This is a genomic window from Aliidiomarina sanyensis (assembly GCF_003987175.1).
Taxonomy (GTDB): Bacteria; Pseudomonadota; Gammaproteobacteria; order Enterobacterales; family Alteromonadaceae; genus Aliidiomarina; species Aliidiomarina sanyensis.
The window spans coordinates 1-45,827 of sequence record NZ_PIPM01000016.1; the positions used below are offsets into that span (position 1 = coordinate 1).

The 45,827-nt window shown below is 52.1% G+C and carries 60 protein-coding genes; 46 read left to right on the plus strand and 14 right to left on the minus strand.

Annotated elements, in window-relative coordinates; genetic code table 11:
• Positions 1 to 204 precede the first annotated feature (204 nt).
• Positions 205 to 1,245: a tRNA dihydrouridine(20/20a) synthase DusA gene (dusA, locus tag CWE11_RS10685; protein WP_126777619.1), complete on the minus strand. Its 1,041-nt coding sequence runs from the start codon at positions 1,243 to 1,245 to the stop codon at positions 205 to 207.
• Positions 1,246 to 1,336: 91 nt separating this feature from the next.
• Between dusA and CWE11_RS10690 the strand changes: the two genes are divergently transcribed.
• The gene (locus tag CWE11_RS10690) at positions 1,337 to 2,407 is read left to right on the plus strand and encodes a site-specific integrase (RefSeq protein ID WP_126777620.1); all 1,071 of its coding nucleotides are present in this window, start codon (positions 1,337 to 1,339) and stop codon (positions 2,405 to 2,407) included.
• 654 nt (positions 2,408 to 3,061) lie between these two features.
• Here CWE11_RS10690 and CWE11_RS10695 read toward each other — a convergent pair.
• Both CWE11_RS10695 and CWE11_RS10700 read right to left on the minus strand, forming a co-directional pair.
• Positions 3,062 to 4,048, minus strand: a complete 987-nt coding sequence (locus CWE11_RS10695) for a phage portal protein (protein WP_126777621.1) — start codon at positions 4,046 to 4,048, stop codon at positions 3,062 to 3,064.
• Positions 4,045 to 5,808: a terminase ATPase subunit family protein gene (locus tag CWE11_RS10700; RefSeq protein ID WP_126777622.1), complete on the minus strand. Its 1,764-nt coding sequence runs from the start codon at positions 5,806 to 5,808 to the stop codon at positions 4,045 to 4,047. Before CWE11_RS10700 ends, CWE11_RS10695 begins: the two co-directional genes overlap by 4 nt.
• A gap of 157 nt (positions 5,809 to 5,965) precedes the next feature.
• On the opposite strand from CWE11_RS10700, the gene CWE11_RS10705 reads away from it, so the two are divergent.
• The 12 genes from CWE11_RS10705 (at position 5,966) to CWE11_RS10760 (ending at position 12,588) form a co-directional block, all read left to right on the plus strand.
• On the plus strand, positions 5,966 to 6,802 hold the full coding sequence (locus CWE11_RS10705; protein WP_126777623.1) for a GPO family capsid scaffolding protein: 837 nt from the start codon (positions 5,966 to 5,968) through the stop codon (positions 6,800 to 6,802).
• Positions 6,803 to 6,814: 12 nt separating this feature from the next.
• Positions 6,815 to 7,852 (plus strand): phage major capsid protein, P2 family, encoded by a 1,038-nt coding sequence (locus tag CWE11_RS10710; protein ID WP_126777624.1) that lies wholly within the window; start codon positions 6,815 to 6,817, stop codon positions 7,850 to 7,852.
• 13 nt (positions 7,853 to 7,865) lie between these two features.
• Positions 7,866 to 8,531, plus strand: a complete 666-nt coding sequence (gene gpM / locus CWE11_RS10715) for a phage terminase small subunit (RefSeq protein WP_126777625.1) — start codon at positions 7,866 to 7,868, stop codon at positions 8,529 to 8,531.
• Between the two features lie 107 nt (positions 8,532 to 8,638).
• On the plus strand, positions 8,639 to 9,109 hold the full coding sequence (locus CWE11_RS10720) for a head completion/stabilization protein (protein ID WP_241971784.1): 471 nt from the start codon (positions 8,639 to 8,641) through the stop codon (positions 9,107 to 9,109).
• Positions 9,109 to 9,312, plus strand: coding sequence for a tail protein X (locus tag CWE11_RS10725; RefSeq protein ID WP_126777626.1), 204 nt, complete (start codon positions 9,109 to 9,111; stop codon positions 9,310 to 9,312). Before CWE11_RS10720 ends, CWE11_RS10725 begins: the two co-directional genes overlap by 1 nt.
• A gap of 4 nt (positions 9,313 to 9,316) precedes the next feature.
• A complete protein-coding gene (locus tag CWE11_RS10730) occupies positions 9,317 to 9,688 on the plus strand; it encodes a putative holin (RefSeq protein ID WP_126777627.1) in 372 nt (123 codons plus the stop codon).
• Entirely contained in the window at positions 9,685 to 10,047 is a 363-nt protein-coding gene (locus CWE11_RS10735) for a phage holin family protein (protein WP_126777628.1), read from the plus strand. The genes CWE11_RS10730 and CWE11_RS10735 overlap by 4 nt, the downstream gene beginning before the upstream one ends.
• Positions 10,044 to 10,895, plus strand: coding sequence for an N-acetylmuramidase domain-containing protein (locus CWE11_RS10740; protein WP_126777629.1), 852 nt, complete (start codon positions 10,044 to 10,046; stop codon positions 10,893 to 10,895). Before CWE11_RS10735 ends, CWE11_RS10740 begins: the two co-directional genes overlap by 4 nt.
• A gap of 258 nt (positions 10,896 to 11,153) precedes the next feature.
• A complete protein-coding gene (gene lysC, locus CWE11_RS12275) occupies positions 11,154 to 11,438 on the plus strand; it encodes an Rz1-like lysis system protein LysC (RefSeq protein ID WP_126777630.1) in 285 nt (94 codons plus the stop codon).
• Positions 11,401 to 11,661, plus strand: a complete 261-nt coding sequence (locus tag CWE11_RS10750; protein WP_157981349.1) for a hypothetical protein — start codon at positions 11,401 to 11,403, stop codon at positions 11,659 to 11,661. The genes lysC and CWE11_RS10750 overlap by 38 nt, the downstream gene beginning before the upstream one ends.
• Entirely contained in the window at positions 11,654 to 12,136 is a 483-nt protein-coding gene (locus tag CWE11_RS10755; protein WP_126777632.1) for a phage tail protein, read from the plus strand. The genes CWE11_RS10750 and CWE11_RS10755 overlap by 8 nt, the downstream gene beginning before the upstream one ends.
• Positions 12,133 to 12,588 carry a phage virion morphogenesis protein gene (locus CWE11_RS10760; RefSeq protein ID WP_126777633.1) on the plus strand — a complete coding sequence of 152 codons (456 nt, stop codon included), beginning with the start codon at positions 12,133 to 12,135 and terminating at the stop codon, positions 12,586 to 12,588. The genes CWE11_RS10755 and CWE11_RS10760 overlap by 4 nt, the downstream gene beginning before the upstream one ends.
• Positions 12,589 to 12,626: 38 nt before the next feature.
• Here CWE11_RS10760 and CWE11_RS10765 read toward each other — a convergent pair whose 3' ends face one another.
• The gene (locus tag CWE11_RS10765) at positions 12,627 to 13,172 is read right to left on the minus strand and encodes a hypothetical protein (protein WP_126777634.1); all 546 of its coding nucleotides are present in this window, start codon (positions 13,170 to 13,172) and stop codon (positions 12,627 to 12,629) included.
• 445 nt (positions 13,173 to 13,617) lie between these two features.
• Between CWE11_RS10765 and CWE11_RS10770 the strand changes: the two genes are divergently transcribed.
• The 23 genes from CWE11_RS10770 (at position 13,618) to CWE11_RS10880 (ending at position 29,608) form a co-directional block, all read left to right on the plus strand.
• Positions 13,618 to 13,800 (plus strand): hypothetical protein, encoded by a 183-nt coding sequence (locus tag CWE11_RS10770; RefSeq protein WP_126777635.1) that lies wholly within the window; start codon positions 13,618 to 13,620, stop codon positions 13,798 to 13,800.
• Positions 13,797 to 14,087: a hypothetical protein gene (locus CWE11_RS10775; RefSeq protein WP_126777636.1), complete on the plus strand. Its 291-nt coding sequence runs from the start codon at positions 13,797 to 13,799 to the stop codon at positions 14,085 to 14,087. The genes CWE11_RS10770 and CWE11_RS10775 overlap by 4 nt, the downstream gene beginning before the upstream one ends.
• Positions 14,084 to 14,374 (plus strand): hypothetical protein, encoded by a 291-nt coding sequence (locus CWE11_RS10780; protein WP_126777637.1) that lies wholly within the window; start codon positions 14,084 to 14,086, stop codon positions 14,372 to 14,374. The genes CWE11_RS10775 and CWE11_RS10780 overlap by 4 nt, the downstream gene beginning before the upstream one ends.
• Positions 14,367 to 14,705 carry a hypothetical protein gene (locus CWE11_RS10785; RefSeq protein ID WP_126777638.1) on the plus strand — a complete coding sequence of 113 codons (339 nt, stop codon included), beginning with the start codon at positions 14,367 to 14,369 and terminating at the stop codon, positions 14,703 to 14,705. The genes CWE11_RS10780 and CWE11_RS10785 overlap by 8 nt, the downstream gene beginning before the upstream one ends.
• On the plus strand, positions 14,696 to 14,998 hold the full coding sequence (locus tag CWE11_RS10790) for a hypothetical protein (RefSeq protein WP_126777639.1): 303 nt from the start codon (positions 14,696 to 14,698) through the stop codon (positions 14,996 to 14,998). Before CWE11_RS10785 ends, CWE11_RS10790 begins: the two co-directional genes overlap by 10 nt.
• The gene (locus tag CWE11_RS10795; RefSeq protein ID WP_126777640.1) at positions 14,995 to 15,501 is read left to right on the plus strand and encodes a hypothetical protein; all 507 of its coding nucleotides are present in this window, start codon (positions 14,995 to 14,997) and stop codon (positions 15,499 to 15,501) included. Before CWE11_RS10790 ends, CWE11_RS10795 begins: the two co-directional genes overlap by 4 nt.
• Position 15,502: 1 nt before the next feature.
• Positions 15,503 to 15,715 (plus strand): hypothetical protein, encoded by a 213-nt coding sequence (locus tag CWE11_RS10800; RefSeq protein ID WP_126777641.1) that lies wholly within the window; start codon positions 15,503 to 15,505, stop codon positions 15,713 to 15,715.
• Between the two features lie 131 nt (positions 15,716 to 15,846).
• Positions 15,847 to 16,503 (plus strand): phage baseplate assembly protein V, encoded by a 657-nt coding sequence (locus CWE11_RS10805; RefSeq protein ID WP_126777642.1) that lies wholly within the window; start codon positions 15,847 to 15,849, stop codon positions 16,501 to 16,503.
• Positions 16,503 to 16,850: a GPW/gp25 family protein gene (locus tag CWE11_RS10810; RefSeq protein WP_126777643.1), complete on the plus strand. Its 348-nt coding sequence runs from the start codon at positions 16,503 to 16,505 to the stop codon at positions 16,848 to 16,850. Before CWE11_RS10805 ends, CWE11_RS10810 begins: the two co-directional genes overlap by 1 nt.
• On the plus strand, positions 16,847 to 17,779 hold the full coding sequence (locus tag CWE11_RS10815) for a baseplate J/gp47 family protein (protein WP_126777644.1): 933 nt from the start codon (positions 16,847 to 16,849) through the stop codon (positions 17,777 to 17,779). Before CWE11_RS10810 ends, CWE11_RS10815 begins: the two co-directional genes overlap by 4 nt.
• On the plus strand, positions 17,772 to 18,515 hold the full coding sequence (locus CWE11_RS10820; protein ID WP_126777645.1) for a phage tail protein I: 744 nt from the start codon (positions 17,772 to 17,774) through the stop codon (positions 18,513 to 18,515). Before CWE11_RS10815 ends, CWE11_RS10820 begins: the two co-directional genes overlap by 8 nt.
• Positions 18,515 to 19,054, plus strand: a complete 540-nt coding sequence (locus CWE11_RS10825; RefSeq protein WP_126777646.1) for a phage tail-collar fiber domain-containing protein — start codon at positions 18,515 to 18,517, stop codon at positions 19,052 to 19,054. Before CWE11_RS10820 ends, CWE11_RS10825 begins: the two co-directional genes overlap by 1 nt.
• Positions 19,051 to 20,262 (plus strand): SUMF1/EgtB/PvdO family nonheme iron enzyme, encoded by a 1,212-nt coding sequence (locus CWE11_RS10830; RefSeq protein WP_126777647.1) that lies wholly within the window; start codon positions 19,051 to 19,053, stop codon positions 20,260 to 20,262. Before CWE11_RS10825 ends, CWE11_RS10830 begins: the two co-directional genes overlap by 4 nt.
• A gap of 62 nt (positions 20,263 to 20,324) precedes the next feature.
• A complete protein-coding gene (gene avd / locus CWE11_RS10835) occupies positions 20,325 to 20,690 on the plus strand; it encodes a diversity-generating retroelement protein Avd (protein ID WP_126777648.1) in 366 nt (121 codons plus the stop codon).
• Positions 20,687 to 21,961, plus strand: a complete 1,275-nt coding sequence (locus CWE11_RS10840) for a reverse transcriptase/maturase family protein (RefSeq protein WP_126777649.1) — start codon at positions 20,687 to 20,689, stop codon at positions 21,959 to 21,961. The genes avd and CWE11_RS10840 overlap by 4 nt, the downstream gene beginning before the upstream one ends.
• The gene (locus CWE11_RS10845; RefSeq protein ID WP_126777650.1) at positions 21,951 to 22,226 is read left to right on the plus strand and encodes a hypothetical protein; all 276 of its coding nucleotides are present in this window, start codon (positions 21,951 to 21,953) and stop codon (positions 22,224 to 22,226) included. Before CWE11_RS10840 ends, CWE11_RS10845 begins: the two co-directional genes overlap by 11 nt.
• Positions 22,227 to 22,380: 154 nt before the next feature.
• A complete protein-coding gene (locus tag CWE11_RS10850) occupies positions 22,381 to 23,550 on the plus strand; it encodes a phage tail sheath protein (RefSeq protein ID WP_126777651.1) in 1,170 nt (389 codons plus the stop codon).
• A gap of 78 nt (positions 23,551 to 23,628) precedes the next feature.
• A complete protein-coding gene (locus CWE11_RS10855; RefSeq protein ID WP_126777652.1) occupies positions 23,629 to 24,144 on the plus strand; it encodes a phage major tail tube protein in 516 nt (171 codons plus the stop codon).
• A 64-nt stretch (positions 24,145 to 24,208) separates the two neighbouring features.
• Positions 24,209 to 24,544: a phage tail assembly protein gene (locus tag CWE11_RS10860; protein WP_126777653.1), complete on the plus strand. Its 336-nt coding sequence runs from the start codon at positions 24,209 to 24,211 to the stop codon at positions 24,542 to 24,544.
• Between the two features lie 20 nt (positions 24,545 to 24,564).
• A complete protein-coding gene (locus CWE11_RS10865) occupies positions 24,565 to 24,690 on the plus strand; it encodes a GpE family phage tail protein (protein ID WP_126777654.1) in 126 nt (41 codons plus the stop codon).
• A gap of 2 nt (positions 24,691 to 24,692) precedes the next feature.
• The gene (locus CWE11_RS10870; RefSeq protein ID WP_126777655.1) at positions 24,693 to 28,109 is read left to right on the plus strand and encodes a phage tail tape measure protein; all 3,417 of its coding nucleotides are present in this window, start codon (positions 24,693 to 24,695) and stop codon (positions 28,107 to 28,109) included.
• A 6-nt stretch (positions 28,110 to 28,115) separates the two neighbouring features.
• On the plus strand, positions 28,116 to 28,568 hold the full coding sequence (locus tag CWE11_RS10875; protein ID WP_126777656.1) for a phage tail protein: 453 nt from the start codon (positions 28,116 to 28,118) through the stop codon (positions 28,566 to 28,568).
• A 47-nt stretch (positions 28,569 to 28,615) separates the two neighbouring features.
• A complete protein-coding gene (locus tag CWE11_RS10880) occupies positions 28,616 to 29,608 on the plus strand; it encodes a contractile injection system protein, VgrG/Pvc8 family (RefSeq protein ID WP_241971785.1) in 993 nt (330 codons plus the stop codon).
• On the opposite strand, the gene CWE11_RS10885 is transcribed toward CWE11_RS10880, so the two are convergent.
• Positions 29,605 to 29,928, minus strand: coding sequence for a helix-turn-helix domain-containing protein (locus CWE11_RS10885; RefSeq protein ID WP_126777658.1), 324 nt, complete (start codon positions 29,926 to 29,928; stop codon positions 29,605 to 29,607). The two genes, CWE11_RS10880 and CWE11_RS10885, sit on opposite strands and share 4 nt — an antisense overlap.
• A 75-nt stretch (positions 29,929 to 30,003) precedes the next feature.
• Here CWE11_RS10885 and CWE11_RS10890 point away from each other — a divergent pair, with 75 nt between their 5' ends.
• The 9 genes from CWE11_RS10890 to zur all read left to right on the plus strand — a co-directional run bounded on the left by CWE11_RS10890 (position 30,004) and on the right by zur (position 35,687).
• Complete coding sequence (locus CWE11_RS10890) at positions 30,004 to 30,189, plus strand: hypothetical protein (RefSeq protein ID WP_126777659.1); 186 nt, start codon at positions 30,004 to 30,006, stop codon at positions 30,187 to 30,189.
• 31 nt (positions 30,190 to 30,220) lie between these two features.
• The gene (locus tag CWE11_RS10895; protein ID WP_126777660.1) at positions 30,221 to 30,493 is read left to right on the plus strand and encodes an Ogr/Delta-like zinc finger protein; all 273 of its coding nucleotides are present in this window, start codon (positions 30,221 to 30,223) and stop codon (positions 30,491 to 30,493) included.
• A gap of 32 nt (positions 30,494 to 30,525) precedes the next feature.
• Positions 30,526 to 33,207, plus strand: coding sequence for a toprim domain-containing protein (locus CWE11_RS10900; protein ID WP_126777661.1), 2,682 nt, complete (start codon positions 30,526 to 30,528; stop codon positions 33,205 to 33,207).
• 2 nt (positions 33,208 to 33,209) lie between these two features.
• Positions 33,210 to 33,482, plus strand: coding sequence for a pyocin activator PrtN family protein (locus CWE11_RS10905; protein WP_126777662.1), 273 nt, complete (start codon positions 33,210 to 33,212; stop codon positions 33,480 to 33,482).
• Positions 33,475 to 33,684, plus strand: coding sequence for a TraR/DksA C4-type zinc finger protein (locus tag CWE11_RS10910; protein ID WP_126777663.1), 210 nt, complete (start codon positions 33,475 to 33,477; stop codon positions 33,682 to 33,684). Before CWE11_RS10905 ends, CWE11_RS10910 begins: the two co-directional genes overlap by 8 nt.
• Positions 33,685 to 34,017, plus strand: coding sequence for a hypothetical protein (locus tag CWE11_RS10915; RefSeq protein ID WP_126777664.1), 333 nt, complete (start codon positions 33,685 to 33,687; stop codon positions 34,015 to 34,017).
• A gap of 1 nt (position 34,018) precedes the next feature.
• Complete coding sequence (locus tag CWE11_RS10920) at positions 34,019 to 34,444, plus strand: DUF2528 family protein (RefSeq protein WP_126777665.1); 426 nt, start codon at positions 34,019 to 34,021, stop codon at positions 34,442 to 34,444.
• Between the two features lie 10 nt (positions 34,445 to 34,454).
• Positions 34,455 to 34,976, plus strand: a complete 522-nt coding sequence (gene ssb / locus CWE11_RS10925; protein ID WP_126777666.1) for a single-stranded DNA-binding protein — start codon at positions 34,455 to 34,457, stop codon at positions 34,974 to 34,976.
• 234 nt (positions 34,977 to 35,210) lie between these two features.
• Positions 35,211 to 35,687 carry a zinc uptake transcriptional repressor Zur gene (gene zur, locus CWE11_RS10930; protein WP_126777667.1) on the plus strand — a complete coding sequence of 159 codons (477 nt, stop codon included), beginning with the start codon at positions 35,211 to 35,213 and terminating at the stop codon, positions 35,685 to 35,687.
• 86 nt (positions 35,688 to 35,773) lie between these two features.
• Here the strand turns inward: zur and alr are convergent, their stop codons facing one another.
• The 9 genes from alr to rnr form a co-directional block, all read right to left on the minus strand.
• A complete protein-coding gene (gene alr / locus CWE11_RS10935) occupies positions 35,774 to 36,931 on the minus strand; it encodes an alanine racemase (protein ID WP_241971786.1) in 1,158 nt (385 codons plus the stop codon).
• Positions 36,921 to 38,330: a replicative DNA helicase gene (gene dnaB, locus CWE11_RS10940; RefSeq protein WP_126777668.1), complete on the minus strand. Its 1,410-nt coding sequence runs from the start codon at positions 38,328 to 38,330 to the stop codon at positions 36,921 to 36,923. The genes alr and dnaB overlap by 11 nt, the downstream gene beginning before the upstream one ends.
• 135 nt (positions 38,331 to 38,465) lie before the next feature.
• A complete protein-coding gene (rplI, locus tag CWE11_RS10945; protein ID WP_126777669.1) occupies positions 38,466 to 38,918 on the minus strand; it encodes a 50S ribosomal protein L9 in 453 nt (150 codons plus the stop codon).
• A 14-nt stretch (positions 38,919 to 38,932) separates the two neighbouring features.
• A complete protein-coding gene (gene rpsR, locus CWE11_RS10950) occupies positions 38,933 to 39,160 on the minus strand; it encodes a 30S ribosomal protein S18 (protein ID WP_007419241.1) in 228 nt (75 codons plus the stop codon).
• A 12-nt stretch (positions 39,161 to 39,172) separates the two neighbouring features.
• Entirely contained in the window at positions 39,173 to 39,499 is a 327-nt protein-coding gene (priB, locus tag CWE11_RS10955) for a primosomal replication protein N (RefSeq protein WP_198675635.1), read from the minus strand.
• Positions 39,499 to 39,867 (minus strand): 30S ribosomal protein S6, encoded by a 369-nt coding sequence (rpsF, locus tag CWE11_RS10960; protein ID WP_126777670.1) that lies wholly within the window; start codon positions 39,865 to 39,867, stop codon positions 39,499 to 39,501. The genes priB and rpsF overlap by 1 nt, the downstream gene beginning before the upstream one ends.
• 155 nt (positions 39,868 to 40,022) lie before the next feature.
• Entirely contained in the window at positions 40,023 to 40,478 is a 456-nt protein-coding gene (locus CWE11_RS10965) for a hypothetical protein (RefSeq protein WP_126777671.1), read from the minus strand.
• Positions 40,478 to 41,230, minus strand: a complete 753-nt coding sequence (rlmB, locus tag CWE11_RS10970; protein WP_126777672.1) for a 23S rRNA (guanosine(2251)-2'-O)-methyltransferase RlmB — start codon at positions 41,228 to 41,230, stop codon at positions 40,478 to 40,480. The genes CWE11_RS10965 and rlmB overlap by 1 nt, the downstream gene beginning before the upstream one ends.
• Positions 41,230 to 43,626 carry a ribonuclease R gene (gene rnr / locus CWE11_RS10975; protein WP_126777673.1) on the minus strand — a complete coding sequence of 799 codons (2,397 nt, stop codon included), beginning with the start codon at positions 43,624 to 43,626 and terminating at the stop codon, positions 41,230 to 41,232. Before rnr ends, rlmB begins: the two co-directional genes overlap by 1 nt.
• Positions 43,627 to 43,802: 176 nt before the next feature.
• Between rnr and CWE11_RS10980 the strand changes: the two genes are divergently transcribed.
• On the plus strand, positions 43,803 to 45,674 hold the full coding sequence (locus CWE11_RS10980; protein ID WP_126777674.1) for a DUF885 domain-containing protein: 1,872 nt from the start codon (positions 43,803 to 43,805) through the stop codon (positions 45,672 to 45,674).
• The last annotated feature ends 153 nt before the right edge of the window (positions 45,675 to 45,827 follow it).

The following is a 45,827-nucleotide window of genomic DNA, read 5'->3' on the forward strand; positions in this document are numbered from 1 at the left end:
TGCGGTTCAGCTAGTGATTCCCCTTACCGGGCTCACAGAGGACTCTCACCTCCAAGTCATCCTGTCAGTACCACCTGTACAGGAATAGCACCCGTCAGGGCGCAACGCGCCGTGCCCGGCGCACAACAAAAAAGACCACCCAATAGGAGTAAACTCCCCAGGTGGTCTTTTTCACTATTTTTTAGGGTGTGTTAGTCTTTTTGACTAAGAGGTTGCAAGTCGCGCTGCCGCGCGCGCGGTCTCACGCTCTACAATTGCATACGCATCCCACAAAGGTTGAACAGACTCAGCGCGTGGACCATTTTCCGAAAGGTGGCGACGCCATTGCCGCGCACCCGGACTCGCTTGAAATAACCCAAGCATATGCCGCGCAACATGCCAAAATCGGCCACCTTCTGATAAATATTGTTCAATGTAAGTTGCCATCGCAACCAGGACATCACGCTTGTCTCGTGAATTCACATCACCTGAAAGCAGTGCGTCCACCTCAGCGAGCATCCATGGATTTTGATAGGCCGCTCGGCCAATCATTACACCGTCCACAAAATTCAAATGGTTGCGCGCTTCCGCCAAAGATTGCACCCCACCATTCACATGAATTTCGAGGTCTGGGTAGTCTTGCTTCGCCTGATAGACCCGATCGTAATCAAGCGGAGGAATCTCACGGTTTTCTTTCGGACTTAAACCATTGAGCCATGCCTTTCGAGCATGCAAAATAATCCGTGGGCAATTCACCTCCAGCAAGGGTTCAATAAACGCTTGGAGAAAGGCGTAGCTGTCATGTTCATCAATTCCGAGCCGGGTCTTTACGGTAATCGGAATCTCAGGTGCAGCATCCTGCATCGCTTTAACACACTCGGCCACAAGGTGTGGCTCGGCCATCAAGCAGGCACCAAACCGACCATTCTGGACGCGATCAGACGGGCAGCCGACGTTTAAGTTAACCTCATCATAACCACGTGCTTGTGCCAGCGCTGCACAATGGGCGAGTTCTTTCGGGTCGCTGCCGCCTAACTGCAAAGCGACAGGGTGCTCCGCTTCATTGTACGCAAGGTAATCTGCACGTCCGTGAATAATCGCACCTGTCGTGACCATTTCGGTGTACAGCAACGCTTGCTGCGAAATTTGGCGATGGAAAAATCGACAATGGCGATCGGTCCAATCTAACATCGGGGCTACGGAAAACACCGGAGCCCCGCTTTTCTTTGTGTCCTGCGCTGCAGCTGAGTTTGTGTTTGTTTTCATAAAACCCCAAATTACTGAGAATTGCTTTTAATTGCCGTTTGTTGTCTTATTGGGTCACCCATAGGGCACCCAAAAAAATAGGACAGCAATTATGGCATCGTATTTCATTGAGCCGCGCAAGCGTGCAAATGGCGGCATCAGCTACCGCTGCAGCGTTCGCGTAAAAAAAGACCGCCGGATTATACACCAAGAATCCAAGACTTTCAGGAACGACAAGATGGCCAACGCATGGGGAACCAAGCGGGTGGCTTACATTAATGAATTCGGCATACCTGGCGAATCCAGCGCGCGGGTAATTACCATAGGTGAACTAATCGACCTTTACATTGCAGAGCCCAGAATATGGGATGGTACCGGCAGAACTAAGCGCTACGTTATTCAGCTGCTCAGGGATTGTGACATATCAATGGTGAGAACGGACGCCTTAAGCGCGCAGCACTTAATAACCCACTGCAAGAACAGGGGCGAGGCCGGGGCCAAGCCGACAACTGTGTATCACGACATTTCATATCTACGGGCAGTGATGAAGTTAGGCGGGCCAGTATTTGGCGTTAAGTGCAACGTCGACGTTATAGCAGAGGCAATGCCGGTACTGGTTAAAATGCGCTTAGTTGGCAGAAGCCAGCGAAGAACCAGGCGGCCGACGCAGCTTGAGCTAGATAAGTTGCGGGAAGGTCTGGCCAAAAGGCAAAGCCATAGAGCTGCGCATATACCCTTTGTTGATATTCTCGACTTCTCAATTCTAACCTGCATGCGCATTGGTGAAGTTTGCGCGCTGCGCTGGGATGACCTGGACAAGGAAAGGCGGCTAATTACGGTCAGGAACAGGAAGGACCCGCGCAAGAAAGAAGGTAATCACATGTTCGTTCCGCTGCTGGGTGGTTCTATGGCTATCATCGAAAAGCAGCCGGTAAAAGGTGATCTGATTTTTCCCGTTTGCCCGCGCTCAGTCAGTGCCGGATTTCAGCGCGTAAGAAATGAGTTGGGCATAAAAGATTTACGGTACCACGACCTTAGACGCGAGGGAGCAACCAGGTTGTTTGAAATGGGGTATCACATTGAAGAGGTTATCCAGGTGACCGGCCACAGGAACTTCAACATGCTGTGGAATGTGTACCAGCAAATTAATCCTGGTTCATTGAGAGATTTAGCAAAGGAATAAAATATAGATTTACACACGTACGCACACGCGCGTTAAAGTGGTAAAAATAAAGTCAGGGGGGGGCTTCGGAAAAAGGTAACATTGGTAACCTCTAGCAAAAAGAGCGTGTAAGTTACTGTTATATATGAATTATATACTTACCTAAAAAGGTAACATTTAAGGTAACTGAAAGGTAATAGGTTACCTTTTTAAATGGTAATATCTGCTATTTTATAAAGGCTTTATTTTCAAACACTTAAGTAAAGGTTACCTTTTTGGTTACCATAAATTACCTTTAAAAGGTAACCTTGCAAAACCTTATAAATCATACACTTAACCCCTCAAAAACAGGCAGGTTACCAATGTTACCTTTTTCCGAAGACCCCCCTCAGTAGTAAAAGTCTCGCCGGTAAAAACAACCCCTTTGTTTGCTCATTGATTACCGTTAAAAAGCGTTACAAATCAAGGCCTAGCGCCCTGCTCGAAGCCCCCAGCCTGAAAGGCGCTGTCGCCTTTTTTCTAAAAAGTGAATTTACAGACACAAAGCGGGCAGGTGTGGGGTGGGTTAAACCGCGCGCGGTCGCTCCCCACTGGGTTTTTCAGCGCCAAAAAATGAGCAAAAAAAAGACCCAGCGGGTTGCTGGGCCAAAGTCCATTGGAGAGGCGTGGATGTGGTCAGGTATCGCTTCCAACGGCAAGGGAGTAAGGCTTAAAGCGGACAATTTCTTCACCAGCCCACTCATTTAAGGTCAGTAGCGTAGCCCGCAGCGACTCCATTTCGTTGGCATCGAACACCTGCGCGGCCTTGCTGGCGTCACCAAAGCCGCCAGTATTATTAGGCACAATACCCATGAGCTGCGGCGGCACACGGTGAGCGGCAAGCTGATCATCCCGCGACACGTTTTTAATGCTTAAAAACTCGTCTTTCGCGGCCACTTCAGCCACCGGTATCAGCTTTATGCCATCTTTGCTGCCGCCCGGGTTGTAAAGCAGTAGGTTCCGGAAGTTACCAGGGCCTTTACTGTCCTTCATGGCCTTTCGCAAAGCTTCAATATCACCCTCATTGTTCATTGCATCGGTCATGTGCAGAATAAAACCGGCATGAGAGCCGTTTTCGTAGTATTTGCGCCGGAATAATGTGGCCGATTCGTTCAGCAGGCTCGAATTCATGCTGGCCGTGTAGTCGGGTATGCCATAAATCTCTTGGTCAATGTCCGATTCCATACCCTGAAAAACAACACCCTCTTTGAATTCCTCGTCTTTGCCAGGGTTGCCAATCCACCAGAACACCCCATCTTCAAGCCCCCGGCGCGTGTACTTAGCCGGTGAGCGCTTGAATTTCAGTGAGCCGCCCAGGCGGTTCTTTTGTCGCTCGACGTAAAAATTGGCGAACACAAGCAGGTCCATAACCACCGCGGTGAAGTCTTCTGTGCTGAATTTTTTGTGAGGAATAAAGCAGCTGCGCAGTATGTTGCGCTTCACCTGTATAGCACTGGCGTGATGCACGGCGGCACGGTATATACGGCTGAGCCCATGCAATGATAGCGGCGGCTCGTAGTAGCGCCCGTTGTTCATTGATTCCAGATAGTCAAAAATTTCACGCTGGTTCAGAACTGGCGTGGGCTCACCGAATGTGAACGCCTCGAATTGGCTTTTACTCATCCATTTAGCTCCATAAATGATTCATTCGAACCGCTGCGACCTTCAAGCGGCTCATGGTGTAATGCGTGCATAACCGCCCATGCAACATCAGCGTGGCTGACGTCCTCAGAACGGCTGGCTTCATAGGTAGGTGCGCGCCCGCCGGCGGTGGTGGTTTTTCGGATACTCATAAACGCTTGGGCAATATCTTGATGGCCAGCGTCAAATTCCAGCCGCCCCTTGCTGATCACGTCATAGGCCTTCATTACTAGCCGACTCTTCACTATTGGTGAGTAAGTGAAGGTGGTGACCATGGGGAAGAACTTCTTGACCAGCTGGTATACACCCTCACCAATGCCGGTAATATCAATACCGATGTAGCCGACGTTATACCGCTTGGTCATGTCCTCTATTACCTTGGCCTGCGCCTCGAAGTCCTTACCCCTGAGCTGGTGGCGCTCAATTACTCGGAACTTGCCACCTGGTACCGCAGGCGGCACCACTGCAGCAAGCCCAGCACTATCACCAAGCCCGCCTTTTGATGGATCGTAACCAATCCACACTTCTCTATGCCCCATTGGTCGCAAAGCGAATGGCTTGTAGTCTTCCCAGACCTCCCAGCTGTCGACCATAGATTTTTGCAGCATTGGCATAGGAAACACGCTGGCTGTATCGTCAATGAATTCGCACATAAGCAGGTTGCGGTATTCATCAGCTGAGTATTCAAGGCGAAGCTGATCCAAGTCGAATAGGTCGCAACCACCGCGAACCGCCTCTTCAACCGTGATAATTTGACGCCACTGGCCATCCGCGCATAACTTGCCTTGCGACAGCGCTGAGGTAGTTAAATCAAGCTGAACCTTATCCGCTTTTGCGCGCCCTCGGTTGTATAGCTGACCAGACCAGAACGGGTAAGCGTCATGCGTTAGGCTGCTGGGCGTTGAAAAGTAGGTTTGTCGCCATTTTTTGTGTATGGCCATGCCGCTGGCAACCTTGCGGAACTCTTGAAACTTATGGATCCAGAAGTATTCGTCCAGGTACAGGTTGCCATGGTAGCTCTGCGCAGTTCGGGCGTTGGTACCCAAGAAGTACATGTGTGCGCCATTGGGTAAAATAATAGGGTCACCGGTAAGCTCAACCCCAGCAGCATCTTTGGCGAACTGAATGATGTACTGCTTGAAAACGTGCGCCTGGGCCTTACTGGCTGAAAGGAATATCTGGTTTCGCCCCGTTTCAACCGCGTCAATAAATGCCTCACGGGCAAAAAAGAAGGTCGCACCAATCTGGCGGCTTTTAAGTATGTTGCGAATTCTGTGCTGCAGCCCTGCCTGGTGCCAGTTTTTCTGATAGTCAAAAAGGTTATCGTGGTAGGCCTCAACAAGCTTTATTTGCTGATCATCGTCAATCACGTTTCTTTCAGGTTTACGCTTGGGGCCTTTATTGCGATTCGCCACTTTCGGGTTCAGGTCAGCCTCGCTCCCGGTCTGCTCATAGCGGGTAATTCTGGCCATGCGCTCCATTTGCCGCCCCAGAAGGTCGATCTCTTTAAAGTCCTTACCTTCCTTTTCCGGCTTATTGATTAACTGAATCATGCGGGTTTCCATAACCGCATGAACACGGTCGATAGGGCGACTTTCATCCCACTTGCCCGCTTTTTTCCAGGTTGAAACTGTGGTTTCAGGCACGTCGAGTATTTCGCCAATGCGGCGCAGGCGAAAGCCCTGCCAATACAGAGCACGCGCATACATTCTGGGTTCTAAGTCTGGGTTCATCATATTCATGCGGCCAGTGTACTAGCGCCCCTGCCGCCCGCAGCGCCCTTTACGTTGTCAGCATACTCCCTACAACCGCAACGCATTGACCGTGCGCGCTACGCTGCTGACCATAGCCATACCAGAAACTGCGTTATTGCACCGAAACCACTGATAGGACCTGACCATGGCAAAAAGCAAATTCTTCCGTGTCGCGACCGAGGGCGCAACCACGGACGGCCGCACAATCCAGCGCAGCTGGCTTGAGCAGATGGCCGCCAATTACGACCCGAACAAATACGGCGCCCGGGTGTGGCTTGAGCACATACGTGGCCTGTTTCCTGATAGTGACTTCCGCGCTTACGGTGATGTAACCGCGTTAAAAACCGAAGAGAACAGCGAAGGCAAGCTGGTTCTTTACGCTCAAATTGAACCCACTAATGACCTGATTGAGCTAAACAAGAAAAAGCAAAAAATCTATTCATCAATGGAAATCGACCTTGATTTTGCTGACACCGGCGAGTGCTATTTCACTGGCCTTGCCGTTACTGACTCGCCAGCCAGCTTAGGCACTGAAATGCTGCAGTTCTCTGCCAAGCAACAAGTAAGCCCGCTGGCCTCGCGCAAAACCCGACCTGAAAACCTGTTTTCAGAAGCGGTTGAACTGGAACTTGAACTTGAAGAAGAGCCAGAAACACCAGAAGAAAAGCCCAGTTTGTTTAGCCGCGTAACCGCCCTTTTGAAAAAAGCAGGTGAGAAGAGCAGCGCTGACTTTTCAGACGTGAATAAAGCAGTTGAGGCTATCGCCACTGAAGCTGGCGAGCTGAAGAACGAGTTCAACGCTGCGCTAAAGACGTCGAACGAGCGCTGCGAAAAGCTCGAAGACCAAGTCAGTGAACTAACTGAACAACTGGAAGCGCAGAAGAGCGCGTTTGCAGAGCTTAAAAGCCAACTGGAAAACACCCCAGACGGCCCTACTCGCACCCCGGCCAGCGGTGCACCACTTGAATCCGATTGTTTATAAGGACAGGCACCAATGAGAAACGAAACCCGCAAAGTATTTAACAAGTACGCTGGCCGAATGGCAGAGCTAAACCACGTAGAAGACGTCAGCACGAAGTTCAGCGTTGACCCTACCGTTCAACAAAAACTCGAAACCAAGCAACAGGAAAGCTCGCAGTTCCTTGGCATGATTAACATGATCGGCGTTGTTGAGCAGAAAGGCGAAAAAGTGGGCCTTGGCATTAGCAGCACCATTGCTGGGCGCACTGACACAACCAGCAATGACCGTCAGCCCACTGACCCTACAGACCTTGCCAAGCACTCTTATGAGTGTAAGCAAACCAACTTTGATACAGCCATTCGCTACAGCAAAATTGACGCCTGGGCTAAGTTCCCAGACTTCCAGAACCGCATGCGCGATGCCATTTTGAGCCGCCAAGCGCTTGACCGTATCATGATCGGCTTTAACGGCACTTCTGCAGCGGCGCAAACCAACCGCACAGAAAACCCAATGCTTCAGGACGTGAACATTGGCTGGCTAGCTCATATCCGCACTGACGCACCAGAGCAGGTATTCAGCGAAGCTGCTGAAGCCAGCGGCAAAATCACTGTTGGCCCATGGGAAGGCTCTGACTACCAGAACCTTGATGCTTTGGTGTTCAATGCAACGAATGAAATGCTGCCAGAGTGGTACCAGGACGATCCTGAACTGGTAGTTATTATTGGCCGCGCCCTGCTGTCTGATAAGTACCTGCCTATGGTGAACAAGCACGCCGATACGCCTACCGAGTCTTTGGCTCTGGACGTTATCAAGATGCAAAAAACCATTGGCGGCCTGCCGGCTGTGCGCGTTCCTTACTTCCCGCCAAACGCCATTTTGATTACGCGACTGGATAACCTGTCTATTTACTGGCAGGAAGGCGCCCGCCGCCGCCACTTGATGGACAACCCGAAACGTGATCAGGTCGAAAACTACGAAAGCAGCAATGACGCTTACGTGGTTGAAGATTATGAAGGCGTTGTGCTGATTGAGAACATTGAAATCAGCGACGCAGCACCTTCTGGCTCATAACCGGAGATAGCACATGAAAAACCTAGCGCGAGCGAACCGCCAGCGCAAATTAGCCGCCCTTGAGGGGGCGGTTAATCCGGCGGACCAGAACAAGGCAATGAACAACTATGAGCTGATGCTTAAGCTACTGCACGAGCATAAGCGCCGGCTTAAAACCGTTCAAAGCTCAGAACGTAAAGCTGAGGTGAAAGCCCAGTTTATCCCTGAATACCGTGACTACCTCGCTGGTGTTATTCACGCCGGTACCGGGCAGCAAAATGACGTGCTAACCACCGTTATGCTGTGGTGCATTGACGCGGGTGAGTACAACCAAGGCCTCGACCTGGCGGAATACGTGCTCACGCATGAAATTGATATGCCAGACCAGTATGAACGCACTGCGCCAACACTGGTAACCGAGGAAGTAGCCAACCAGGCACTGAAGTTCATCGACAGTGAAACACCGGTGGCCATCGAGCACTTGGAGCGAGTAAGCAACATGGTTGCTGAGCTTGATATTTATGATCAGGTTCGCGCCAAGCTTATGAAGGCCATGGGCATTACTTACGGCAAAGGCGGCGACAACGAACGCGCCATTGCACACCTGAAGAAAGCGCTTGAGCTTGATGAAAAATCAGGCGTTAAAAAGCTTATTCAGGAATTTGAGAAAGCCCAGAAGAACAGCGCGGCAGGTGAATAACCCCCGCTAAACGAGCGTAACCCACGCACCCTGGGAGGCTCGGAACCGATTGTTTTGCTCGCTGCGCATGACGTTCCGACCACCTCCCAACCCATAGGAGTCATGACGTGTCTTTTTTTGCAAATCAGAGCGAAATACAAAACCCCGCAGACGCGACCATTCAGAGCTCCCATTTTTGGCCAGCCATTCATTTAGAGAAGCTGAGAGAAGTTATGCGGCTGGACGGCAACGTAACAGCCCCTCGCCTTGAACACGCCGCAATCAATGCCGTAGCTGCAGTAAACCAAGAGCTTCGAGCATGGCGCCAAGAGCGTGAAGCAGAAGGCTATGACACATTGGCTGATGTTCCCGCTGAGCAGATCAATGACGAGAGCACTTATTTGCAGTGGTACGCCCGCGCCGTGTACTGCTTTTCACGCGCGAACCTGATAGAGCGAATGCGTGACTACGACACCACCAAAGCAGGCGCAGACAGTACAGACCCACTGGAACAAACTGTTATTGCGCTACGCCGTGACGCACGCTTTGCCATTCGCGACATTCTGGGCGTAACACATTCAACCGTGGCGTTACTGTAATGCTGGTTCGCGCAATTCAGGGCGACACGCTCGACGCGATATGCCAGCGCCACTATGGGCGCACAGGCCGGGTTACTGAAGAGGCATTAAGCGCCAACCCGGGCCTTGCCGACTTGGGGCCAGTTATCCCACAAGGAACGCTGGTAAAACTGCCAGAACACGCACCACCACAAGAAAAGAAGCTTGTACAACTATGGGATTAGAAGGATGAATGAACCAATAGGCACCACTGCCGCAACCATGACCGCCGCCGGCACTGCTCTGGCCGCCCCGCTGCTGGGTGTCGACCCAGGCATTGCCATTGGCGCTGTTTGCGGCGCTGGTATTTTTGTAATGAACGAAGGCACTGAAAGCCACTGGAAACGCCTGTTTTTGTTTTTGGTTTCCGTGGCCCTTGGCTGCTTGGGTGCTACTTCCTTTGCGGCCATTATGAGCTGGTTTATTCCTGCCAGCGTACAAGTAAGCGCAGGCGTAGGCGCTGTAATTGCCAGCGCCGTTTCTGTCCGCATTGTCCAGCAACTTATTCGCCTGACTGAAACTACTGACTTTGCACAATTGTTCAGAGGCAAGAAGGGATGATCACACTAACCGTTATATACGTGGCCTTATTGGCCACCATTGCGTTCCGTATTTTGTTGTTCACCCGCCATGGCACGCACAAGCCCATTATCGGCTGGCTGGCCTACAGCATTATGGTGGCATCGTTCATACAAATTATTGCGGTGCTGAGCGGCATCACCAGCGCGCCCACTATTAGCGAAGTGGTTCTGGCCACCGCGCTGGCCATAGCCCTGCTGGCTCACCATGGCAACATCGCCCACTTAATCAAGGCCGACCAGAACGGCCCCAAGCCACTGCGCTGGCTTGCGTACGCACCGAAGACAAAGCCCGCCGCGAAGCGTAAGCGACAAGCCCACAATAACAAGGTGAACTCATGAGAAACGGAGACGTAGGCGCGAATGTGCGCACCCTGCAGCAAGACCTGAACGCCGCAGGCGCAAAGCCCAAGCTGGTAGTAGATGGCTGGTTTGGTGATAAAACTGAAGCGGCCGTTATTGCATTCCAGGAAAAGCACGGCATTACCGCCATTGGCGTTGCTGGCCCGCGAACGCTAGCCGCCCTAGCTGGCGTGATTGACCCGAAGCGGTTGGGCAAAAAAGACCTGCAGCAAGCCGCTGAAAAGTTGGGTGTGAAACTTGCTGTTATTGCTGCAATCGCGCAGGTGGAAAGCTCAGGCAGTGGCTTTTTCAGCAATGGCAAGGCCGCCATTTTGTATGAACGGCATATTTTTTACCGCCAAGTGGCCAGCGAAGACCGCGCCAAAGCTGATCAGCTAGCCCGCCAGTACCCCAACCTGTGCAATACCGGCATGGGCGGCTACACCGGCGGCATTGGCGAATACCAGCGCCGTGGCAAAGCTGAGCAACTGCATAAAGAGGCAGCATTGAAAGCCTGCAGTTACGGCTTATTTCAGATCATGGGTTTCCATGCTGAAACATTGGGCTATGAATCGGTTCAGCACTTTGTAGACGCCATGAACCAGAGCGAAGGGCAACAGCTTGACGCCTTGGTTCGCTTCATTCAGGCCAACCCCAATTTGAAAAAAGCATTGGACGAAGGCGACTGGCGAGCGTTCGCACGTGGTTACAACGGCCCCAGCTTCCACGTGAACATGTATGACGTGAAGCTTGAACGCGCTTATGAGCACTTTGCGCAAGTGTACAAAGAGCCAGAGCCCGCCCCTGCGAAGGCAAAACGCACCCGCAGAGGCAGCGCCAAGCAATGAAGCTGAAACTGGGCGCCATGGCGTTGGTGGTGATTGCTGGTCTTTACGCCTGGCTGCAGTACACCAACGCTCAGCTGATACAAGAACGCCTTGACCAGGCGAACGCTGCGCAGCTCGCAACCGAAACAACGCTTAAGCGCCTGCAGGAAAACTACAGCGCGAACGCACAGGCACTCAACAGCCTGCAACACGAACTGCAAAGCGCCCAGCAAAACCTGCTGCAACGCAGCGCCGAATGGGAAGCATTGAAACGTGAACATGACGACCTTAAAGAATGGGCTGAAACTATGTTGCCTGCTGCCGCTCGCGAGCTGCACCAGCGCCCCGCAATCACCGGCGCCCGTGGTTATCGAGATTGGTTGTCCAATGGTGACGCCGTGCAGCCTGCCACCCAGCAGCCCGAAAACCAACCAAGACCTGAGCCAAGACATCCGCAACATTGAAGCTGCGTGGCACGCCTGCGCAGCCAAGGTGGACGTTATTGTTCAGTGTCAGGAGCGAGCAAATGAAACGCAAAATGAGAAAACAAGCCAAGGCAATTAGTGAGCGCGTAAGCATGATAGTGCCGCACGATGGCTGCATTCTGCAAGTACCCGCTGACGTGGGGCCCGAGGAAGCCCAGCAGCTGAGCGCAGAACTTCACCGCATCTGGCCAAACCGCAACTTTTTACTGGTCGCCGGCAACATTCGCCAGCTCAGCGAAGAGGAAATGAACAAGCAAGGCTGGTACCGCCAACCGCACGCGGGGGCCGAACACAGTGAATAAGCCCAACCAGATACGCGACCTGTTAATTAATGCTCTGCCATTCTTGGGCCGCAACCCTGACCGCCTGCAGGTTTACATTGACCAGGGCAACTTAGCTGCCACCACAGTGAAAGAAAACCTCAGCTTCGAGTACCAGTATAAGTGCATTGTGCTGGTGACCGATTATGCCGACCATTCCGACACTATTATGGTGCCGCTGCTGGCATGGCTTTACCGCAACCAGCATGAGCTATTGGCCAACCCTGACAAGCGCAAAACTGGCATTCAGTTTCGCGCGGAGCTTTTGAACAACAACACCGCCGACATTGAAATAACGCTGGACCTGACCGAGCGGGTAAAGGTAAGCCAGACCGATGAAGGCATGAAGGTGGAGCACCTGCCAGAACCTGACATAAACCCCTATGCCGAATTTGAGTGGGAGCTATTTATTCAGGGGCAACAGGTAGAAGTTGGCGACACAGGCGGCGAACCATGAGTGATGACCTACACCTGATAAACGACCGCGTTGACGCCCTGCTGAACAACCTCAGCGCTGGCGAGCGCAAGCGTTTAACCCGCGACATTGCGCGCACTATGCGTGGCAGCCAAGCCCGGCGCATCAGGGAGAACCGCAACCCAGACGGTACGCCCCACGCCCCACGCAAACCACAAGAGCAACCCACGGGGCGCAGACGCCGAGGCAGCTTGCGTATGTTCAGGCGCATTCACCGCACCCAGTTTATGCGGCCCAGCTCAAACCCGAACGAGGCGGGCGTAGGCTTTCGCGGTTTAGTAAGCCGCATAGCGCGGGAGCACCATTACGGCCTGCGCGCCCGGGTGAATAAAAATACTCGAGTACAGATGGAAGAACGCCAGTTACTTGGCTTTACAAAGCAAGACTTGCAGACCGTAGAAGACTTGATGATTCAGCACTTAGCCAAGCGCTAAGTGCCGCTCTTTAAAATTACAGAAGAACTAATATGGGACTATTTGTGTTCCTGAATGAACTGCTCTGCAGATACCAGCGCCTCATTATACAGACGAACTCTTTCTTCATATTCATCAGTGTTTCTGAACGCAACAGGATTAAGCATCATGCTAACCAGCGTTCCTGGCTGAGAAGAAAAACCTTCAAACACAAGCTGAATATCACTTGGTTGACGCCAGTCATCCATAAGCTTTTGGCTTTGCTGGCGAAAGCTTTGCGCAAAGGCTCCCCACTGACCAGCTGCATAATCATCATCAGGACTTGCTTGCCACCAAGCCTCTTTTGCGGTCTCAATCTGCGCACGAAGGCGCTTAACCTCTTCAATCCAACCTTCATAGTACGCCGCTTTTTCTGCGAGAAGCTGCGCCCGCTCATCCTCGACTACATCTTCCGACTGATCGCCCTGGCCGACAGCTGGCACCGGCTCACTAACTTCAACAGCAACTTGCTCATAGCTTTCTTTTGGCTGCTCATCTTCAACGAACGCACCAATAACAGCCAGCCCGAACAGGACACCCAGAGTTATATAAATTCCTTTTTTCATGATCACCTCACGCAGTTAATTGAGCAGGTATTTTTAGCACTTTTATAGGTTCTTTACAAACACTTGCCAGCCGTCATAGGTGTGCGTAGTCTTTTGCCCGCGCGCAATAACTAACACCAGCCGGTTGGACTAACTACGGAGTATTACTATGGAATGCAATAAAATCGGCTTGGGTGGCTTTACCGCCCGAATAAAATGTGCAAGACTATTCGCAGCTGGATTAGACACCCAGCTAACGAGTTGGCGGATTAGACACCCGCAAGCTTTGAACCACAAGGGACACGAAAGACTTCATGCGTTAAACCCAGCACCCCGCTGGGCCATTCAACACGAACCGTTGACTGGGGGCATGGGTCGGGAGCCAAAGAAAACGCCCCCATCTGTGCATTCCCTTGTGGTGCACTGTCTTGCGGCTACCCGATCCGCCATTTCCAAACACAAGGAGATGGCAACAATGGTTTATACCTTTATCGTGGCTCATAGCAGCCAAAAACTGGCTCAGCTTAAAAAGCTGCGCACCGTTTCAACCTTCGCCCACACTGAAGAGCAAGCCCGCAAAAACTTCCCTGGCATGCCACTGGTATTGCAGGCCCGCACACACGCTCGCCGTGAAGGGGGTGTTGCATGAGCCAGTCCAAAATACACCCACGCACTGGCATCGCGTTTTTCACCCGCCACGACCTGATGACCATTGAAAACCTGCGGCTGAGAGGCAAGGTGGAAAGCCAGCGTGCACAAATGAACGAGCTGCGCCGGCAGCTCACGGAAAGCGAAGAACGCAACGCACACAGCAACGCCATGTTGCGCCGCGCCACACGCCTGCTTGATGAAGTTGTGTACTCAAAGCAGCAAAGCAGCGAGCTGATTGAAGAGGTTGAGCAGCTACGCCAAATCAGCGCGGGAGGTGACCTATGAACCACGCCACCCAAGCCGTGTTTGAAAGCACCTTAGCAGTAGAGCGAACGGGCGGGCTTTCGTTTGAAAGCGCCGCGCTGGGCGTGGTTAGCACCGAGCAGGCCGCGCGTAAGCTTGAAGAGTTTTGGCGTAACTGCAGCAATGAAATGGCCAGTGACCCATGCTTTGAGCCATGCCACGGCATGGTGAGCTGGATGCACGCCGCATTGCACCACTGGTTAAACAGCGTCGACTTCATTGCGGTAGTTGAAAAGCTGAGCGAAGCGCGGGAGGTAGCCCATGCCTAAGCGCTTAACATCCATTAATAACCTTGCTGGCAATATCAACGTGCACAGCCTGGGCCAGCGCGTTCGTATCGACATTGGCCCTCTCAACATTGAGGTACCACAGCGCAGCATTCGCCTAACCCGCGACCTTGCGCCCGGCTGCCCAGGTGTTGAGTTCGGCATGCTGGAAGTTATGGCGGATTCACATTGCCGTAACTGTGGGGGTCCTGTTCGGATTGCGCTGGGGTTAAACCCGAAGCAATTGAAGCGCCTACGCAACGAACTGCCCCATAGTGAGTATGCGGACAACCGCTTTCTGTCACCAGTTGAGCGGGGTGCGTTATGTGTATAGCAGAACACCCAAAAGGCTGGGCGGTTCACCTGGAACAGGGCGCCGCAATCATGGTGCTAAAAGGGTTCAACGTGATCACCATTCACGCGCACCCGCTGACGGTTGAGACCACCCGGGAACAGTGCCTGATTAAGGCGCACCCAGAGGCAGCGCCAGAGTCGTACCGGCTCTTTGTTACGACGCCGAACGAGAAGCACGTTTATATTCACGTTTTAATTAACCGCGAAGCCGCCCTTTGGCTGGCTGAGAACTGCGGCATTAAAAACAACCTGGTTAACGAGGTGAAGCCATGAGCCAGCCAGCATTAGCACTACACGATAGCAAGCCCGCGAACTGCTGGGCATTAACCCTGACCGATGGTGAAGTCACGCAAACCCTGATTGTGCGCGCACCCAACGAAGGCCGCGCCCGTGAATGGGCCATGGAGCGAACCAAGCTACCCCGTGAGCACTGTATTATTAACAGCTGCAGGCCGGTTGAGCACTGGGTTCACCGCCGTGATGCTATGGTTACTATGGTAGACCCGCGCCTGAACCACCTACGCGCAATTGCGGAGCCGCACGGTTTGCAGGTTTACCAGTTTTTGGGTGAAGCCATGCCCCGCGCCGTTGTGATTGCCAGCCCTGAAGACCACAAAGCACTTCAGGACGGCATTCAGTGGACTGCAGAACGCTGCCAGCGGCTTGAGCGCGCATTGAACGATTGTGTTTCTGTCATGACTAATGGCGACACAGAATCACTTGACCACGCCACCGCTTTGCGTGTGGCCACCATTCTTCTGAAAGGAGATAAGTAATATGGCCACTCCAATTTTGCTAGACGAGTACCGAGACCTACCCACCAAGCAACAAGCAAGCTTGATGATTGATGAATCAGTCACCGCAATGGAATGCCTGACAGAGCTTTTGGAGGCCGCCGGCAGCGAGAAGGTGGAAGCGGATAAGGTGGCTAAGTTAATGAAGCTACACGTCAATAACATTCAAGCCTGGTCTATCGAAGCCAGCGAATAAAAACCACCACACCAAAGCCCAGCCACAGCGCTGGGCTTTTTTTATCCAGAACAAACCCTTTACGTTGTCAGCATACTCCCTACAACCGCACCAGATAGCCCGCCCCGCTGCAACGCTGCAAACTTGGCGGCATGAGAGAGAAGATTGCAGAGCTAAACCGCCGCATAGACAACATGATTCGCATTGGCGTTGTTGAAGAAGCCAAAGCGGGCAAGGTTCGCGTGCGCACCGGCAAAATACTAACCGACTGGCGGCCATACCTGGTTCAGCGCGCAGGCGCGTCGAAGCGCAGCTGGCGTATTAGCGTTGGTGAGCAGGTCGTGCTGCTGTCACTGTGTGGCGACTTGGCCAACTGCTATGTACTGCCTGCAATTAACTCTAACGAGAACCCAGAGCAAGATGACCACGAAAACCGGGACCACATTACCTACCCTGACGGCGCGGTGATTGAGTACGACCCAGAAACCAGCTTTCTGAAAGTGACTGGCGTGAAGAACGCAGAAGTTCAAGCCAGTGAACGGGTTAAGGTCGACTGCCCTGAAACGGAAACCACCGGCAACTTAACGGTAGGCGGCAACGCGATTGTGAAAGGTACGACTGAACTGCAGGGCGCAGCCACCATGAAAGACACCGCCACCGTTACTGGCGCGCTAGCTGCCAACGGAGGCGCAGCGATTAAAAGTGGCGCAAGCGTTGATGGCGGCCTTAAGATTGATGGCGATGACTATTCAGAGCACCAACACGCAGGTGTTACTTCGGGCTCTAGCACTACTGGACCGGTGGCGTAATGGCATGGCATGGAATGAACCGGAGCACCGGCAAAGCGATTGATGAAACGGATCACATTCGACAGTCAGTGCGCGACATATTAACCACGCCAATTGGTAGCCGCGTCATGCGCAGAGACTACGGCAGCTTGCTTTTTGAATTGATAGACCAGCCAGTTAACCGGGCGAATCGGTTGCGACTGATGGCGGCCACGGTAAGCGCACTGACCCAGTGGGAGCCGCGCATAAATGTTACCAGGTTGGACCCATACCACGACCAGAGCGGCCGCGTAATTATTTCAATGGAGGCTGAGCGCGTGGACACCGGCGAAATGATAACGATTGCAGGCATACAGGTGAACGAATGACAACATACCGCTTGATTGACCTTTCAAAGGTGCCAGTGCCTGACATTATTGAAGTGCCAGACTTCGAAGAGAAGTACCAGGCGCTTAAGTCCATGCTGATTAACCTTGATCCTGATTATGCGCAATCACTTAGCTTGGAATCTGACCCTGCAGCGCGACTACTGCAGGTGTTTGCATACCGTGAAATGTACCTGACGGCCCGCATTAACGACGCTACGCGCGCCAATATACTGGCGAGCGCCACTGGCCGCGACCTTGATGCGCTGGCAAGCCGCTATAACATCGAGCGCTTAACCATTCAGCCTGCGAACCCTGACGCCAACCCGCCAGAACCTGCCGCAATGGAAGACGATGAAGCGCTAAGACGCCGTGTACAAATGGCCTTTGACGGCTTAAACACCGCGGGCAGCATCGACGGTTATATTTTCCACGCACTGGGCGCTAACGGCTTGGTGCGTGACGCCCTGGCTGCCAGCCCACAGCCGACGGAAATAGAACTGACTATTTTAAGCAACGAGGGCAACGGCCATTCCAGTGCCGAGCTTATCGAATCTGTGCGCGCCCACTTTGGCATTAGCGCTGATGGCACCCAGCAGCTAGGCACCTCAAAGATTCGACCACAAGGCGACCGCGTTACAGTGCAAAGCGCATCCATTATTAGCTACCAGGTGGAAGCCACGATATACCTGCAGCAAGGGCCTGACGCCAGCGTAATTAGACAGCAAGCAATCGCTGCAGCGCAGAAGTACGCAGATGAGCAACATCGCTTAGGCGCCGACATAACGCGCAGTGGATTGCACAGAGCGCTTCACCAGCCCGGCGTTGATAATGTTGAGCTACACCAGCCTGATGGAAATATCAGCGTAAGCCCAACACAGGCAGCCTACTGTACGTCAATCGACGTCAATAGCGAGGTAAGCAATGGCTAAGTCATTATTACCCCCCAACGCCAGCGCACTGGAAAAAGACCTTGAACGCATTATTGAAAGCAGCACCTCGCTGCCCGTACATATACGCGACCTATGGAACCCGGACACCTGCCCCGCGGAACTTCTTCCTTGGCTTGCATGGGCCTACTCAGTGGACAGCTGGAGCGACCACTGGGGCGAGCACACCAAGCGCCGCGTAGTTAAGAACGCATACGAGGTGCACAGATTCAAAGCCACACCCTTTGCGGTGCAGCATGCGCTAGATGGGCTTGGCATTAGCACTAATGTTACCGAGTGGTGGGAGCAAAACGGCAGCGGCACACCAGGAACAATGACCGTTATTGCTTTACTGAACGAAAACCTGACCGGAGAAGATGACGGCCTTATCACGGCTGAAATGCTAAAGCTTGTCACGGAAACCGTTAACACAGCGAAGCGCGGCAGCATCCACTTTAATGTTCAGCTGGGTATTGCGTTAGATGAAGAGTTTGCGCTAGCGGCTGGCTGCAGCCCTTCTTATGGCGTTTTTGACACAGGCTTTAATGAACAAGGCGTGGTACCAGACGAGGCAGAAGCTGACCTTGGCACATACAACGCTACCCACCGCATTGACTGCCGTGAGCATGACGCGATTTTTAATGGCGTACTGCCTGAAGAATTTGAGATTGAAGGGCGGCTGGCCGGTGGCTCACACCAGCTGGTTATATCTGATTATTCACTAATGGGAGTGGCCTAATGGCACTGAAACTTCAGTTCACCCAGCAGGGCCTTGCCGCGTGCCTGGACGCACAAAGCAAAGGCCTGAAAGCTGAGATTACACACATGGCGTTTGGTGACGCAGCTTACAACCCAAGCCAGAACCAGACGCAGCTTAACAATGAGCGTGAGCGCATCGAGATTAATGACTGGCAAGACGGCGGCCAGAACATGCGCATGGCTGGCGTATTCGATGGCGAGCTGGAATACGCCATTCGAGAGATTGGAATTTTCCTTTCTGACGGCACATTGCTTGGTGTGTACTCACAGTCTGGCAAAACGCTGGGCTACCGCACGCCCGCTGTTAAGGTCATTCAGTGGTTCACGCTTAACTTAAGCGCACTACCAACCAACAGCGTTACCGTTGTGGTGGGCGCAGAAAACCTGAACTTGGTACTGGATGCTGAGTTTATCGCTGCAGCGGCATCGTTCCTGAACACTGGCGCTGCAATCATCAAAAACGCTCACTGGAATATGCAGTTAAGTGAGCGCATTCGCACTATGGAGGGCTCGCTGTGAGCACTATCGCTGAACAAATTGAAAACCTAAAGTCCGCATCGGTCGAACAAACCCAAGCATCCCAGCAGCTAGCTCAGGAAGTAGCCGGCAAAATGGGCGACATTGACCAGAAAGTTAACCAGTCCATTCAGCAGGTCGAGCAGACCTACGATGAAAAGGCGAGCGGCTTAACTATTATCGCTACAGATGGCTACAAAAAAGCCGTTGAAAGCGCGAGTGGCGGCAAGAACACAGTTGTTTATGATGCGCAGGGCAACCCTAACGTCATGGTGGTTGTGCCTCGCTTCAACGTAGAAGACCTTGGGCTTACTGAATTGGACCTTGGCAGCGGCACTCACCCAGCTTTTCAAACCAACGGTGCGCCCCGCTCTGAAATTCTGGTTGGCAAGTTCTTGGCGTCCAACGCTTCTGGCGGCACTGCAGTGGTTGGCGGCGTTCAGCCTCGCGTGAGCGTGAACTTTGATACAGCCAAAAACTTCTGTACGCAGAAGGGTGATAACTGGCACTTAATGAGCATCCACGAGTGGGCAGCTATCGCGCTTTGGTCGCTAGCTAACGGCACGGTGCCGCGCGGCAACACCAACCACGGCCGAAGCCATGTGAACTACTGGGAAACAGCACCGCGCGCTGACGGCGGCATTCCTGGTGACAGTGATGGCACAGGACGCACTGACACAGGTAAAGGACCAGCTGCCTGGGGTCATGACCATACCGACTTTGGCATTCAAGACCTGGTTGGAAACGTGTGGGAATGGATCGATCAGATGAAGCTGCAGGACGGCCGAATCATTACAACGCTGGACAATAACCCATCAGTTGCAGAGGCTAACTGGACGCCTCACCAGGCGTATTATGACTCAACATCCGAGACTGGCGGCAACCCTATTTTGAACTCCACAGTAACCAACCGCATGGGTGATCTCGGGGATGATGCGAACTCTGGAAACAGCAACTTTATTGACTTCCGGAGCATGTCACAAGACCCAAGTTACACGCCTATTCAGTTGCTGCGCCGCTTGCTGCTGGAAACGGCGACAGACCAGACAGTTGGTGGTCGACTATACACGCGGAACTATGGCGAGCGTCTCCCGCTACGTGGCGGCGATTGGGGCAGCGGCTCGAGTGCCGGGCTGGGGGCTTTGCGCCTCGGCATCTCCCGTTCTCTTTCGCACAGCAGCATCGGGTTTCGCCCCGCTTTCTTTGTGTAACTGAGCATTGTGTTTTGTCTGCCGCGCGGTAGCGCGGCCTTTTTAAAAAGGTGTAGTAAAGGATGTCGCAGTCATTAAGCATTGAAGAGAAATGCCTTGAAATGATTAAGTACGGATACGTAGTTCTTAAGCAGTTCCCGCGTTATGAGAAGCATGGACTGGCCGCAGAGATTCGCGCAACGATGTGGCGAACTCACCGCCTAATTGTGACCGCCCTTAAGCGGTACCATAAAAAGACCACGCTGACCGACCTTGACGTTGAGCTAACGCTTCTGAAGCGACAAGCGCGCCTTTCAAAAGAGCTTGGCCACATTGACAACCGGCGCTACCAAATCTGGATCACGATGATGGTAGAAATCGGCAAGATGCTGGGCGGCTGGATAAAGCACGTAAACTCAAGCAAGCCAGTTAAGGCTGCAGCATTATGATGCGTCTCCCGCTACGTGGCGGCAATTGGAACAACGGCTCGAATGCCGGGCTGGGGGCTTTGAACCTCAACAACTCCCGTTCTAATTCGAACAGCAACATCGGGTTTCGCCCCGCTCTTGATGACACGGCCAGAAACACCTGCCTCATGGGGCAGTGTCAGTGCCATTTTCAAAAGGATGCGGCAGCCTCAGCAAATGCTGAAAAACAGATTAAGCCGCTGGATGCGTCCAGTGGCTGCCTTTACGAGCAGTTAATTCAGTTTGATGCCTTACTTACAGCAGCGTACCAATGCAGAAAAGGGAAGGCTCACAAGGCGTCTTCTCTGAAGTTCTTCAATAACCTTGAAGAAAACATCATAGACCTGCAGAACGAGCTGACGTGGGGCATGTATCACGCATCACCTTACCACCAGTTCTATGTATTCGAGCCGAAGCGGCGCCTTATATCCGCGCCAAACTTCCGCGACCGAGTGGTTCACCGGGCAATTTACAACCTGATAGAGCCGCTATTTGATAAACGCTTTGAATACGACTCTTACGCCTGCAGAAACAACAAGGGCACCCATAAGGGCGCAGAACGAGCGCAATTATTCATTCGCCAGGTTGAGCGCGGCCACGGGAAAGCCTATGCACTAAAGGCAGATATAAGCCGGTACTTCTCAAGCATTCGCCATGACGTTCTAAAGCAGCTGGTTAGCAGCAAGCTTAAGTGTCAGCGCATGGTTTCGCTGCTTGAATACGTTATTGACACCAGCCCAACAGAAACGCCCGGCGTTGGCATTCCGCTTGGGAACTTAACCAGCCAGCTATTTGCGAACGTGTATCTGCATGAGCTAGACCGCTACGCAAAGCACACCCTGCGCGCAAAGCGATACGTTCGTTACATGGATGATTTTGTTTTCATTCACCACGACAAGCAGCAGCTGCATGCGTGGCGTGTAGAAGTGGAGCGATTCCTTAATAGTGAGCTTGGCCTCTGCACCAACCAAAAAACGCAAGTGTTCCCCATTGGAGTGGGTAAAGGGCGAGCGCTGGACTTCCTTGGGTACCGGATTTACTCAACACACCGCCTACTAAGAAAGTGCAGTGTGAAGCGAATGAAGACGAACATGAAGAAGTACCGCAAGAAGTACGCTGCAGGAAAAATGGACATTAAGACTATCCAACAAAAGGTTCAATCATGGCTTGGCCACGCCAGTCACGCGAACACCTTTAATTTGCGCACCGCGCTATTCACAAAACCGTTCAGGAGAACTAAACATGAGCTTTAGCTATATCTACAAAGGTGTGACGCACACCGACCACAGCGTTGATTACATGCAAAACCTTGGCATGAACCAGGAGCAAATTGAATCGGTGCAAAGCCAGTACAATTTTGAGCGCGAACAGGTTCTTTGTAAGCGTCAAAAAGCGTACCGCGAAGAGTCTGACCCGCTATACATGGAGTGGCAATTTGACCAAACCAGCGAGGCAGAACAGGCGTGGCGCTCGAAGGTCGAAGAAATTAAAGCGCGATTCCCTCTATTTGAAGACTAAACCAACCCAACAGGGGCGCTCGCCGCCCCTGTCACGCCCTTTACGTTGTCAGCATACTCCCTACAACCGCACCAGATAGCCCGCCCCGCAACAACGCTGCAAACTTGGCCTTGCATGTAACGAACTGTTCCACCAACCGGACCGGAGAAACCCTATGGAATACCATCACGGCGTGCGAGTTGTCGAAGTAAACGAAGGCACCCGCACCATTCGCAGCGTAGCGACGTCTATCATTGGCTTTGTGGCCACTGCTAGCGATGCAGACGCAGAGAAGTTCCCACTGAACACGCCGGTGCTTTTAACAAACCCGCAAGCCGCGATTGGCAAAGCCGGTACCGAAGGCACGTTAAGCAAAACCCTGCGCGCAATCACTTCGCAAACCAACCCCATGGTGGTGGTTGTTCGCGTTGAAGAAGGCGCTGACGAATCAGAAACCACCTCAAATGTTATCGGTACCGTTGACGAAACAGGCAAGTACACCGGCCTGCAAGCGTTACTGGTAGCAGAAACAAAGCTTGGCGTTAAACCTCGCATCATCGGCGCGCCTGGGCTTGATGCCTTGGCTGTGGCGAGTGAGTTAGCGGCGATTGCAGCAAAGCTACGCGCGTTCGGCTACGTGTACGCAAACGACTGCCAAACCAAAGAAGAAGTTGTGACCTACCGCGAAAACTTCTCAGCGCGTGAACTCATGGTTATCTGGCCAGACTTCACCGCATGGGATGTTAACGCCAACGAAAGCAACGCCCTCTGGGCTTCGGCTGTAGCCCTTGGCTTGCGGGCTAAAATCGACCGCGAAACTGGCTGGCATAAAACCCTTTCGAACGTAGGTGTTAACGGCGTTGACGGCATTACGAAAGACATTTTCTTTGACCTGCAGGACCCTGCAACTGATGCCGGCTACCTCAATAGCAACGATGTAACCACGCTGATTCGCTCAAATGGCTTTCGCTTCTGGGGCTCTCGCACTACATCAGATGACCCACTCTTTGCGTTTGAGAACTACACCCGCACCGCTCAAGTGCTTGCAGACACGATTGCAGAAGCGCACATGTGGGCGGTTGATAAGCCAATTACCCCAACGCTGGTTAAAGACATCGTTGAAGGTATCAACGCCAAGTTCCGCGAGCTGCGTTCGCTGGGTTATATCGTGAACGGTGAAGCCTGGTACAACGAAGAGCTGAACGACCAGGACACGCTGAAGGCAGGCAAGCTGTACATCGACTACGACTACACGCCTGTGCCGCCGCTTGAAGACCTGGTATTCCAGCAGCGGATTACAGACCGCTACTTAATCGACTTTGCTGCAGCTGTTGCCGCGGCTTAATAGTTAAACGCGCAGCGGTGCGTAGCCGCTGCCCTACTCACTGGCTGCAAGCAGGCGCTGCAGCGTAAGGGGAAGAACATGGCATTACCAAGAAAGCTTAAATACATGAACCTGTTTTTCAACGGGGACAACTGGGTTGGCCAAGCGGAGCAATTCACGCCCGCAAGCCTGAGCCGAAAAATGGAAGCGTATCGCGGTGGCGGCATGCCTGGTACCGCAAAAACGGACATGGGCTTTGACGATGACGCTTTAGACACCAGCTGCATTTTGGGTGGTTACGAAGCTGACATTCTGCGCAACAGCGCGAGCGCTACGCATGACGCCGTAATGCTGCGCTTTGCTGGTTCATTCCAGCAGGACGATACGGGCGAAGTTACTGCTGTGGAGATTGTGCAGCGTGGCCGCATTCAGGAAATCGACCGTGGCGACTACAAGACCGGTGAAGAAAGCAATACCACGGTTAACTTTGTGAACACCTACTACAAAGAAGTGGTGAACGGTGAAACCGTAGTTGAAATCGACACGGTGGCCATGGTGCACATTGTGAATGGCGTTGACATGCTCGAAGAGCACCGCCGCGCTATTGGCCTGTAACTAACCAACCCAACTAAACCAACCAAAGCCCCGGGCACGGGGCTTTTTTAAGCGGAGAGCAAGCATGTCTGACAAGGCAAAAGAACCAACACAACAGCCCCAGCAGCAGTTTGAGAAAGTGACCTTAGATACCCCGGTAAAGCGTGGTGAAGAGGTCATTAAGGTGATCACGATTCGTAAGCCGCGTTCAGGTGAGCTGCGTGGCGTTGCGCTCACCGATGTTCTGCAAATGGACGTGAACGCATTAAACAAAGTGCTGCCTCGAATCACGCAGCCGTCACTTAGTGAAATGGAAGTGATGAACCTAGACCCGGCCGACCTGGTGCAAATCGGGAGTGCGCTATCTGTTTTTTTGCTCAGCCGGAAGATGCGGGGCGAGATGGAGAGCCCAGAAAGCTAGTTAACTCAGTTGATGACGCAATGGCAGACATTGCGTGCGTGTTCCACTGGGCGCCGGAAGATATGGCGCCCATGGAGCTAGAAGAACTAGCCGGATGGCGGGAAAAAGCCATTGACCGCCTGAAGGCCCTGAACCGCCGAGAGTAATAATGTCAGGACAACTACGCCTTCAGGTGCTGCTTTCTGCAGTAGACAAGATAACCAAGCCGCTACGCTCGACTGGTGAGGCTGCCAGCAGAGCTTCTCAAAATATAAGAGCTACGCAAGGTCGCATTCGCGAACTAAACGACCAGGCCAAGCGCGTTGATGGCTTCCGCCAAACGCAAAACTCCCTGCAAACCACAAACCGAGAGTTGAACAGTGCCCAGCAGCGCGCTCAGCAGCTTTCACGTGAATTCAGAAACGCACAAAACCCGACAAAAGCGATGGCGCGCGAAATGAAGAGCGCCCAGGCAGACGTTCGCCGTCTGCGTGACCAGAAAGACTCGCTGACGAGAACTGCGCGCGAGCAACGCAACGCGCTGCAGCAAAGCGGTGTAAACACCCGCAACCTTGCGCAAGAGAGCCGCAACCTTCGCCAGCAAACTGACCAGGCAACACAGGCGCTTTCCAGACAAAAGCGCGAGCTACAGCAGGTAAACGAGCAGACCCGCAGGCTTTCTCAAGCGCGGCAGGCTTATGACCAGACCATGCAGTTCCGGGGGCAGCTTGCGGGCGTTGGTGCTCGCTCTGCAGCTGGCGGCTCTGCGGCGCTATATGCCGGCAGTAGAGCCATGGCCCCAGGCGCTGATTTTGACGCGACCATGAGCCGAGTGCAGGCTTTGACGCGTTTAGAAAAAGATTCTGCTGAGCTGGCCGCTATCAGGGCGCAGGCAAGGGAGTTAGGGGCCACCACCAGCTTTTCAGCAACAGAGGTCGGTGAAGGTCAGGGCTTTCTGGCCATGGCTGGTTTCGATCCTAAAGCGATACAAGATGCTATGCCCGCAATGCTCGCGCTATCCAGGGCGGGTGACCTTGCGCTAGGGCAAACGGCGGATATTTCATCCAATATACTTTCAGCCTTCGGTATGGCGCCTGCTGAGATGAATCGGCTTGCCGACGTTCTTACTGCGACAGCAACGCGAGCGAACGTAGATCTGAATATGCTTGGTGAAACGATGAAATACATGGCTCCTAATGCGCGGGAGCTGGGTATCAGCGTGGAGGAATCGGCGGCCATGGCTGGCTTGCTAGGGAATATTGGTATTCAGGGTAGCCAGGCGGGTACTACGCTCAGGGAAATATTCAATCGACTGGTAAGCCAAACAGGGCCCGCAGCGGCTGCAATGGATTCGCTAGGGCTCAGCACAAAAGATGCTGAAGGCAACATGCGGGCTATGCCGGCTATTCTGCAGGACGTCATGGACGCCACCAAAGAAATGGGAAATGCAGAGCGGGCGGAGGTATTGGCGCAGATATTCGGATCCCGAGCCGGCGCGGGTATATCCGAGTTGGTTAAGCAGCAAGGGGAAGGTGCGATTGAAGAGTTCGTTCGCATACTCGAAAATTCTGCTGGTGAAGCCATGCGAGTTTCCAATGTAATGGCTGACAACGCCAAGGGCGACATGCAATCCCTAAGCTCTGCATGGCAAGATGTTGGCATTCAACTATTCGAAACCAATGACACGGGAATCCGAGAGCTGATCCAGAATATAACCGAAGTGGTTCGCTCCGTTGGCTCATGGATGAAGGAAAACCCTGAGCTGGTTCGAACTATTACCATGGTTGCCGGTGCCACTGCCGCATTGGCCGCTGTAGGCGGCACGCTGGCCTTAACGATTGCTGGCCTGCTTGGTCCCTTCGCTATGATGCGATATGCCACCACCGTGCTGGGTATAAAGCTATTGCCCATGCTGGGGGCTGTGTTTAAAGGGTTGACTGCAATTACCCTGAAGTTTGGCGCCGCGCTGATGGCCACCCCGATTGGCTGGGTAATAGCGGGCATTGCTGGAATTGTCGCGGCCGTGATTCTGGTGCGCAAATACTGGGAACCGCTGACAGCGTTCTTTAAAGGCGTTGGCCGCGGAATAGTTGACGGACTTTCACCAGTGTTCGATGCAATACGCGCAATGGCGAGCAGCTTTAAAGGCGTGTTCGCGCCAATCATGCCAGCGTTAAGCCCTGTCATTGATGTGTTTAAAGGGCTTGGCTCAGTTATTAAGTCAGTGGCCGGCTGGTTCTCGGGGCTGTTAACGCCTGTGGAGTCCGGATCTGATTCTTTGCAAAAAGCAGGCTCTGCAGGTGAAGCGTTTGGCCGCGTTCTGGCGGCTATCATTAAGCCAGCTATTTACCTGGTAACCGCACCGTTCAGAATGTTGGGCGGGTTGGTTAAAGGCGCCATGTCTATTATGGACCGCTTTGGAGTGACGCTGAGCGACCTTTTCAAATGGTCGCCACTTGGCTTGATGGTTCGCGCCTTTGGTGGTGCGGTCGACTGGTTAAAAGGCGTAGACTGGCGGGGCGCAGCAAGTCGCAGTTGGGATGTGATGAAAACCATTTACCGATGGTCACCGCTGGGCTTGATGACCCGAGGATTCTCGGCGGCTTCCGAATGGCTTGGTCAGATTGATTGGGCGGGTAGAGCTTCGCAAGCATGGGATTTAATGAAAACCGTATTCAAATGGTCGCCACTGGGCTTGGTTGTTCAAGGGTTTACTGCGGTGCTTGATTGGATCCGAGAGGTTGACTGGCACGCGGCTGCAGTTGAAACGTGGGAGCTGATGAAAACCATATTCAAGTGGTCACCCCTTGGCTTGATTATGCAAGGCTGGCAGTCGACCTTTCAGTTCTTTGGTAGCTTGCCAGAGCGGTTTAATGGCTTTGGCGCTGAGATACTGAACGGCCTTATGGGCGGTATAACGGGCAAGCTGGCTGAGGTGCGCGACCGCGTTACCGGAGCCGCTGAATCCGTTGCAGGCTGGTTTAAAGAAAAGCTTGGCATTAACTCACCAAGCAAGGTGTTTCAGCAGTATGGTGATGACACCATGAATGGCTTGGCCATCGGTCTTGGTGACAATGCTGCGCCCATCAAGGAGATGGACCGAAGCATTGACAAGCTAAAAGCTGCAGCGGCTGGAACTATCATGCTTGGGGCTGTTGCCATGCCAGCGGCGGCGGAGCAGCAGCAAATAAACCAAGTGGTTGAGCCTGCGCGCATGGTGCAAATGCCGAACGGCACCATGATCATAACTCAGGAGCTGCAAGCCGCTTCACTGCCTGAGATTGAGGACGCCACACGCACCATTCGTGAGCGGGTTGAGTCAGCCGGAATGCCTGACAACTCTGACGTGATACGCAGAATAAACACGGACGAGCAGGCCTTTGTTCGGCAGCGCGCGCAGGTTTCCAAGCCGTCGCCTCAGCTGACCCAACAGTTCAGCACAGAGATTGCACCAGGGGCTATTGTTATTCAGGCTGCACCTGGGCAAAGCCCGCAAGATATTGCGCGTGAAGTTGCGCGGCAAATTGAAGAGAGAGACCGCCGCGCAGCTGCGCGCGAGCGTTCGCGTTTAGCTGACTTGGAGTAATTGCGCATGATGATGACGCTAGGGTTCTTTGTGTTTGAGCGAAGAACCGCACCTTACCAAACCCTTGAGCATGACAAAGCTTGGCGACACCCGGACAACCCCCGGGTGGGCGCCCGGCCATCCAGTCAGTTTACAGGGGTAGATAACGAATTTATAACGCTCAGCGGAGAACTGCGGCCAGAGGTTACTGGTGGCAGAGCCAGCCTGAACGAGGTCACCCGAATGGCTGACAGTGGTAAGTCTTACCCGCTGATAGATGGCGAAGGCTACACGTACGGCCATTTTGCAATTCTGGATATCAAGGAAACCAAGACCGAGTTTTTCAATGACGGCGCTCCCCGCAAGATTGAATTCAGCATGAAGCTAAAGCGTACTGATGATAAGTCACGCAACCGCATTGGCAGTGCTGACCTTGGCAACCTGAGCTTGGGTGCAAGTATCTTAGGCGGGCTGCGCTGATGCTACCCAAAAACAACGAGCGAAAGCAGCCGGCTTACAAGGTGGTGGTGAATGGCAATGACATTACCACCGAAATTAAAGACCGCCTGATTAATCTGAGCGTGGTCGACAACAAGGGCTTTGAGACCGATACCGTGGACATTGCTCTTGATGACAGTGACGGCCAGCTTGACATGCCCCCGCGGGGCGCAAAAATGCAAGTCTGGATTGGCTGGGCGGGTGAAGGGCTGACTGATAAGGGAGTTTTCACCATTGACGAGGTTCGACACACTGGGCCCGCTGACGTGCTGAGCATATCGGGTAAATCTGCAGACATGCGCGCAGGCCTGCAGCGGTTGCACGAAGAGAGTTATGACGACCTGAGCATAAAGGATATTGTTGAAATTATTGCCGGGCGCCATAACCTGCAAAGCGCTGTTGATGAACAATGGCAAAGTGAAGTGATTGAGCATATCGACCAGCAAAGTGAGTCAGATGCCGGCTTTCTTTCCCGCCTGGCTACCGAGTTTGACGCCATTGCTACGGTTAAAAATGAACGGTTGCTTTTCATTAAGTCTGGCGAGAGCAAGACAGCCAGCGGCATGCGCCTCAATGCGATCACAATTAAACGCCAGCAGGGCGACATGCACAGCTTCTCTGTTGCTGACCGCGAGGCTTACACTGGGGTGGTTGCTCAATGGCAAGATAACGACCGAGCGGAAATAGACAGCGCTGAAGTTTCCGGAAGCGACAATCAGTACATGGCCGGCGACAGCGAGAACGTAAAGGTGCTCAGGCATATTTACGCGAACGAGCGCAACGCAAAGCGTGCTGCACGGGCAGCATGGGATAAAATTCAACGCGGGGCGGCCAGTTTTACTGTGACTTTGGTGGAAGGTAATGCTGATTTGTACCCTGAAACGCCAGTGAAGGTAGAGGGTTACAAGCGCCAGATAGACGCTGCAGACTGGATATTGGTGCGAGTAACCCACTCGATTTCTGATGCTGGCTTCACGACAGCGTTAGAGATGGAAGTAAAAAACAGCGCGGTTCCTGACTAGGTTGCAAGCGCGTCGACCAGGGCCGTGATTGCGGCCCTTTCTTTTTCGCTGAGTTGTTCAATTTTTCTCATAAGCCCCTGAAGCGCTTCGCTTCCGCTTTCGCTGCTGCGCCTTCCGTGAATAACATAAAGCAAGTCAAGCCCCCTTTCCTGCGCGGTTATCAGGTATTTCAAGTCTGGTAGCTTCTTTGCAGTTTCGTAGTTGTGGTAAGCGCCCAGACTGTAATCGCCCAGTTCCGCCATTTTGGTTTGAGACAGCCCCAAGCGAGTTCTTTCTTCCGCCAAGCGTTTTGATATTGCCTTATAATTTTCATCGTTCATATAAATCACCGTTGACTTTTTGCATGAATATAGAAAGAATAGCTGTACTTATTTAACTTGCACAATGATACAGCCATGAATACTGCAAAAAAACAAGCACGTACATATTCCCCCCGGGGTGTCGCCTCGAAGCCTGTCTGGGTTCGCCTTATGCCTGAAGAGCTTGCAGAGGTTGAGCGCCGCGCGGATGAAAACTTCCGTTCGGTAAGCGCCCAGGTGCGCATGATGGTAGTTGAGTCCATTAGAGAAAAGAATAAATAACTGCCGGCAATGGCAAGAAGGAGTTAGCGACATGCAAAGTAACAAGCCCGCCCTGAACGGGAAAGTAAGATACACCACTCGGCGCTACAAGTGCCCTCACTGCGGTTCATGCGCCAAGGTTCGTTCATCCAAAGAGGAAAGTAAGCTTGTCACCAAGCGATACCTGCAGTGCCAGAACATCGAATGTGGCCACACCTACGCCACCATGGAAGAGATTGTTCACACCATTACCCCTTCAGCAATGCCTGACCCGTCTGTGAACCTTGAGGTTCGTGGCATAACAACAAAAACAGCAAACGGCTAAGCCCGCGTGCGTGGGTTAACGGGAGCAGCCTAATGAATTTAGAACTGAAGCGCGAGGTTTTACCTCGCCTTTTAAATGACTACGACTTTAAAGAGGGCGCTACGGGCTTTCTTCAGCAGGGGCGTTGCCCCAGTTGTGGTAAAAAAGAACTGTATGCAAACTCTGAGGCGCCTTGGGTGCTGCGTTGCGGCCGCCTGAATAAGTGCGGCTCTGAAATTCATATCAAGGACATTTATTCCGATCTGTTCAATAGCTGGTCAGAGCGATTCCAGCCAACACCACAAGACCCTATTGCCACTGCCAAGGCATACATGCGTGATGCGCGCGGTTTTCGCCTAGAGTTAATCAGCGGTTGGTTTAAACAAGGCTCTTACTGGTGCCCTAAGCGCGATATTGGCACCGCCACGGTGCTATTCGACCTGCCGAACGGCGCAACATGGGAGCGCTTTATTGATAAGCCCCAGCGCTTCGGCAAGATGAAGGCGAACTTTAAAGGCAGTTACCAAGGTTATTGGTGGGAGCCGCCTACGTTCGACATCAATACAGATGAAATCTGGTTAGTTGAAGGCATCTTTGACGCTATTGCGCTCGCGCATATTGGCATTCAGGCTGTTAGCTTAATGACCTGCAACAACTACCCTGACGTTGCGCTTGACCTACTGCAGAAGCGACTGGTTGAGAAAGGCGTTAAGAAGCGGCCAAAGCTGATATTTGCGCTCGATGATGGCAGGGCCGGCGAGACATTCACCCGCAAGTTCGTAGCAAAGTACAGAAAAGAAGGTTGGGAGTGTGGCGCCGCTCAGCCGCCAGCTGGGCGCGTTAAACTGGACTGGAATGAGTTGCTGCAGCGCGACCGCTTAAAGCCTGACGACTTCAAAGAGTACAAGTACCTGGGTGATTTGCTGATCGCGAAAAGTGCGAACGAAAAAGCAAAACTCATGTACCGCAAGACCGGCAAAAAAGAGTTCCCATTCAACAAGGACAACCGCCTTTACTGGTTCAAGATGGACTTGGACCGCTACAACAAAGCACTTGAACAGCTTATTGGTAGCCCTGACAACGAGGGCCGCAGCGAAGAAGAGCTAAAAGACGAAGCGCTAAAAGAATCCGGTACCGTGGTGGAAATCGCGGCCTGCTACCCCCAGGCGCTGTACTACCAGGCCAACGAACTAACTGATGAAAGCTGGTACTACTTCCGCGTTGCCTTCCCGCATGACGGTGAGAACGTGAAGAACACCTTTACCGGTGGCCAGCTTTCCAGTGCCAGCGAATTTAAGAAGCGTTTAATGGGTGTTGCCCCAGGCGCTGTTTGGACCGGCACAGCTGGTCAGTTAGACCGCCTAATGAAGGAGCAGCTTTACGACATTAAGCGCGTGCAAACCGTCGACTTTATTGGCTACAGCAAGACGCACCGTGCTTATGTGCTGGGTGATGTTGCCGTGAAGGATGGTCAGCTTTCCGTTCTGAACGAAGAGGACTACTTTGACCTGGGCAAGCTCAGCGTTAAAAGCCTGAACAAGTCAGTGGACCTGCACCTTGAAACCGACTTTAAAAAACTGAACAAGTCATGGACCAATACCCTGTGGAATGCCTTTGACGCGAAGGGCTTTGCGGCGCTGGCGTTCTGGTTCGGTTCGCTTTACGCAGAGCAGATACGTGAAGAACACAAAAGCTTTCCGTTTCTGGAGGTGGTTGGTGAGCCTGGTACCGGTAAGTCAACGCTGATTGAGTTCATGTGGAAACTCTGCGGCCGCCGTGACTACGAAGGCTTTGACCCTTCTAAATCTACGCTGGCAGCCCGGGCGCGTAACTTTAGCCAGGTGTCGAACATGCCGGTCGTTCTGATTGAAGGTGATCGCGGTGACGGTAAGGACGCGAAGCAAAAAGGCTTTGACTGGGATGAACTAAAAACCGCGTTTAACGGGCGCTCAGTGCGTGCGCGTGGCCTCAAGAACTCGGGCAACGAAACCTATGAGCCACCCTTTCGTGGTGCCATTGTTATTGCCCAGAACGCTGAGGTTCAGGCAAGCGAAGCGGTGCTTTCGCGTATCGTTCACATTATGACTGACCGCAAAGGGCAGACTGCAGCAACGCGCGAAGCTGCGCAAATACTTGAATCCATGCCGATGGAAGAAGTTAGTGGCTTTATGCTCAAGTGCGCCATGAATGAAAAGGCCGTGCTCGAGCACTTCAACGAAAAATATAAGCAGTACCGTAAACAGCTGGAATCACACCCAGAACTTAAAACCCAGCGCATCATGGGGACACACGCACAGATTATGGCGCTGGTGGACTGTTTGGCCATTGTGGCTGATGTTACCCAGCACCAGCTGGATAAGACCCGTGAAGAGCTTGTGCGCATGGCTGTGCAGCGTCAGAAAGCTGTAAGCGCAGACCACCCTGTTGTTCAGGAATTCTGGGATGTTGTGGATTACCTCGAGGACATGTTTGAAGAACCCCAGGTTAACCACAGCGCCAACGAAGACGAGATCGCAATAAACCTTAACCACCTTTCAGAAGTTGCCTTTGAGCACCGCCAGCAGCTGCCGCCAATGACAGAGCTGAAGAAGCTACTTAAGGCCAGCCGTAAACGTAAGTTTATCGGCCAGAAGGTGGTGAACAGCTCAATCAATCGCCGCTTTAACACCTTGCCGGGTGTGGCGCGCAAAAAGCCCACCAGTGTTAAATGCTGGGTATTTCACAGGGAGTCATGATCATGAATACCGTTTGGTTGTTAATGGCCAGATTCGAAAAGCCAAGCGTGCCTTTGGATCAGGTTTGTGAAGAGTTCTTTGGCATGAAGGAGAAGCAGGCGCGCATGTTGGCTTCAGCTCAATTGCTACCGGTGCCGGCATTCAAGCTGCGCGACTCAGAAAAGGCACGTTGGTTTATTGACGTACGCGACTTGGCTGAGCATATCGACAAGCAGCGGCAGGCGGCCAAGGATAATTTTTTAAAAGTGAATTCACCAGGGAGGCTGCATGGCTGATCCAGTAGATAGAGCTGCAGAACTGAATGAGTACATGCAGGAAAAGCAATTAGAGGCCGCGCGAGTGAAAGGCCCAGAGGTTCACGCAACAGGCTACTGCCTGAACTGCGGGGAAGACATGCCCAACAACCAGCGCTGGTGTGATGCCGATTGCCGGGATGATTGGGAGAAAGTTAATAATAGAAGACGTGGGGTACGTTAGATGAAAAATTTAGACAAGGACTATGCGCGCAAAAAACTGGAAATATTATTGCGTGACTTGGGGAGTTATAACGCCGATGAGTTCTGGCGAGAAATGTCACGTATTGCTAGTGGCGCAACGGGCGCGGTTCACGCTGAGGGTTTAAAGTCGGATATTGATTCTCTGGCTGGCTATATTCGTTTGTTTCTGGGTGTAGCTAAGCCTTTATGTGAGAACGCTGAGGAGCAAGGTGGGTATTATGAGGTTTTTTCTGATTCGATGGATGAATTGACGAATTTGTGCTTTAACCCGCCCCGGGCTTTCATTGAGTTTTCTCAGGTAAAAGGGGGTTAATATGTCTATTAAACTTTATGAATTTGAAACTTTCAGTGGAATTGTGACCCGGCTGGCAATAGATACTGAATGGAAAGATGAGCATTTCAGTTCATTATCTGAATTCTGCAAAGAACTAAACGAATACTTCGCTTATTCAGAATCTTACCTGAGGGATGCAAAAGGCTGCCATATAGAGGCGGCACTCAGGCGAATAGCGGAACTCGTTCCGCCTATGAAGTTAGGTGAAGGCCTTAATAATTATGGGGTATCAGTAGAGTTTTATCGTTACTTTGGCGAGGAGGCTTACCCAAATCTAGATGGTAGTAAAGGTATTTACTTTATCTCTACTAGCGCTTGCCCTGAAGACTTTGAAGTTGAGCTGAATGAGGTTAAAGAGCTGAGCAAAGATGAATTAAAATCGAATTTACCAACAGGTAATTTTTAAGGGGTTTAATGTGGCGAGTAGAGGTATCAACAAAGTTATTTTAATTGGCAACCTAGGCGCTGACCCGGAGGTTCGCTTCACGCAGAACAGTACCGCTATCGCTAACCTGAGCGTTGCCACCAGTGAAAGCTGGAAAGACAAGCAAAGCGGTGAACAGCGCGAGCAAACCGAGTGGCACAGGGTTGTTCTTTATCGCCGCCTGGCGGAGATAGCCGGCGAGTTCCTGCGTAAGGGCTCAAAGGTTTATATTGAAGGTCGCCTGCAAACGCGCAAATGGCAAGGTCAGGACGGCAAAGACAACTACACAACAGAGGTTATTGCAAATGAAATGCAAATGCTCGATTCCGCCGGAGCGAATCAAGGAGCTGGAGGATTCAGCGGCCATGGTGCGCAAAGCAATGATAGCGGGAATGCCAACGGCCAGACAGGCGGCCAGCAACCTGCGGGCGGCTATGTTGGAAATCAGCAAGGTTTCCAAGGTGGTACTAATGCGCAATGGCCAAATCCTCGCGGAGGTGGGAGTCACCCATAAAAATATGACCGGTCACCCACTGGTCACCCAAGACCGCGACAAAGCCTTATAAATTATAGTTTGTCTGTCCGGTCTAACATGGGCGCGACACTGATCATGCAAAACTCCTCTCTTCGGGCCGCGCATTTTACGTCAAATGAGCCGGAAAAAACAGCAAGCGACATCTGCCCTTGCCAAGCGGTCGAGTTTCCATGCTAAGATGCAAGGGCAGCTTGATGTTTTGAGTAAGGAATTATGAGTAGACAAGCAACTGAGCAACTCATTCAGCGTGCTGAGGCTATGTGCGAAAGACGCGGCGTACGACTGACCCCCACACGTAAAGAGGTATTTGCCCTGTTATCACAGCATGACGGTGCAATCGGTGCGTACGACCTCCTTGAACAACTCAAGCAGGAAATGCCAAACGCGAAGCCACCCACAATTTATCGCGCCCTTGAGTTCTTGCAAGCGCAAGGGTTCGTGCACAAAGTTTCATCATCGAACAGCTATGTACTCTGTTCCCATTTTGAGAAACAACACCCTGTGCAAATGCTCATTTGCTCACATTGTGGCAATGTGCAAGAAATTCACTCGAAGGGTGTGCATGAAGAGTTTCTTCAGCAGGCCCAGAAGAAAGGGTTCACCGTGCAGCAGCAAACTGTCGAGGCCATCGGCATTTGCGAAGCCTGCGCTGCTGACAGCGTGAATGAGGATGAAAGCGGATTACAATAATCCGAAGCGACAAATCAACAAAGGCGCCTAAGGCGCCTTTGTTGATTTGAGAATCGTCCGTTGCTCTGAGGTAAAGTCACCGACCGTCAGGATACCTCGCCCAACCCACTCACATCATGTCCATCAATATAGTGCAGGTTCACGCGGCGAGCGACGTTACAAAGTAACTCATAGGGGATCGTTCCCACGGTTTCAGCCACTCGTTCTACAGCAAGGTCGGGGCCCCACAGCTGTGCTGTATCACCAAGTTGCGCGCTCATGTGGGGGCCGAGCTCCACCGTGATCATATCCATGGCTACCCGACCCACCAAAGGATATTCCTTACCATTAATCCAGACTGGCGTTCCTTGGGGCGCATGCCGCGGGTATCCATCACCATAGCCAATTGCCACAATCCCAATCCACGTGTCATGGGGTGCAGTCCAAGCCGCACCATATCCGACCGACTCACCTTGATTGATTTTTCGAATTGAAATCAAGCTCGCTTGCAAATTCATGACCGGTTGCAAGGCAAGCTCTCGTCCTACCCCTCCGGGAAAAGGACTGATTCCGTATAGCGAAAGACCTGGGCGGACCCAATCATAATCCGGCGCGAGGGAAGCAAAGAGTGCGGCACTATTTGCCATCGAAGTCACTGACTCTGGGAGCACTTTCACTGCTTGCGCATAGCGTGCCAACTGTACCTGATTTTGAGGATGTGCCGGCTCATCAGCACAAGCAAAGTGACTCATAATCACCGGCTCGCCAACAACGTTTCTCGAGCCCTTTAATTGGGTATAGACTCGTTCCACATCCTCAAGATTGAGACCAAGGCGATGCATTCCCGTGTCAACTTTTATCCAAACCCGCATCGCTTGCGGCAGATTATCTGCTTGGAGTAATTGGTTGACCTGATGTTTGGTGTGCAAAACTGGCTGAATGTTACTTGCCGCCAACACCGGAATTTGTTTAGCCTCAAAAAAACCTTCGAGTAATACAATCGGTTGAGTCACTCCGGCATTACGCAATTGCAAGGCCTCGTCCACCCGAGCAACACCGATCGCATCGATATCCTGAAGCTCTTGTGCAATCCGTGAGAGTCCATGCCCATAGGCGTTCGCTTTTAAGATCGCAAGGACACGTTTCTTTCCGGCTTGGGTTCGAATTGTCTTTAAATTGTGGTGAAGCGCGCCGAGATCAATATCAGCCCACGCGGGGCGCATCACAATCAACTCGTGACGTTTTGAAGTAAGACTAGTCGTCATCAATCGCCGCGCCTGAATAATTATCAAATCGTGAATACTGGCCGTGGAACATCAGCTTAATCCGGCCAATGGGGCCGTTCCTTTGTTTTCCGATAATAATCTCTGCCAATCCTTTATCATCGCTTTCCGGGTGATAGACCTCATCCCGGTAAATAAACATGATGACATCCGCATCTTGTTCAATCGAACCCGATTCACGTAAATCTGAGTTTACTGGACGCTTGTCCGAACGTTGCTCAAGGGAGCGATTCAGCTGAGACAGCGCAACCACCGGGCATTTAAGCTCTTTCGCAAGCGCCTTTAATGAGCGCGAAATCTCTGCAATTTCGAGCGTTCGGTTTTCCGACATCCCAGGCACGGTCATTAATTGAAGATAATCGACCATCACCATGCTCACCCCACCATGCTCCTTGGCGATTCGGCGTGCACGGGAGCGGACCTCCGTGGGTGTGAGACCCGAGCTATCATCAATATAGAGTTTGCCCTTCTCCTTGAGCACTGTCATCGCTGAGCCAATTCGCGCCCAATCATCATCATCCAAATCACCCGTACGGACCGACGTCTGGTTCACGCGACTCAACGAAGCGAGCATCCGCATAATAATTTGTTCAGAAGGCATCTCGAGGCTGAACACTACGACTGGCTTTTCTTCATTGAGAGCTGCTCGCTCCACTAGGTTCATCGCGAAGGTCGTTTTCCCCATGGACGGGCGAGCAGCGACAATAATGAGGTCAGAAGGCTGCAATCCCGCCGTCTTCTTGTCGAGATCCGTAAATCCTGTCGATACACCGGTAACCCCGTTCAGCGTCGCGTTGTTCGCAAGATATTCGATACGATCTAAGGTCCGATCCAAGATACCCGAGAGGCTTTGTGGTCCCTCAGAGCTCGAACTGCGCTTTTCGGCAATCGCAAAGACTTTGGACTCCGCAAAATCAAGGAGTTCTTTGCTCGGACGACCTTGCGTATCGTATCCTGCCTCCGCTATTTCGTTCGCGACACCGATCATTTCACGAAGTAACGCGCGTTCACGCACAATATCTGCATATGCATTGATGTTAGCTGAGCTTGGCGTGTTCTTTTGAATCTCCAGCAAGTAGGCGGTTCCACCGACACGCTCAAGTTCATTGGTCAGCTCAAGCCGCTCGGTCAACGTAACGAGGTCAATCGGCTTGTTTTGCTCACTTAAGCGATGCATTGCAGCGAAAATCATACGATGAGAGAGCAGATAAAAATCATCCGTAATTACTCGCTCAGCAACATTATCCCAAGCCTGATTATCGAGCATCAGACCACCGAGGACCGATTGCTCCGCTTCAATTGAATGCGGGGGAGTTTTCAGCGCATCAAGCTTCGCGTCGTTTGTTTTTGGCGTTCTCGACGATGAATTCTTTGTAGCCACAGAGTTCGCTTCCAAATTGCTTTAAAGGGATGAAATTGGGTGGGCCGTGCCTTACGACCGACGTTTGATAATACACAGGCCACAAAAAAAAAGCAGCACCGAGGTGCTGCTTTTATTGGAAAGGATATGTAATCCTTACTCGCTTGCTTCCACTTTCAAAGTGACAGCAGCCAGTACGTCTGCATGAAGTTGCAGTTCGATTTCGTATTCGCCAACTTCACGGATGGTTCCGTGAGGCATTAGAATCTCGCTCTTCTTCACTTCAACGCCAGCCGCAGTGATTGCATCCGCAATATCACGCGTACCGATTGAACCGAACAACTTACCTTCGTCGCCCGCTTTAGAAGCGATTACGATTGTGTCCAGTGCGTTGACTTTCTCAGCGCGATCTTCTGCTGCTTTCAAATCAGCGGCCAATTTAGCTTCCAATTCAGCACGACGCTGCTCAAACATTTCCACGTTTGCTTTGGTAGCTGGAACGGCTTTACCTTGTGGGAACAGGAAGTTACGGGCATAGCCAGACTTCACAGTGACCTGGTCGCCCAGGCTTCCAAGGTTTGCAACTTTATCAAGAAGGATAATATTCATCGTTACAGTCTCCTTTACTTGTGGCCATCAGTGTATGGCAGCAAGCTCAGGTAACGGGCACGCTTGATTGCGCGAGCCAGCTGACGCTGATACTTAGCTGAAGTACCGGTAATACGGCTAGGGACGATCTTACCAGTTTCAGTGATATAGTTTTTCAGCGTAGCGATATCTTTGTAATCGATCTCTTTTACGCCTTCTGCCTTAAAGCGGCAGAATTTACGACGACGGAAAAAACGAGCCATGGTGTTCTCCTGTTAAACCTGTATTAATTTCTGAGCATGAAGGATAAGTCGGGGGACTCCTTTGGCATTCTCATGTCGCTGGAGAAAGCCGCTGACTTCAATTTCATGTCCCAGAGTTAGTTTCGTAGACCAAAGTTCTGCTTCTTCACCACTCACCACCGCTTGGATTCTTACATAACACTGTCGCGTTAAACCCGCTTCCATCTGCAACGAACGGTGTTCAATTGCGAGGAGTAAGTGGGGAATCCCTGCTGGGCTTCGCGTGAGTCTAGGTGCTTTTACAAGGCTTCCTCGAATCACGAGTTGGTTAATGGCAGTACCTTGAGCTGTAGCCGACATCACTCAGCAGATGCAGTCTCAGCTTTCGCTTCACGGCGGTCTTCTTTTTCCTTTGGCTTAGCAAAAGGTGAAGGCTCGCTGATGGCTTCGTCTTTACGCATAACCAGGCTGCGCAGTACCGCATCGTTGTAACGGAAGTTGGTTTCCAGCTCGTCAACAACTTCTGAAGTCGCAGCGATGTTCATCAGAACATAGTGCGCTTTGTGCAGTTTGTTGATTGGGTAAGCCAGTTGCCGACGGCCCCAGTCTTCTAAACGGTGAACTTCACCGCCAGCAGATTTCACAGTCTCAGTGTACCGCTCGATCATGCCAGGGACTTGTTCGCTTTGGTCTGGATGGACCATAAACACGATTTCATAATGACGCATAATTGCTCCTTATGGATGAAAGCCTAAGTGCAGCTCAGCCCGGCTGACGTGAAGGCAAGGAACTTGAAACTTTATAGTTGGGCTGATTCAAGCCGGCGCATTGTACGCAAGATGAGCAATGAGCGCAAGTAAAATGGTGGGGTTCGCGGCCCGCATCACCGAGCGGGTGCGTCCGCGATTTCTTGATTGATAAGACGAAATAATTGCTCTGATAAGAGAAGGCTCGCGCCTGTTGGTCCTTGCACTACTTTACGATAACCCAGCAGCGTTCCCTCAGGTTGACGCCCCTGCGGTCCCACATGAACACTCGCATTCGCGCGAAGTCCTTCAGACGCAAACTGAACCTCCACTTGAACCACATAGGCTGCGGCAGCTTCCTGACTCACCATTCGATAACTATGGTGGGTCTCCATCCGATACCGTAAGTCATCCATAAACGGCTGTAGCTGCGGATCCTGCGAATCCGATTGCACTGACAAATAAACCGGAGGACGATGGGTTTGCATGGTTTGATCTGAGGTTCCAATCCATGCAAACACAAGCAAAAAAGCAACCACACCCACCGATAAAAAAATTGGTACAAGTTGCTGTAATGGCTTTCTTTCCACCATTAGGCTCCTTGCCCAAGTCGTTGCCGGACAACCTCAAATAAACACACGCCCGCGGCAACCGAAACATTCAAGCTGCTTACTGTGCCAGCAAGTGGGATCGCGACTAAGTCATCGCACAATTCTCGTGTTAGGCGACGCATCCCGGTGCCTTCAGCGCCCATTACCAGTGCAACTGGCCCCACAAATTTGTTCTCATACAGCGTTTGAGTGGCCTCTCCTGCTGTCCCTGTGACCCATACTCCTTCATCTTTCAACAGGCGAATTGCCCGCGCAAGATTTGTTGCAACCACGAGAGGTACCACTTCCGCTGCACCACTGGCCACTTTTCGCACGGTGCTATTTAACCCTGCAGATTTATCTTTAGGCACGACCACAGCGGTCACCCCACTGGCATCCGCAGTTCGTAAACAGGCGCCTAAATTATGCGGATCGGTGACTTGGTCTAGCACCAAAAACAGTGCTTTTTGCCCAGCTTGTTGGCACAATTCAGGTAAGTCGTTTTCTTGATACTGGCGAGCGGGGGTCACAAAAAGCAGAACCCCCTGATGATTCCCTTCAGAGACTCGGTCATCGAGCGTTTTTCGATGACAAAATTGCGGTCTGACTCCCATTGCACGTGCAGCTTTAATAATCTCTTGAACCGCCGGATCGTCTCGGTCTTTTTGCACAAATAATTCAATTGCTCGCTCGGGATGGTGTGCCAGAACAGCAGCAACCGAGTGGATACCGAACACTACATCATTTTTACTCATTACGACCGCCGCTTTTTCTGTTTGGCCGGGCCTTTACCCGATTTTTTTCCCGAATGTTTTTTTGCGTTCTTGTTCCCTTTACCATCACTTCGTTTCCCGCGGGACGGACCTGAACCTTTGCCGCTCGGTTTTCCACCGCGCGAGGTTCCTTTTCCTCGCTCACTGCCTTTCCCGCGGCTTCGTTTCAAGTCAACACGTTTGCGCGGCGGTAAAGCAGCAGACGAATGCTCTACAGCGAGCAATTCAAAATCGATCTTCCGCTCGGCCAAGCTCACACTCGCCACTTTCACGGTCGCTTTGTCGCCAATCCGGTAGACTTTCCCAGAGCTCTCTCCCACCAGTAAATGGCGGTCCGCATCATAATGATAATATTCTTGGGTCATGTTGGAGATATGCACCAAGCCATCAATCATGAGATCGTTCAAGCGGATAAACAGACCAAAGTTGGTCACCGACGAAATAACCCCTTCGAACTCGTCCCCGACATGGTCCTGCATGAACTCACACTTCAAGAATTCGTCGACTTGCCGTGTCGCATCATCTGCCCGACGCTCCGTATGGGAGCAATGGGGCCCAAGTTCACCTAGCGCACTTTCATCGTAGACGTGCTTGCCCTCCAGACCTGGCATACCCGGTAACGTCTCGCTGAGAATTCGCTTAATTTCCCGATGCAAGATCAGATCAGGATATCGACGAATCGGTGATGTGAAATGAGCGTAGGCTGCCAGACTAAGACCAAAGTGCCCTCGATTCTCTGCGCTGTATACCGCTTGTTGGAGTGAACGCAGTAGCATGGTCTGAATCAACTCACGATCTGGGCGATCAGCGACCTGCTCCAATACCTTGGCAAAGTCCTCAGGCGTGGGATCACCTTGAATGGGCATTGTGAGACCTAATTCACCCAAAACCATTCGAAACGCCATCAAGCGATCTTCATCCGGTAAGTCGTGGACGCGAAACAACGCGCCCCCGTTGTGCTTTTCAACAAACTGGGCGGCTGCCACGTTTGCCATGATCATACATTCTTCAATCAGCATATGTGCCTGATTGCGATACACGGGAACGATCCGCTCAATTTTGCGTTGGGCGTTAAAAATAAAGCGTGTTTCCACCGTATCGAAATCAATCGCACCGCGCCGATCCCGAGCTTGCCGCAATACCTTATACAATTGTTGTAGGCTTTCTAGATGAGGAACCACTGCATCATATTCTTTGCGTAGCGCAGGATCACCCTCAAGAATGGCGGCGACTTTTGTGTAGGTGAGTCGCGCGTGTGAGTTCATCACCGCTGGGTAAAAACTATATTCCATGAGTTTACCACGCGCACCAATCACCATCTCCGCAACCATACACAAACGATCAACCTGTGGATTGAGGGAACACAATCCATTCGATAGCTTCTCTGGTAGCATCGGAATGACTTGTTGCGGGAAGTACACTGAGTTTCCGCGTCCGTGGGCTTCTCTATCTAGCGCTGTTCCCGGACGTACGTAGTGACTAACATCCGCGATAGCAACCCACAGCCGGAATCCCTTTCCGTCCGGTTGACAATACACAGCATCATCAAAGTCACGCGCATCTTCACCATCGATCGTCACCAAAGGGAGTTTGCGCAAGTCAACTCGCCCGTGCTTGTCGGACTCGAGTACTTCATCAGGAATCTTATCGGCTTCGCGTTTTAAATTATCGGGCCATTCGTGCGGTATACCATGTTCTCGAATCGCAACTTCTATCTCCATCCCTGGGGCAAGGTGATCACCAAGAATCTCTTTAATACGAGCAAGTGGAGAGGAGCGCCGGCTCGGACGTGCGAGGACTTCAGCGACCACCATTTGCCCGTGGCGTGCGCCGTTTACGTGCTCGGGCGGTATAATCAGATCTTGGCCTTGACGGGTATCATCGGGTACCACAAGTGACAAACCCTGCTCAAAGAAATAGCGACCAACAATCTCGCGTTTCTCGTCACTTAGGCTACGAACCACTCGAGCTTCTCGGCGCCCCTTGGCGTCGGCACTGCCCGCTTTCACCAACACGCGATCCCCATGCATCACCAGTTGCATTTGGTGATACGGGAGGTAAAGATCCTGCCCACCTTCGTCCAGTTGCACAAATCCAAATCCATCACGGTGGCCAATTACCACCCCTTTTTTCAAATCCATGCGGTCTGGTAGGCCGTACGCGTCGTTGCGCGTATATACCAGTTGCCCGTCTCGCTCCATCGCCCGCAAGCGGCGCTTCACACCAATTTGTTGCCGTTCATCGTTCAACTTAAAGTGAGAAATGATATCTTGGTACGGGACGGGTTTTATTGCTTTTGTGATGACTTCCAGCATGGCTTCGCGTGAAGGAATCTCTACGTCATATTGCGGTGTCTGGGAAGTCGAATCTTGACTCATATATTTTCTATCCATTTTTGTTGCTGAATTCCGCGGTACGGAACTCGAATTCTGATAAGTATATCATTTGCACATCTTCTATGCGTAATTACCAATCTCTCAAAGTTTAAAAAACCTGCTAATCTTCAATACGTTTCCCTTAAAACATTCATTACTCAGCCAACACGAGGTTTGTTATGCAACGAATACTCTCGGTTATACTCGCTATCCTCTTTCTTGCCGCCTGTGGCGAGGCGCCTCCGCCGGAGACTGCATCACCTGAAGTCACAACACAAACCGAAGCCGCGCTGACCGAAAGTGAGCGTTTGAATCGGTGGTTTGACGAGCGGTTCGAAGAGAATCTTCAAAATAGTCCTCTCCAGCTCACCATGATGGGACGTAAAGAACGCTACGATGAAATTGATGAAGTCTCTCTCGAAGCCCAAGAAGAACAGCTTGCGTGGTTTGAGCGCACCGCTGTCGAGTTGCAAGCCAATTTTGACTACACCCAGCTCGATGCGGAAGCACAGACCTCCTATGACCTCTGGCTGTATAATGTCGAGCGGATGCAACAACAATATGAATATCGTGACTTCGGCTATTTAATTCATCAAATGTCGAGCATGCCGGTCAGCGTCGCACAATTTATGATTTCTTTTCACCGCGTTGACGATGAAGATGATCTCAAAGCTTACATTTCTCGTCTCAATCACCTCGGCGATCGACTGAATACCATCACGGAGCAAGCTCAGCAGCGCGCAGAAAAAGGGATTCGTCCCCCTGATTTTGCGTACAAAGGCGCGATTGAACAACTGGCAAACCTAATTAAAGGCGCCCCCTTTGCGGATAATGGAGGTGAGCGCTCACCTCTGTATGCCGATGTCTATCAAAAAGCCATGGCCCTGTACGAAAATGGAGTTCTCAGCCAAGAGCAAGTTGAGGCACACTTGCAGGACGCTCGGGACGCATTAACCAACTCAGTCGGTCCAGGTTACATGGAAATGATTACGTGGTTGGAAACAGACCTTGAAAATGCCGCTTCAAATCCAACCGGTGTTAGCAAGTTCGAGGGCGGAAGTGACTACTACGCACACATGCTCTGGATCCACACCACAACTGAGTTAACCGCCGAAGAAATTCACCGCATTGGCTTGAATGAAGTTGCGCGAATTCAAGACGAAATGCGAGAAATTATGACGCGTGTTGGTTTTGAAGGCACGCTTGAAGAATTCTTTGAGTTCGTCTTAGAGGACGACCAATTCTACTATCCAAACACCGACGAGGGTCGCCAAGCCTACCTAGATGATTCGAAAGCCTATCTTGATGCCATCAATGAGCGGTTACCTGAATTCTTTGGTATTTTGCCTCAGGCCGATTTGGTCGTTCGTCGCGTGGAGTCCTTCCGTGAGCAAGATGGTGCGCCCCAGCATTACTTCCCTGGAACACCCGACGGCTCTCGGCCAGGGATTTACTATGCACATCTTTCCGATATGCGCGCGATGCCCAAAATTGACATGGAAGCCGTGGCGTATCATGAAGGAAATCCGGGGCATCACATGCAGATCTCGATTGCTCAAGAGCTGACCGGTGTTCCTCGTTTCCGCACACAAGACCGTCACACGGTGTATGTCGAGGGTTGGGCGCTCTATGCTGAGTTACTCGCCAAAGAAATGGGTGGTTATGAAGATGACTATTCCGATTTTGGTCGTCTTATCGCAGAAATTTGGCGTGCGGCACGTCTGGTCGTTGATACCGGAATGCATGCGCTCGGTTGGACACAACAAGATGCGGTTGAATATTTCCGTGCGAATACGCCCATCACCGAGGGCTCGATTCAAGCTGAAGTCCAACGCTACCTCGTTTGGCCTGGCCAAGCGACCGCTTACAAGATCGGTATGATGCGAATTCAAGATCTCCGAGCAGAAGCTGAATCAGAACTCGGCGAGTTGTTCGATATTCGCGCTTTCCATGATACGGTGCTCGGCGGAGGCTCGCTGCCTCTCCCCTTACTCGAGGCACGGGTCCGCAATTGGATTGAGACCGTTCAAACCGGCGTAAACCCGGAATAACCAACGATTCTCAATCATCGTTGTTAATCGAGTAGGAGGAGGCCTCCTGGCCTCCGTCCTCTCACACCACCGGGCATACGGTTCCGTACCACGGCGGTTCATAGGTTACATTTGAGCTGATGGTAACTGTCCATCAGCGATACCAGACCCAGT

Coding starts and splice junctions, on each gene's coding strand:
- dusA (WP_126777619.1), bottom strand. CDS start 1,245: ATGAAAACAAACACAAACTCAGCTGCAGCGCAGGACACAAAGAAAAGC.
- CWE11_RS10690 (WP_126777620.1), top strand. CDS start 1,337: ATGGCATCGTATTTCATTGAGCCGCGCAAGCGTGCAAATGGCGGCATC.
- CWE11_RS10695 (WP_126777621.1), bottom strand. CDS start 4,048: ATGAGTAAAAGCCAATTCGAGGCGTTCACATTCGGTGAGCCCACGCCA.
- CWE11_RS10700 (WP_126777622.1), bottom strand. CDS start 5,808: ATGAATATGATGAACCCAGACTTAGAACCCAGAATGTATGCGCGTGCT.
- CWE11_RS10705 (WP_126777623.1), top strand. CDS start 5,966: ATGGCAAAAAGCAAATTCTTCCGTGTCGCGACCGAGGGCGCAACCACG.
- CWE11_RS10710 (WP_126777624.1), top strand. CDS start 6,815: ATGAGAAACGAAACCCGCAAAGTATTTAACAAGTACGCTGGCCGAATG.
- gpM (WP_126777625.1), top strand. CDS start 7,866: ATGAAAAACCTAGCGCGAGCGAACCGCCAGCGCAAATTAGCCGCCCTT.
- CWE11_RS10725 (WP_126777626.1), top strand. CDS start 9,109: ATGCTGGTTCGCGCAATTCAGGGCGACACGCTCGACGCGATATGCCAG.
- CWE11_RS10730 (WP_126777627.1), top strand. CDS start 9,317: ATGAATGAACCAATAGGCACCACTGCCGCAACCATGACCGCCGCCGGC.
- CWE11_RS10735 (WP_126777628.1), top strand. CDS start 9,685: ATGATCACACTAACCGTTATATACGTGGCCTTATTGGCCACCATTGCG.
- CWE11_RS10740 (WP_126777629.1), top strand. CDS start 10,044: ATGAGAAACGGAGACGTAGGCGCGAATGTGCGCACCCTGCAGCAAGAC.
- lysC (WP_126777630.1), top strand. CDS start 11,154: ATGACGACCTTAAAGAATGGGCTGAAACTATGTTGCCTGCTGCCGCTC.
- CWE11_RS10750 (WP_157981349.1), top strand. CDS start 11,401: ATGAAACGCAAAATGAGAAAACAAGCCAAGGCAATTAGTGAGCGCGTA.
- CWE11_RS10760 (WP_126777633.1), top strand. CDS start 12,133: ATGAGTGATGACCTACACCTGATAAACGACCGCGTTGACGCCCTGCTG.
- CWE11_RS10765 (WP_126777634.1), bottom strand. CDS start 13,172: ATGAAAAAAGGAATTTATATAACTCTGGGTGTCCTGTTCGGGCTGGCT.
- CWE11_RS10770 (WP_126777635.1), top strand. CDS start 13,618: ATGGCAACAATGGTTTATACCTTTATCGTGGCTCATAGCAGCCAAAAA.
- CWE11_RS10775 (WP_126777636.1), top strand. CDS start 13,797: ATGAGCCAGTCCAAAATACACCCACGCACTGGCATCGCGTTTTTCACC.
- CWE11_RS10780 (WP_126777637.1), top strand. CDS start 14,084: ATGAACCACGCCACCCAAGCCGTGTTTGAAAGCACCTTAGCAGTAGAG.
- CWE11_RS10785 (WP_126777638.1), top strand. CDS start 14,367: ATGCCTAAGCGCTTAACATCCATTAATAACCTTGCTGGCAATATCAAC.
- CWE11_RS10790 (WP_126777639.1), top strand. CDS start 14,696: ATGTGTATAGCAGAACACCCAAAAGGCTGGGCGGTTCACCTGGAACAG.
- CWE11_RS10795 (WP_126777640.1), top strand. CDS start 14,995: ATGAGCCAGCCAGCATTAGCACTACACGATAGCAAGCCCGCGAACTGC.
- CWE11_RS10800 (WP_126777641.1), top strand. CDS start 15,503: ATGGCCACTCCAATTTTGCTAGACGAGTACCGAGACCTACCCACCAAG.
- CWE11_RS10805 (WP_126777642.1), top strand. CDS start 15,847: ATGAGAGAGAAGATTGCAGAGCTAAACCGCCGCATAGACAACATGATT.
- CWE11_RS10810 (WP_126777643.1), top strand. CDS start 16,503: ATGGCATGGCATGGAATGAACCGGAGCACCGGCAAAGCGATTGATGAA.
- CWE11_RS10815 (WP_126777644.1), top strand. CDS start 16,847: ATGACAACATACCGCTTGATTGACCTTTCAAAGGTGCCAGTGCCTGAC.
- CWE11_RS10820 (WP_126777645.1), top strand. CDS start 17,772: ATGGCTAAGTCATTATTACCCCCCAACGCCAGCGCACTGGAAAAAGAC.
- CWE11_RS10825 (WP_126777646.1), top strand. CDS start 18,515: ATGGCACTGAAACTTCAGTTCACCCAGCAGGGCCTTGCCGCGTGCCTG.
- avd (WP_126777648.1), top strand. CDS start 20,325: ATGTCGCAGTCATTAAGCATTGAAGAGAAATGCCTTGAAATGATTAAG.
- CWE11_RS10840 (WP_126777649.1), top strand. CDS start 20,687: ATGATGCGTCTCCCGCTACGTGGCGGCAATTGGAACAACGGCTCGAAT.
- CWE11_RS10845 (WP_126777650.1), top strand. CDS start 21,951: ATGAGCTTTAGCTATATCTACAAAGGTGTGACGCACACCGACCACAGC.
- CWE11_RS10850 (WP_126777651.1), top strand. CDS start 22,381: ATGGAATACCATCACGGCGTGCGAGTTGTCGAAGTAAACGAAGGCACC.
- CWE11_RS10855 (WP_126777652.1), top strand. CDS start 23,629: ATGGCATTACCAAGAAAGCTTAAATACATGAACCTGTTTTTCAACGGG.
- CWE11_RS10860 (WP_126777653.1), top strand. CDS start 24,209: ATGTCTGACAAGGCAAAAGAACCAACACAACAGCCCCAGCAGCAGTTT.
- CWE11_RS10865 (WP_126777654.1), top strand. CDS start 24,565: ATGGCAGACATTGCGTGCGTGTTCCACTGGGCGCCGGAAGATATGGCG.
- CWE11_RS10870 (WP_126777655.1), top strand. CDS start 24,693: ATGTCAGGACAACTACGCCTTCAGGTGCTGCTTTCTGCAGTAGACAAG.
- CWE11_RS10875 (WP_126777656.1), top strand. CDS start 28,116: ATGATGATGACGCTAGGGTTCTTTGTGTTTGAGCGAAGAACCGCACCT.
- CWE11_RS10885 (WP_126777658.1), bottom strand. CDS start 29,928: ATGAACGATGAAAATTATAAGGCAATATCAAAACGCTTGGCGGAAGAA.
- CWE11_RS10890 (WP_126777659.1), top strand. CDS start 30,004: ATGAATACTGCAAAAAAACAAGCACGTACATATTCCCCCCGGGGTGTC.
- CWE11_RS10895 (WP_126777660.1), top strand. CDS start 30,221: ATGCAAAGTAACAAGCCCGCCCTGAACGGGAAAGTAAGATACACCACT.
- CWE11_RS10900 (WP_126777661.1), top strand. CDS start 30,526: ATGAATTTAGAACTGAAGCGCGAGGTTTTACCTCGCCTTTTAAATGAC.
- CWE11_RS10905 (WP_126777662.1), top strand. CDS start 33,210: ATGAATACCGTTTGGTTGTTAATGGCCAGATTCGAAAAGCCAAGCGTG.
- CWE11_RS10910 (WP_126777663.1), top strand. CDS start 33,475: ATGGCTGATCCAGTAGATAGAGCTGCAGAACTGAATGAGTACATGCAG.
- CWE11_RS10915 (WP_126777664.1), top strand. CDS start 33,685: ATGAAAAATTTAGACAAGGACTATGCGCGCAAAAAACTGGAAATATTA.
- CWE11_RS10920 (WP_126777665.1), top strand. CDS start 34,019: ATGTCTATTAAACTTTATGAATTTGAAACTTTCAGTGGAATTGTGACC.
- zur (WP_126777667.1), top strand. CDS start 35,211: ATGAGTAGACAAGCAACTGAGCAACTCATTCAGCGTGCTGAGGCTATG.
- alr (WP_241971786.1), bottom strand. CDS start 36,931: ATGACGACTAGTCTTACTTCAAAACGTCACGAGTTGATTGTGATGCGC.
- rplI (WP_126777669.1), bottom strand. CDS start 38,918: ATGAATATTATCCTTCTTGATAAAGTTGCAAACCTTGGAAGCCTGGGC.
- rpsR (WP_007419241.1), bottom strand. CDS start 39,160: ATGGCTCGTTTTTTCCGTCGTCGTAAATTCTGCCGCTTTAAGGCAGAA.
- priB (WP_198675635.1), bottom strand. CDS start 39,499: ATGTCGGCTACAGCTCAAGGTACTGCCATTAACCAACTCGTGATTCGA.
- rpsF (WP_126777670.1), bottom strand. CDS start 39,867: ATGCGTCATTATGAAATCGTGTTTATGGTCCATCCAGACCAAAGCGAA.
- CWE11_RS10965 (WP_126777671.1), bottom strand. CDS start 40,478: ATGGTGGAAAGAAAGCCATTACAGCAACTTGTACCAATTTTTTTATCG.
- rlmB (WP_126777672.1), bottom strand. CDS start 41,230: ATGAGTAAAAATGATGTAGTGTTCGGTATCCACTCGGTTGCTGCTGTT.
- rnr (WP_126777673.1), bottom strand. CDS start 43,626: ATGAGTCAAGATTCGACTTCCCAGACACCGCAATATGACGTAGAGATT.
- CWE11_RS10980 (WP_126777674.1), top strand. CDS start 43,803: ATGCAACGAATACTCTCGGTTATACTCGCTATCCTCTTTCTTGCCGCC.